Source organism: Acetatifactor muris (assembly GCF_024623325.1).
GTDB classification, from domain to species: domain Bacteria; phylum Bacillota; class Clostridia; order Lachnospirales; family Lachnospiraceae; genus Acetatifactor; species Acetatifactor muris.
Map to the genome: position 1 here is coordinate 57,672 of NZ_JANJZD010000008.1, position 57,671 is coordinate 115,342.

The window sequence follows — 57,671 nt, forward strand, 5'->3', positions numbered from 1 at the left end:
TAACTCCGATGTCTCCTCCGGGGATTGTTCCAGCAGAGACTTCACTCCGGTGATGTCTCCCATACACCGAATCCCGGTACAGCAGATTCCCATGGAGAAGTAATCACAGCCATCCGGGTCCGTCAGATGCCACCTGCCATCCGGGGTCTTACAAGTAGCAAAAAAGCCTGTTCTCTCCTGTAGCTTTCTGCCGGCATCACCACCCCAGTGGTTCCAAAAGGCAACCGGGTAGGCTGCCTCTCCCTGGTTCTCATGCATGACCAGGGCCAGCTGCGCTTCGTCCCGTATCTTGCCGGGCCAGTCCTTCTCCGTATATTGTCCGAACCTGTCCACCAGCTTCCGCTCCGGCGGCAGGGGGAAATCCACAGGCTCCTCCTCTGTCAGCACAAAATCCTCCAGAAGAATCCGGACATCATGGAATACCGGCTTCACCCCCAGCTCCACTCTACCCACATCTGTCAGCCCAGTGCGCGTGCCGTAAATCACCTTCTTCAGCGCCCCCGGCGTCTTTGCAAAAGCGCCTCTGTTCAAATCCAGCCACTGAAAATCAAAATACACCTTCGTCCGGAATCGGGGCAGCAGGGTAAAACGGATATGCACCTTCTCTTCTCCCTCCTGCCCCAGGAACCGCAGAGTCAGAGGCAGAGAATGCTCCTCCAGAATGGTGATGTACCCTGTAAGATACCTTCTTCCGGCATTTTGTATGCCTTCCAGCGTAATTCCGCCTCCGCTTTTTTCCAGGCAGACTTTCATACTATGCTCTGTAACCTGAATCACTTCCGCCTCCCGGGGCTGTGATTTTGTAAAATCAATCTCCATGATTTTCCTCTCTTCTGATCTTCCTTCTGTGCCTTTTGCCAGTCTCTTTCCCTTCACGGCCTTTTCCCTGCCGCCTCTCGCCACGATTTTCCTCTTTAAACGGCTTTCGTTACGATTCCCCCAGCTTTACATACACCTTTCCCTCATATCCCGTCTCCACCCGCACAGGAGGCTTGCAATAGTCCGCCCAGGAAATTTCCGGATAATTGAAATCCCGATTAACTATGAACCGTGTATCCCCCTCTTCTTTTCCGTCCAGCACCAGGAACGCATCCACGTTGACATAGCAGTTATGGGATTCCTCCGCCGGCTCCCCGGTCACCTCCAGCCGGATGGTATGCTGTCCCAGGGGCAGGTTTCGGATGGAATACGCCAGATATTTCCAGCCCTTGCTGTAACCCCTGGGGTTCTTGCCCATCTGGACACAGCCCAGATCCAACCCTTGCTCCCGCAGTTCCCCGTCTATATAGATATCCACTCTTCCGCAGATTCTGTCCAGGCTGGAATACCAGGCAATTCCCGTTCCCTGGAAAGTATACTCGCACCAGTCTCCCTTGTCCTTCGACCAGGTTTCTGTCCCGCCAAAGCTATGATACCGGTTCTCTCTCCGTATCCAGTTTCCATGGTATCTCACCTCAGGATCTCTGTCTGACACCAGATGCTTTTTCTCCGGCAGAAGCTCCATCCTCACAGAAAGCGTTCCGTCGGACAGCAGCGTAAAGGCAGCTTTGTCATTTTTCAGGGAAGCTTCCGTCACATAGGATTTCATAGAGGCAAAATCTCTGGTGCCCCGCCTTCCCATATCAAATCGGCCGAACTGTACCGAGTCTGCCTCCTGGTCCTTCCACTCCTGTCCAGGCACAGGCTTCTGTCCTATGGGCGCCTCTCCTTCCGGAGCATGCTTTTTGGCTGTGCCCTCCAGCCTGCCGATGTGCCAGTCAGGATAGACATCCCAGAGTCCCTGCCGCTTCCAGGTCAGGGTGTCCAGGCCTTCCGCCAGCGTAAAGGAAATCCCCGCCTCATCATATCCGCCGGCATGAGAGATAATGCTACCCGTTACAGCAATCCTGCGGGGTGATGGATAGGGCATCCGGGTAATATTCCAGCCCGCTTCCATCAGCCCTTCCCCGTCTATTCTGAGCACAAAGCAAACTTCCACACCGCCGTATGCTCCCTGCAGAAGGATTCTTACGCAGTCATCCGCCTCCTGCACTTCCATGGCATTCAAAGTCCATGGCTCCAGGTCCAGCCCCACCAGATGGAGACAGGGACCTCCTGTCAGCACAAGCTCTTCCTTATAATAACCCGCTTCCACCAACCCTGTCTCCTCCGAGAAAATAAGCCGGAAATCCTGCCCCTTCACGATTATCTTTTCTTTTTTTCGGCCTGCTTTCATATCAGATGCCGAAGCAGCTTCCATCCACGCTTTATCCACAGGCGCCACATCAGATGTCATCTCCGTCAGGTCGATGCGCTCTATCACAGGGGCCTTTCCGGAAAATGCAGGAAAACTCGTCTCACAGGGACAGCTCAGACAACATTCTTCCACCGTAAATCCAAAGGGGTCCGTAAACTTCAGCTCCAGCTTTTCCTCCGGCCCCCTTAGGACGGGAATCTTCAAAATTTCTTCCTCTCCCGGTCCCACTTTCGGTCCCATCAGTTTTCCGCTTCTCTTCCCGCATCTCCACTCCACTGTCACCTCTTCCAGATTCGTGTGGTTAAAGCGATTGTACAGATGTACTTCATTTTCCTTTTCCCCGAAGGTCAGCTCCTTTCGTACCACAATGGGGGAATAGCCCTTGCGGATATGCCAGTATTCTGGCTTCTTCCTCCTCCAGCCATCAATGATTCCCCAGCTTCTCCCCTGAAGTATCCCGTCCTGCACAGTCACATCATCGATCCCGGCCCATACGGCACAGCCCAGCGCTCCTTTCGTCTCCCAGATCCTCTCCCAGAACCGGCTGATGGTTTCCCCCCAGAAGTCACGGATTCCCTGGTCCCGTGCCAGCGCTTTGGAATCATAGCAGGGAATGTGAGTGGATTCGTCATGAATCACCGGCATTTCAGGACCGTCATAAAAGCTGCGCCGGAAACATTCCGTCCTGTCTGCCAGATGGGAATCCCAGGAAGCGTAATGTACGCTCCACAGATCCGTGGTTTCCTCGTCGTCCTTCTGGGTCATGGGATAACTGAATACCGTCAGCCGCCCCGGATCCTCCTGTCTGGCCCAGGCAAGGCACTGCCCGTGGTTCTCTCCCCAGTAGCTCTCGTTGGCCAGAGACCAGATAATCACACAGGGATGGGATTTGTCTCTCTCCACCATCTCCGAAAACTGTCCCAGATAATGCTCTCTGTAAGCCGGGTCGTCCTGGGTCAGTTTCGTCCCATATCCCAGAAAGGCCACCGCAATTTCGTCTTCCACATAGATGCCGTACCGGTCGCACAGGTCCAGAAAATCCGGCCGTGGCGGGTAATGACTGGTACGGATAAAGTTGATATTAGCCTCCTTGAACAGCCGCACATCCTCTTCCGCCAGCTCTCCTGTAATGCTTCTGCCGGTAAGGGGATCAATATCATGGTGGTTGATGCCTCTGAGCTTCAACTCATCCCCGTTTAAAAACACCTGATTTCCTCTTTTTTCTATCTGTCGGAAGCCGAATTGCCTGCTGACGCGCTCCGTCTCTCTTCCCTGTACCCTGAGCACGGCTGTCAGCGTATACAGCCAGGGATGTTCGCTGTCCCATTTCTTCGGACTTTTTACCGGAAAAATACTCTTTATATCCGCACCTTCCTCTGTCTCCCGTTCCTCCACGTTCAAAAGTACCTCACCGAGGCATTTCACCTCTCTATCCGGAGTGGTAAGCAAATATTCCACACTGGCCTCTTCCGTCCTGCTATTTTTTCCTTCCGCACAGACTTCCACTGCCAGTTCTGCGTTCTCATACTGACCGTCAAAGGCGGTACTCACCTGTAGTCTTGACAGACATACCTGGGGCAGGGCATAGAGCAGCACATCCCGAATGATTCCGCCCTGATGAAAGGAACACACCTCCTTGGGCCTGTCTGTCACCCCCAGCACCAGCCTGTGCTTTCCTCCCGCCTTCACCCTTTCGGTAATCTCACAGTCCCAGCTCACGAAGCCGCCGTAATGGCTTCTGACGAACACGCCGTCCACAAAGACTCTGGCCAGACAATTCACGCCGTCAAAGCGCAGGAATATCCTTTTTCCTTCCCACTGCGGCGGAATTTCCAGTATTTTTTCATAAGCATATTCCTGCTCTCCCACGTTAACCTGAGCGGGAACCCGGATAACCTGCCAGTCGTTCCCACTTTTGCCATCCCCAGCTTTCCGGCACACAGTTTCCTCCCTCCAGAATTCTGCTCCCGGATTTCGGTTGATTTTCCAGTCCTCTCCGTTCAGGCTGATCATCGGCCTGCACAACCCCTCCGCTACCTCCGGCAACGGATGAAGTACCGGTCTCTCCCATACTACCTTACTGTCCTGCATCTGTGTTCTCCTTTCCCATTCCCTACCCCTGCGACGACGGCAGTTCCTTCCCTTTCGTCACATATATCTGTTCAAATCGAAGATTCAGTCAGCCACTTGGCGCCATGTATACGAAATTAATTATACTATATCCCTGCCGAAGCAACAGAAATATTCTTGGATTTGCCACGTAATATTTTTGGATTATTATACCCATGCATTCAGTCTTACAGTTTTCTCCGACAGGTCTACTCTTTATATCTCTACATCCCGCCTGTCTTTTATCCTTTTCATAAAAATGAGCCGCCCTGCAGACTCTGCTGCAAAGCGGCCCTTCCTCTATCGATATCTCATCAGAACCATACGCATTCTATAGTAATAATACGCCAGCCTTCTCTCCCGTTTCAGCAGCTCCACCAGAATCTGCCGCTTCTTAACTGCTTCCCAGATCATATCCTCCGTCACAGGTCTTGCGCCATACACCACATCCTCATAGTCTTCGATAAACCGAAGCACCTCCCTCATATCCCGATCCACCGTCAAATCCCGACGCCCGGTCCCCCGTTCTCTCATCTCCTGCAGTGTCTCCCACTGTCCTCTCTCCAGCCCCAGCGCAGACAGAATCCGCAGATTCCGGCGGATTTCCTCCCGGAATTTCCCATCCGGACTCATCCGCCCGTAACGATATCTGCCCAGAGCATTTTCCAGCAGAACCGACAGGACACACAGGAGTACAATCACCGGCAGCGCCACCCGCAGCATGCGCTGCAGATACCCCGTTTCTCCCGTATCTTCCACATCTGTCACATCTTCCATCTCAGGCATTTCCGGCATTTCTTCCATGGCCGGCGCCCCGAATTCCGGCATCTCAATATACGGCTGGTTTCCAGCTTCCGCAGCATCCTCATCCGGCTGATTCAGCCCCCAGGAAGTATAACGCAGACCCCCGTATCCCGGCGTAGGCTCAAAGGGAATCCATCCCACTCCCGCTATGTAGACTTCCGGCCAGGCATGTGCCATATCCGAATATACATTGATCTCCCCCGTCCCCTGCGCAGGAACACAGTATCCCTGTACAAACCGTGCCGGAATTCCGTGAGCCCTGGCCAGCAATACAAAAGCAGTGGCAAAATAGGTACAGTACCCCTGACGACTTTCCAGCAGAAAATAATCCAGAAACGACTCCTGGTCCTTCACACTTTCCGGTAAAAGCCCCGGCGACTTCGTGTAGATCCATCCCGACAGTTCCTTTTCGATTGCCTTCAGCTTCTCCAGCATCGTCCCGGCCTCCCCGGTAATTTCCGCCACATATGCCGATGCCTCCCGGGAAAGAACAACTTCCCCCAGATATCTTTCCGTTATCCCCTGACGATACCTGGCCACCTCCTCCGGCGAAACCGGCGGTTCCTTCTCCTCCCGCCCGATTCTCGTCCACAATTCATTCGAAATCGCCTCATCCATTTCTCCGGAGCTCATTACGGCCCTGTCTGCAGACTGTTCCTCCACAAAGTGCCAGAATTCCTCCTGGCCCAGGTTCATCCGGTAATACTGTACCCTGTATTCCGTCCCGTAACCTCCTCCCCGCTTCAAAAGCAGTGTTCCGTCATTACAGCTATAGGCGAATCTCCTGCCGCCTTCTATTCTCCATACCTTGACAGGTGCAAAGACAAATCCAGTATGAAAGTATCGGTAATTAATACTTGCATTTATCTCATACATGTAATCACCCCGATATCTGGCGTTATATTTCCGCACCGCGCACAAAGTCTCCGCAGTGTCCAGAAACACGCTGTCCTGATCGCCCTGATATCTTTGTTCCCACTGTCTGCCGTCAAAAGTGTCATAGACCTTCCCGGTCAGGTACAGATTCGCATTCTGGCCACGGTCCATCTGAACAGTCATCACTTCCCGGGACGCTTCCTGCAGATTTCCTCCCACTTCTCCATCTTCGGAAAAGCCGCTGAACGCCATGTCAAAGCCCTCTCCATTTCCCCACCGGATACTCTGCGTGAATGCACGAAAGTTCTCTCTGATCTGATGATAAACTGCCCGCACCAGCGGCCACTCGTAAGGTTTCTCAGGGGCCGGCATACACAGTGTCAGCACTGTATACAACAGGATAAAAGGCATAATCCACAGCATATGCGCCTTCCTGCCCCTGCCGCACACCTTCTCCCAGTGACGCTGCGTCCATTCCACATATGTCATCAGCAGGTACCCCAGAATAAAGACCACCGCCGGGCGTATCACTCTGTTCCTGTTAAAAAGGCAATACAGCAGCCCTGTTAAAAGCAGGCCGGAAAGGCCGATTTTCAGTGCCGGAAACCGCTCGAATAAAAGCTCTGTCAGGAAACACAATACCGCCATACCCGTCCCCAGCATCAACTCATATCCCATCTCCCATTCTGCAAATTCCACACTGTTTCCCCAAAGCCATGGAAAAAAGGACCGTAAAAAAACAAGGCTTTCCGTCCTCCCCGCGAAAGCCATTGTCGTACCCAGGCAGACTCCCACTGCCCCCAGACACAGAATCCGCCCTCTCGTCCTCATGAAAATCAGTCCGGCAGATATCCCGAAAATCAGCACCGCCGCCAGAATCCGGATTCCGGGCCTTTCGCCGCTGCGAAACTGTTCTCTGCCAATCAGTCCCATGCACATCAACAGGCCGATATTTACCACCCGATACACCTTCCCGGCATCAAATCCCAACTTTTCCTTCATCACAATACCCCTTCCAGACCGGCTTCTATGGGAATCACCACAATCTGCCTTCTCTCATTGCTCTGTCTGAGATACGCTTCCTGATTCTCGTCGGCAACTACATAAATCACCGTCACCATCCCCACTCCGTTTAACCTCTCTGCCGCTTCCATGATTCTGTCATCCAGCCTGTGCAGAATGAAAAAAACAGCCCTGCAGGACCATAGCTCTCCCCCTGACACTACCTCCTCCAGAAGAGCATGAATATCCTCCTTTTCCCCGAAACTCACCCCGGAAATCGCCTGATAAAAAGCATCAAAATCCCGGATACCTTTCACCTGCTCCCGCATCGTAACCGTCTGCCCATAATAAACCGAAAAAGGAATCTCCTTTCCGGCAAAGAAAAAGCCCAGTGCCAGCAGCGTCTCCAGCATTTTATTTTCCAGCGGCAGATACACCTTCCTGTCCGTGTCATAGCGTGTCATATCACAGAAAATGCCAATTCCCTGCCTCTCCTCTCCAATTCTGGTTCTGGTCTTCAGCTTCCCCTCTCTGGCAGTAGTCTTCCAGTGAATGCGATTCGGCGGGTCTCCCTCCACATAGTCCCGCACATTGACATCCGGCTCCATTCCGGCAAAGGTTTCTTTCTGTAGAAGTGCCTGAAAATCCTCCACGCTTTTCAGCTCAGGCAACTGCACAACCTTTGGATTCACCAGAGCCTTGATTGTACTGGGGTTGGCATAGCACACTCGAAAAAGCCGCAGAAAATCTGTCACTATCACCTCTTTTACACCCACTTCATATTCCCCGCGGTATTTGCACACAATTCTGGTCTCAAAAGGTAATCTGTCTCCTGGAAGCAGCTCATATTCCGTATCCCCCGGAAGTTCCTCCACGTTGGAAAAGTCAGAAAACAGTCTCACGCTGACACTGGTAAAGGCAAAACAGTCCTCATTCTGCAGCACGAAAAAATAGGATTCCGGCTGGCCGCACACCATGCTTCTACTTCCGATTTCCTGATAAATTTTAAAGCGAAAATAAACACAGGCGATATAGATCAGAGAGATCACGGGAATCATGGTCATTCCAAAGAAAAAGCCATAGCTGACTGCACCGCCGAAATTTGTGATGGCAGCCAGTGACAGAATCCACAGTGCCAGAAAAATCAATCTGCGTATTTTCATCGTCCTTCCCTTTCTCAGAATTCAAAGCAATATCCTGACCGATATCACCATATTGATTAAATACTTTTCACACCGGTATCTTCACTTTCAGAATCAGATTCTTTAAAATGGCGGCGGCATCAGCTTTCTGGATTCTGGCCTCGGAAGATAGTTTCAGCCTGTGCAGAAGCACCTGAGTGGCCACAGCTTTCACATCATCCGGCTTCACGAAATCTCTCCCCTGCAGAAATGCCTTTCCCTGAGAGGCCCGCAGAAGGGCAAGTACCGCTCTGGGGCTGGCCCCCAATACAAACCGGGGCTCCGTTCTTGTCAGTGTCACAATATCCTCCATATATCCCAACATGGCTTCTCTCACTGTAACTGCCCGGACTTTTTCCCTTATTTCCAGGATATCTTCCGCCCTGCACACGGTTTCCACGCTGTCTGGAGTCTGTCCCTCCAGGAACAGCGACGCCATCCGGATCTCCTGCTCTCTGTCCGGATACCCTATGGAAAAGCGCATCATAAAACGGTCCAGCTGCGCCTCCGGCAATGGATAGGTTCCTGTGAATTCCACCGGATTCTGAGTAGCAATTACCATGAATGGCCTGGGCAGCCGGTAGACCTTTCCGTCCACTGTCACCTGCCCTTCCGCCATGGCTTCCAACAGACTCGCCTGCGTTCTGGGGGAGGTCCTGTTAATCTCGTCCGCCAGCAGGATCTGATTCATCACGGCTCCGGACCGATATTCAAAATCATTGGTTTTCATATTATAGATGGATACGCCGGCCACATCCCCGGGCATGGTATCCGGCGTAAACTGAATCCTGCCGAAACGGCATTCCATACTCCTGGCCAATGTCGCTGCCAAGGTGGTCTTCCCCACGCCGGGTACATCCTCCAGAAGCACATGTCCTCCCGCAAAGAGGCAGATCAGCAGGTTCTCCACAGCCTCCGCTTTTCCGATAAACACACGGTTAATACTTTCTTCCAGCTTTTTTGCCAGATTGTATTCACTATATTCGTCCATTTTATCCGCCTCCTGTCCGCTCTTGCGACTCTATGTTTCTCAAAACACTTTATGTCAGTTTAACACAGCACTGGGGTTTTTGCAATCGGTGGGAAGCCTGCCGGGCTTTAGAGAGGCCAGGATTCCTGCAAGGACTTACTGGGGACTGCCACTAAGTCCAGGTTACTGCGGCAAGGCAAGTTTAAAACAAAGGGACGGCAGAGGAGGCCGGTGGTTCTTTCCTCGGCGGGGTAACGCGCCGGTAAACTAAGCCTCAACTTCGACTAAAGCGCGAAAGTACCGCGCTTAAGTCTGCGTAGAGGCTGGATTTTACCTCTGCTAAGGGCACCCCTCAGTGCTGTCGGAAAGAACCACCGGCCTCCTCTGCCTGTTTCTCTGCAAGTTACACTGACTTGGGGCAGATATGGACTAAACTTTCTGGTCTGGTATGGTTTGTAAAGTTCCAGTCTTCTGTAGCCATAAGTTGGTCTGCAGTATTACCCCACGAAACCCTGCGGAAAGACAGGCGGAGAAGGGGTGGGAGGCTCTTTCCAAGTGTCCGCAAGGACACTTTTTGCACCAAAGGGGTGCCCTTAGCAGAGATGAAATCCACTGCCTACTGAAACTTGGGAGCGGTACTTTCGCTCCTTAGTTTCTGTTGGCAGTTAGTTCATCGGCGCGTTACCAAAGAACCTCCCACCCCTTCTCCGCCGTCCCTTCGCTTTAAAGGAAGGGCCTTTGTTGAGCCTTGCGGGTATCCTGGTCTTTAGCGGCAGGGCCCTGTTGGGCCTTGCAGGTATCCTGGTCTTTAGCGGCAGGGCCCTGTTGGGCCTTGCGGGTATTCTGGCCTCAGGACCTTTACAGGTCCTTGCGGGGACCTGCCCCTCGTGAAGTAAACGCGAATTTTCCTGCCAGCACAGCCATCTAAAAATTTTAAAAGTACTTGTACACAGCAGAAAGCTATGCTATAGTAAACATGTTATCATCCGCTGGTTTATACTTCGGGTGAAGTATCTAAATTCAGCGCACAGGAATCTGCAAATTCCAAAAGCCACTGAATTCTGTTGTATCGGCTTTTCGCCACCTTTTCAAGCGAAATAAAACAAAATAAGGGCAGGCGAAGCAGCGTTTCTTCTTTTCGATAAGAGAACTGGGGAAAAACGGAGAGAAAAAGGCAGAAGGCAGACATGGCAGTTGAATTGCGACAAAATGATTCCATATGTTCGAATCTGTCGTTGAAAATCCTGCGTTATAGGAAAGGAATGGAAAAATATGGGCTTATTATTTCTATATATTCTCCTCATTACGGGCATTTTTGCAGGAGAATTCTGGCTGAAAAACCGGGCGGAAAACAGAGAAAGCAGCGCAGGACAGACAAAGTTTATCCTGATCCGCCGATATCATAACCGTGGTGCCGCGCTTAATTTGGGGCAGCGTCACAGGCGTATTGTAGCTGCCGTTTCGGCAGTATTCTGCCTGCTTGCGTTTATCTGCTTTCTTCTCAGCCTGGGGCAGAAGGGGAATCACCTGCTGCGCCTGGGTCTTGCCATTTTGCTGGGCGGTGCCTTCAGCAATACCTATGACAGACTGAAGAGAAAATATGTTGTGGACTATTTCTCTTTCAATGTAAAATGGAAACCGCTCCGTCGGATTGTATTTAATCTTTCGGATTTCTGCATTATAGCAGGTGCATTGCTGGCGGCCATTGAAGCGCCATAATCCACAGCAGCTCCCCCGACCTTTCATGCAGGACAGGGGAGCTGCCGCAGGGGATTACTGTGTTATCACAGTTCCTGCCCTGCCCTTCACGGCATCTCTGACTTTTTTCATGGAAGTGATCAGGACCCTGCCTTTTTTCACCTTCTCCAGATAGGCAATGGCAGCTTCAATCTTCGGGAGCATGGTTCCTGCTTCAAACTGTCCCTGATTGATTTCTGCTTTCGCCTCAGCTACAGTCATAGCCGTGACAGGTGTCTGATTTTCTGATCCATAATTCCTGTACACGCATTCCACGCCTGTGAGAATTATCAGCTCATCGCAGTTCAAATCTGCAGCCAGCTTCCCGGCAATGGCATCTTTTTCGATCACAGCAGAAGCGCCTTTCAGCACATGCTGCTGTTCAATCACAGGAATGCCCCCACCTCCGCAGGCAATCACCACCTGGTCAGCCTCTGCCAATGTACGAATGGCCTCAATTTCCACAATATCTATGGGTTTGGGCGCTGCAACCACTCTGCGATAGCCCTTGCCGGGATATTCCCGCACGTAATTCCCCTTCTTAATCTCTGTCTCCGCGTCCTCTTTTGCCATATAACGACCAATGACTTTGGTCGGTTCATAAAAAGCTTCATCATAGGGATCCACAGTCACCTGGGTCAGAATGGTGCTGACAGATTTGGGAATCCCCCGGCTCAGCAGCTCTGAACGAAGCGCATTTTGAATATCATATCCCACATAGCCCTGGCTCATGGCCGAACATACGCACATGGGCGCCGGAGTATAATCAATATACACCCGGTGCAGTTCCGTCATTGCCTTGTGAATCATGCTGACCTGCGGACCATTGCTGTGTGTAATTGTCAGCTGATAATCCTCTTCCACAAGATCCGCCAGCGCTCCTGCCGTCACCTTAACCGCATCTCTCTGGGCGCCTGTGGTATATCCCAAAGCGTCATGTCCAAGGGAAACTACTGCTGTTTTTCTGCTCATTTTATCTACCTCTCTGTCCGAAAGCAGGTTTCCTGTGTATACAGGATTCCTGCCTCATGCCTGCGAATCTTCGGCACTGACTCATTTCCTTCGCTTATTATTGAACACTGCTTTCAGGATACACAGGAGCGCCCCAAAAAGCAGTGCCGCCACCGGCCATATCAGCGCGACCGTCTTCCACTCATATCCGCCTAATCCCAGACCCAGGAAAGCTGCCACTACCAGGCACCAGTACGCTCCGGAAATAAGGGAAATCTTCTGTGCTTCTGCCTTTTTCTCCTCTGTATAGTCGCCTTCCTGAAGCAACTTGTCATAACTGCCTCTGATACTTTCCACCCACACAAACAGGAACACTGCCGCTGCCACAAATCCCAGCAATACAGTGACACAGATAATCAATACAAAATCTTCTGCAGTGAAGGCTGCTGCCAGCATGGTAGGTACCACACCCAGAATGCACAATACAGTTCCCACGGTAATCCCCATATTGTAAGTCCAGGAAAATGCTTCTTTTTTCTTTGCTGCCATTCCTTTTACTCCGTATTGCAGCGTCAGCTTTTCCTTTTCCAGGTATTCATACTTTTCCAACTGTGTCCCGGTAAATACAAATACTGCTACACCCATTGCCACCAGAACTAATAATATGGCCACCCCGATTCCGCCTGCCATATCTTCACTTAAAAGCATTTTGCCATACTCGGCCATCCCTCCAAGCAGAAGAAGCGGAATCGGTGACAATACACACAGGGCTGTAGCCGCTGCTCTGGGAAGCGCAAACCGCTTCGTCAGATTCAGAAATCGGTCGGCTTCTTCCATGGATACAATCTTAGCCTCTGCTTCCTCTGACACAACTTCCAATTCAGCAGGCTCTGCTTCCTCCGTCTCTTCCTTCAGTAAATAATCTGTGCTGACCGCAAACAGCTGACTCAGCATAATAATTTTATCAATATCGGGAATGGAAGTTCCGCTTTCCCACTTTGACACAGACTGCCTGGAAATGTCAAGCTTATCTGCCAGTTCCTCCTGAGACCATCCTTTTTTCTTTCTGAGCACCATTACCTTTTCGCTGAAATTCATTTCTTTTCCTGCCGCATTCGCAGCTTTTCCTTTCTGTGTTTTCTACATGTATTCGTTCAGCTCGTCTTCTCTCATAACAATTCAAACTACATCTGAATGTTACATACGCGCTGAGCACATGAAAAACATATCAGAAATTCCGGTTGTCAACCACCAACTGCGCTTTGCAATCTGTCAACCGGCGGTTGCAACTGCTTTTTGGCATGCTCGGATTGCACTTTTTATCTCTCTCCTGCTTCAGCTACAGGCATTTCAGAAATCATTTCTGTCCCTCCAGACGCTTTTCCATATATTCATATCCATAATGGGTCCGGAATTTCAATGCCGTTGATTTGGAAATTTTGCCCTGCGCATACAGTTTCAGAAGACTTCCGTCCATGGTGCACATTCCGTCATTCATACCGGACTGCATGACAGAATCCAACTGGTTCACTTTGTTCTCCCGAATGATATTCTGAACGGCATCCGTCACCTTCAGAATCTCAAATACGGGAATTCTGACCTGATTGCCGTTGTCGCCTTCCTCGGTGGTAGGCACAAGCTGCTGACAAACTACCGCTTTCAACACCTGAGCAAGCTGAACTCTGGCCTGCTCTTTATCGGGAAATACATCCACAATACGGTTGATGGTATCCGCCGCGCTGCTGGTATGCAGCGTACTGAATACCAGCACCCCTGTCTCCGCTGCGATAAGCGCCGAATAAATAGTATCGTAATCTCGCATTTCTCCCAGGAATATCACATCCGGGCTCTCTCTCAGAGCGGAGCGGAGGGCGTCCAGATAGCCCGGCGTGTCAATAGAAATCTCTCGTTGGGTCACAATAGCGCTTTTGTGCCGGTGAATATACTCAATGGGATCTTCCATAGTGATAATATGGCAGTCACGAGTACTGTTTATACGGTCTATCATACAGGCCAGCGTGGTAGATTTCCCTGTTCCCGCCGCACCTGTCACCAGCACCAGTCCGCCGCTGGTATCGGCCAGTGAAAGGACATCTTCCGAAATTCGCAGTCGTGCCGGGTCCGGCAGTTCAAAGCGAATCACGCGGATAACTGCCGCCAGAGAGCCTCTCTGCCGGAACACATTGACACGAAAGCGTCCTCCCGGAAATGTACCATGTTCCGTTTCTCTCCTGGGCATAGACAGTGAAAAGTCATCGTCTTCCCCGCGTTCAAGCCGCGTGCGGTCACGATGGGCCTCCTGGTAGATCTCGTCCACCAACTGTCCAATCACATTCGGCATCATCATTTTATCCCCGATTCTCTTCTGCCTGCCATTTCGTTTCATCGTAACCGGCAATCCTGCCACCAGAAAAATATCAGAGACATCTTCATCCCGCACTGCCTGCTCCAGAATCTCATATATGCCAATATTTCTGTCCATCTGTCCGTCCACCTCTCTATTTTACTCCGATGCAACAGTTCTGCCTTCCGGCCTGACCGTTACATATCTGTCACCATGGTTCATACTGCATTAATCCCCAAGCCAGAGATTTCCCATATCCGTTTCCGGCTCCCACGCCTTTCTGATTCTCCAACCACACACACGAAATCCTGAAGTCTCGTCCGGCACAATTTCCACCGTCAGCGTATACTGGTTCTCAGAAAAAGTCTTCCGAATTACACCTGTCTCGTCTGTCTCTGTCTCTTCCATCCGGGTTATATCTCCGCCTTCCGCCAGAAATTCTTTCACCTGTCGCAAAAACGTCTGTCCGTAAAGCTCCAGTTCATATCTGGTCCGCACGGTGTCCGCGTACTGCTGAGCAAGACTTAAATCCGCCCGGGCTGTGGTGAAATTCAAGATTCCCAATGTGGTCATACATATACTGATAACCGTCAGCAGAATCGCCAGCGGTCCCAGCCTGATGGGGATATGTCTCATGATAAATCCACACCTTTCTGCAATCTGTAAGTTCGTAACAATTCCACGACCTGTCTGAACTGTCGCGTAAATTCCCCAAACTGCCTAATGTCCCATATATACCGCCGTCTTCAGCATGTACAGCTGTTCTCCGCTGTCCTCCCTGGACACGTTAATCACACCCTGTGTCAGTCCGTTTTCATTTCCTGCTTCCGGTACCCACAGCACCTCCACCAGAAAGCTGCCATCCGCCGCCGGCTTCATTTTCTCGTCATATCTTGCCTGCAGAACCTCCTGACCGTCCTGCCGCAGAATCTCAACGTTTCCATCCTCCTCCAGCAGAACGGCCAGCATTTCCAGGCTGTCGGAAGCGGCCAGAGCCTCTGCCGCGTTCTCTGCCAGATGTACCGCATTGGTCAGTACCTTTGCCTTCCCACTCATCTGTCCTGACAAGGCAAAAACTTTTGTCAACACCAGAATCACCGCGATAAATATCAGCGCCAAAACCAATGTCTCCATATAAAATGATGTGATATGCTGCCCTTTACCTTCTTCCCTGTATCCTCTCATCTGCTGCCTTCCCGCACATCCGCCTGCCGGCTTCTCATATGAAACAATACTCTTCCCCCATCAGTGGTGACGACAAATGTATCTTCCGCTATCTCTTCCACCAGGAAACTTTCCGTCTCTCCGATTACCCTTGCCGCCGCCGGATTCATCTCTCCGCCAGCCTGTCCGTACTCTTCCATGAGACAGCCATCCTGCCAATAGATTCGAAAGCAGTATCCGGAGTCCCCGTCCGCAATGCTCAGTATCTGAGAGCCGCCCTCTTTAGAAAGCGTAACCGCCCCTGCACTGTCGCTGGATTTTACACAGGTAGTCAGATAGGACAGCAACACCCTGCTCTGATTGTTTTCCGTCTGACCTGACACAGTACTGCGATAGGTCTGTGCACCAAAAAGAACCACCAGAAAAAAGCCGGCCAGAAAAAGACAGGCAATTCCCATTGTATAGAAAGCCATCGGCAGATTTCTGTCATGTTCCATGGTTCCTTCTCCTTTTTCATACAATCTATTCTCTGCTCACCACCCGCACATCCGGAGGCAGATTGGAGGCAAAGATATCATATGCAACAAAAAAATCCTCTCTGTTGATCTGAAGTCCGTAATTTTCCTCCAGATACTCCAGACTGGGCGGATAGTTTCCTTCCACCACATAACATTGCAGCGCACTGCGTTCAACGGCAGCCTTCAGCGCCGCGGCACTCTCTTCTCCCATATCTTCACCGGAAGTCCTCGCCCCCCATTGAAGCAGAAATACCGCAATCGCCGCAGTCACCGCCGCAAATATTATCAAAGGATAACGCTTTCGCCTTTTATCCACATACATATTCGTCCCCCCTGCCGCATTTAGGCACAAAATGAAAAGCCTGTTACTGTGAAGATTGTAAACCGTAACAAAAATCCTAACCTACCGCATTCATCATACCAATCAGCGGAAGCATAACACTGAGCAGGGAAAGTCCCACTGTCAGCATCAGAATGCCTGACAGAAGCGGATCCACAATTCCCACCAGACGATCCACCAACGCGGAACAGTGACCGCTCAGCAAATCAGTAAGCTTCTGAAGCACCGATTCCAGATTGCCGCTGCGCTCTCCAGCCAGAAGCATTCTCCCATAGACAGGTTCAAACAGCTTCTCTTCGAATGCGGCCTGCGCTATGCCATGTCCTTCTCCCATACGGCTGATACATCGTCCGATTCTCTCCTCCACAGGTCTGCAGGAAACCATCTTGCTGCTTTCCGCCATTGCCGTATCCTGCATCTCACCGCTGGCCAGAAAAGTAGATAGCGCCGCCGTAAAACGGAACATTCCCAGACTCTCCAATATGACGGCACAAACCGGGATTTTCCCCAGTATGCTCTCCACAATATGCCGCCTCCTGCCGTTCCAGAGAACAAATCCCAGAACCAGTCCCACAATCACAAGCACCATAACCGCCAGTGCAGCCCAGCAGAAGCCATAGGCCCAGCGTACATATGCATAAGAAGAAGCCGTCAGGCTCCCAGTCAGATTCTCATATACTTCGTTAAACGCCGGAAGCACCATAGTCAGCATGACTGCCAGCACAGCCACAATAATAACCAGCATGGCTATGGGATAGATAACCGCATTCTTCAGCTTTACCGCCATGGTCTTCTGTTCCGCATAATACCTTGCAAGCTGGAAAAGCACATCTTCCAGACGTCCTGCATTCTCTCCAGCACTGACCATTCTGACCGCGTATTCCGGAAAAATCCCTGTGGTCTTCATAGCGGCGGATAACCTCCTGCCGGCTTCTGTCTCTGTCTGCATGATCTTCAGTCCCCGTTCCAGGACACCGCCCTGTTCCCTTCCGGACTGCAGCAGCGCCACGGCCTCGTCCATCTGAATTCCGGACCGGACCATCATCGCCATACTTTCACAGAATGCACTTACTCCCAGACTGTCCAGTTTTTTCTGTCTCATTTTATTTCTCCCAATTACAATTCTGCAACTTTCTTCCAGCTCTTCCTTTCCCGGCAATCCCCGGATACTTTCCGTCCATCCCTTTTGCGGCCGCTGGTCAATATGATTGCTGATTTATAGTTCCGGTTTCTTCAATAATAATATACATCCGCATAGTTTGTACCATCTCCGATAAAGGTACCATCCGCACCGTTTGCCGAAAAAGTCAGATCCAGGCGGTTCCAGTCACCACTTTTCACCTCATAGTCTACGGTCACCCAGCCGGTTTCCTCCGTGTAAAACATATTCCAGGCATGATACAGATTATCCGGCGACACATTGCCGAAAACCATCTTCGTGGGAATCCCCTGGCTGCGAAGCATAGACGCCGCAAGCGCGGCATAGTCAAAACAGATTCCCTTTCCTGTCCGCAGAGTCTCGTCGGGATCCGGCAGATAGCTCTTGTTGTTCTGCACTGTTGACGCCTTTTCTCTGTCATATGTCACCGAATCACAGATGTATTCAAAAACGGCCGCCACAAAAGCAACCGCATCCTCCGCCTCTTCCGCCAGCTCCCCGGCCTTCTTCACACATTCCGAGTCCTTACTGTAGCTGACATAATCACTGGGCCGCAGAAAAGGCTGAAATTCGTCCGTCAGCTTCACTTCCTGGTCCGTGGTATACATAACGGCATAATTCGTCTCCGTCGTATTCACCATGACCCGAAAAGTGTATACCCCATCCCCACACTGAACAGGAAATATCGACGGTGTCCCGTCATTGGCCACATTATAAGTATAAGTGTCCTCTCCCTTAATCACCTGAAATTTCAATCTGGAATCTGCTTTCGCCGAGACAGCCACATATCCCGAAGCTACGGCTGACAGATCTATCTGTGCTTTGTCATCTCCCACAGCCTTATCGGCATGAAAGGCAGAATCGGCAAACTCCGGAATCTGGTAATGGGTCTTTGTGCTTTCCGTCTTCTCACTTCCTGAAGCCGCATGTACCGTGGACTGTCCTTCCGTCTCTCCGCCTCCCCCTCCGCAGCCGCTGAGACACAGTAACAGAGCCAACGCCAGACACTTTATTCTATTATGACGCATAAAAATATTATCACTCTCCCACGCGTCCAACGGCATCCGCATGCCGTGGAGAACCAAACTGAACTTCACTTTTCATCAAATGCCCTGCCGGCGCGGAATTGCATCCGGTATTTGAAGAGAAAAATTCCTATGATACTTGATGATAACTCATTTTGGGGAAAATTTCAACTGTATGAGGGAATTATTTTGGGGGAATTATCTGCACTTTGGCCATATCCCCCTGAAATCGGTAAAACGAGAATTTTTTGAAAATTCAGAAACAAAAGACTGCTTTCTGGATCAAATCAATTTTTAGAATTGCAAACCGCACTATATCCTGGTGATTGCCATCAGCATCAATAGTCTCATTCTTTTATATATCTGTACATGGTGCTTACTCTTTCCGCTATCTGCTCCCCTGTTAAGCCACTCTGCTCAATCTGATACTGGTAATCGCCAGGCTTGACAAACAAATCTTCAATCCCAATAATGTCTAACGGAGCATGTTTTTCTTTTTTCACCAGAACTTCACTTACAGCGCTTCCTAAGCCTCCAAGAATACTGTGCTCTTCAACGGTTATTACCAGCCTGTGATTATCAGAAGCCACATTGACAGTCTCCTCATCCAAAGGCTTAATTGTATGCATATTAATGACACTGCAACTGATACCTTCTTCTTCAAGAATGGCTGCTGCTTTCAAAGACTGGCTTACCATAGAACCTGCAGCGATAAAACATACATCCTCACCCTGCTTTAACTGTATGGCCTTTCCTATTTCAAAATCATAATCTTCTTTATATATGACAGGTGTATTAACAGGTCCAGTCAAACGAATATAGGTAGGATCATTTGTCTTTGCAGCGGCAAGCATACATTTTATTACTTCTGTGCAATCTGCAGGAGACAGTACTACAATATTAGGCAGAGAACGCATAAACGCAATATCCTCCACACTTATATGCGTTGCTCCCAATATTCCTGCTCCGTAACCTGCTGTCAGACCAAGCATTTTTATTGGCAGCTTCATATATGCCATATTAACTCTAACCTGATCTGCACACCTGGAAGAGCAAAAACTTGCATAAGTTGAAACAAAAGGTATAAATCCTTCTTTTGCCAGTCCACCGGCAGCACCCACCATATTCTGTTCAGCTATACCAAAATTATATAATTTATCTGGATATTGCTCCCTGAATCGCTCCAACCCAGAAAAAAAACACAAATCAGCTGTGAGCATCAGCACTTTCGGATTACTTTCTACCATTTCCATTGCAGCACTTCCTACAGCACCACTTGGTCCCAAACGAGACCAGATACGAATATTTTTAGAATCAATCTTAATCATAATATAGTCTCCAGTTCTTCTATCGCCTGTTCATATTGCATCTTCGAAAGCCTGGAATTGTGAAATCTCCAATTATTCTCCATATATGAGATCCCTTTTCCCTTAACAGTTTTTGCAATAATAACAAACGGCTTATCATTTTTCATATCATAAGCATCAATCAATGCTTCAACATTGTGGCCATCCAGCTCAATTACATCCCATCCAAATGACTTCCATTTTTCACCCATCGGAGACATATTAAGAACGGCATCTGTTTCCCCGTCATACTGAATCCCATTTGTATCTATAATTGCCACAAGTCTGTTCAGGCCAAAGTGTGATGCACTTGCTGCCGCTTCCCAGACTGAACCCTCATCACACTCTCCGTCCCCCATAAAAACAAAAACTCTGGACTTGTCATTATTCTTACGCTTTAGGGCAAGGCAGACACCTACCCCCAAAGAAAGCCCCTGTCCCAGACTGCCGCTTGCAAACTCTATTCCGCGAAGTCCATTTAAGGAGGGGTGACCAGAAAGCAGCGACCCATTCTTTTTGAATTCGTCTAACTGCTCTCTTTCCAGAATCCCTGCCTGGACCATGGCCGGATATAAAGCAAGCGCCGCATGACCTTTGCTTAGAATTACCCGATCCCGTTCTTCCCATTCTGTATTTTCATTATTATATCTAAGGCGGCCAACATATAATGCAGAAAGCATTTCTGCCATCGACAGACTGCCACCCAAATGAGCGCCTGTATTTCCAGTGGCATATGTCATATCTATAATATCTCTTCGTATTTGTAATGCTGCATCCGAGCATTTATCAACCATACCAAAATCAGCCATTACATTCCTCCGTCCACTCTGATTACCTGTCCCGTTATATAACTGGAGAGATCACTTGCTAAAAACATGATTACATTACTTATTTCATCAAGCTTTGCAACACGGTTCATCATAACATTTGAAATCACAGTATTTTTAAGCTCCTCATCAATAAGCTTCCCCATTTCAGTATCCACAATTCCTGGTGCTATTGCATTGACACGAATATTATATGGCGCAAATTCTCTGGCCAATTGTCTTACTCCGCCAATAACAGCTGCCTTGCTGGCTGCATATTCATACTGGGCAGGTCTGCCATCGATACCGGCAACAGATGAAATATTAACGATTGAACCTGAATGTTGTCGGATCATAAGCCTCGAAATATATTGCGTTAAAAGTGTCAGCCCGAAGAAATTAACTTCGAAAACTCTTTTCATTTTCGCTAAAGCTGTCATAGTAAAACCAGAGCTGTCTTCGACAACACCTGCAACATTTACAAGAATATCAACAGTGCGTTTGGAATTTTTAATTTCCATAACAGCTGCCTTAATCTGAGCTTCGTCAGTCATGTCAAAGTAAAGCGGCTGAATTTCTACAGAATATTTTTCTGATAATATTTTCATATCTGCTTCAAAGTCAGAGTCCTTTTTTCTCGCACATGCCCATACATTAGCCCCATTTCTGGCAAAAACCTCCACTGTAGCATGTCCTATTCCTCTTTTCGCACCAGTTATGACAGCATTTTTATTATCTAACAGCATTTCCATTACCTCTTAGCATTCCAGCTGACTTAATATTCCTCTTACCTTTTCAACTGCATCAAAAAATCTGCGGTATTCGTCCGGAGCCCATTTTTCACGTATTCTCTGCTGCACTCCAACAGGTCCTATTACAGACGGAACAGAGAGAGACACACCTCTTACGCCATGTTCGCCCATCAGTGGTGAGCTGACAGACACTATTGTAGGCCTCTGATTCATAATTGCATCAGCTATAAAGCATACGGAAGTCGCAATTCCATAATGGGTCTTTCCTTTTGCCCTTATTATCTCGGCTCCCATATCACGAGTTGTTGTCTCTATCTGCTCACGTATGTTGCTGTTCCATTCTATCCCTATACACTGACAATACTCTTCAATTGGTATTCCGCCAACTGTAACGCGACTCCAAACCGGAACCTGTCCATCTCCATGTTCCCCAACCAGATATCCGTTAATAACACCAGTACTCAAATTCAAATAATCCGCAACACTTCTGACAAATCTGGATGTATCAAGCAAACATCCAGAACCAAATACCATACCATTGGGAAGACTCATCCATTCGCTTGCTTTTTGGGTAAGAATATCAACCGGATTTGATATGACTAATATACACCCTCTGGTATAATGCTTTTTTACCGAGTCGATAACGCGTCTCATAATCTCTGCGTTTTCGCTTGTCATATCCAGCCTTGACTCTCCCTGTCGTCTATTACGCCCCGCTGTTATTATAATCAAATCGCAATCTGTACAATCCACATAGTCACCAGCATATAAGTCAGCAGTTCCCATGATCGGAATACCATGTCTGATATCTTTAGCCTCACCGTCACACTTTACCTTATCAATATCAATTAGTACAATTTCTCTTGCAATATTTCGCAATGCAAGTGCATATGCTATAGACGCCCCCACGAAACCGGCTCCAATAATCGCAACTTTCCTGGTGCCAATTTTATATACCGGCTTCATCCTGTTTACCTCCGCTATTCTTATATATTGATCTTTATTGTCCTGGTAAGTCTTTCAACAAGATTATAACCATCCCATATAAAATCAAAATCCATGGTTTTCCCAACGGAAACCACTCTATCAACGCCTTTAATTCCTGATTCTAAAAGTGGAATAATATCCTCTTTGGCGCCCAGATATCCTATGGTCTGACAACGCGTATTATTGCAGAAATCACGTATTTCAAGAATATTCTCACAATCATATTCAAAGAAATAACCGGAATTGTCTTTCAATTCCATTAGCTCCGATGTAACTTCTGATACATTCACTCTCACAATATAGTTATCTTTCCTGTCTTCAATTTTTATATTATTTCTTGTTGACGCAGCCAAATAACTGCTTGTAAGCTTGTTTATACCCATAATAGGCTGAAAAGTATACTTTTTTTTGACCAAATCATGCTCATACTTCCAGAAAATATTTTTTGCCTTTTCTTTTTCAGAGCCAATCCATACAATAAGTCTGGGGCTTGTACATGCATTCTGGTCAGACAAATAAGTATCATTATAAAACGCTTCCGCAAAGCGCTCTTTATTTTCCAGTTCCAGATATCTGTCACTATTGATAACAGCAAGAGAATACCTGTCAGCAAAAGTAACTTCTCCTGCTCTTGGGTTCAGCAGAGATTTTCTCAGTTCAGTGATGGTATTGTCTCCACCCCAAATAATACGCACGTCGGCCAATCTTGAAAAAAAATCGTTCACTTTTCTTTCTCTGCCGTATCTCACAAGGCATATATATGGTTTCATCTCAGGATACTTATTCAAGGCCTCATTTATTGCACGATTAATAATTGTCACTTGGGGGAATTCTTTTGAAGGAATTCTCACGATATTTGCATTTCCTGTAAGAATGCCCGATATCAATGAATATGCATAGTTAACCGGAACATTAGATGGTGCAATATGAAAAACAACTCCTTTTCCCACCTTAATATCACCAGAAACATTATTAAAACGTTCTTTCAACGCTAAAACAGATGCTTTTCTTATCCAAAATCCCAAGGTAAACACATCAGGATATGCCTTAGCTTCATTTGAACTCAGCAGTATCCTTGAGAGAGAATTTAAGAATTCAACAGCCAAATCATCAAAAGGTACCATGGCAGAAATATTCGGCAGTCCTAAAATGGCATCTATATCTCCAACAGAGAACTTTACATTTTTAACAGCTTCTCTCATTTCTAAATCAATTGAATGTTGCTGCATAGGTATCACTGCACCCCCTTATCTCAGCATTTTGAAGTCTGCCAAATATCTTAAAATATTTTCCCTTTCTACCGCACGGACAATCATCCTCCCCCAGAAGCATCCCCTCGTCTTCTGTAATGAGAGAATGTCCCGGATAAGACTCCGGAATAGCCGATACCACTTGTATAATACCTTTCTCTCCAATTTTACATACTGAAAAATCTTCTGGTCTTCTGATTACCACATCTGAAAATACACTTGCATGTAAATGCCCACATTCACATTCCATATAAATGCAGCCTGTCTGTTCAACCATCCCATAATAATCATGAATATGATCAAGCCCACAGACAGCCCTGAGACGTTGATGAAATTCCTCCGGACTCACAGCTTCACTGGCAAGCTTCTTCCAACCTCCTCCATGGATGAGAATTCCGTCAGACAAATCAAATTCAACGTTACTTTCCTTTAATCTGATAAGTTCTTTATAAAAATGCTGCCATACCATAAATGTAAATCCAAACATAAAAATACGTTGTCCATGATATTTTTCAAGAAATACTTTCAGTCCCTCAACATCAAGTCTCATATCATCATCTAAAGCATAAATTTTTTTAGACCCAAAAACAGAAAATCCAAGAATACCCGCTCCTCTTGCGGAAAACATTGCTCTGCTTTTGATAACAGAAGGACAGTCCAGAATAATCATAGGCATACGTCTGGAGCCTGTATACTCATTCACAATTTTAACCATTGTCTTCTGTTGGTTGGAAGATGTAATTTTATCTAAATAAATCCTGGAAACAGATTGACCGGATGTACCCGATGATGTCATTGTCTTCACAATTTTTTCATCCGAGATACTTTTTAAAGACAACTCTTTAAATAACCGAACTGGAAGGAACGGTAATTGTTCATAGTTTTGAACCTGATTCTCATCAAAAGAAATACTGTCAAGTATCTTCGCATATTCAGGGCAGTTTTCTCTATGATGTTTTGTCAGTTCTACCAGACGTTTCGTCAATATTCTGCTTTTATCTTTTTTATTTAATGAATACGGTGATATTTCTAATAATTCTTCATAAGTCATCTTACTGTCACCAACCTGTTTTTTATCTCCTCCGCGATCTCACTGCAATGTTCATTTATAAAAAAATGATTTCCTTTGTACTTTACAAAATCACATTTTTCCGTAAAATAATCACCCCATAAATTGATAGTCTCATATGGAGTATCTTCTTCCGAGTAGAATATCGTTGCCGGAATGTTTGATTTCAAGTTTAAATCTTCAAATCTGTATTTTCCAATAATAGAATAATCCGCCCTGTATATCGGTAAATATATTCTCCAAAAACTCTTATTATCAATTAAACTTTCTGGGATTGCCCCAAAATCAATTGTGCGTTTTCTGACCTGATCATCATTCTTTTTGTTGCTGTACTCCACAAGCTCTTTCCTGGTGTATGGTTCGTGCGCAGCCAGGAAAATATGCGCCGGCAACTTTCTGTTGTTTTTTAATATTAATTGGAGTACTTCTACTGCGGAAATACTCCCCATACTATATCCCATAAGAGCATAATCATCGCTTTCATTGATAATATTGCTTATGTTTTCATACATATCTTCTGCCAGTTCAAAAAAATCTTGATAAAAAGCCTCTCTATTACGCCTGCCATGTCCTGCATATTCTAAAGCAACCAATTCTATACTCGGTGTAAGTATTTTCTTCAGTCCATCATAAAATGATGCATTTCCACCAGCACAGGTAAAACATATAAGTTTCATAAATTATTCCGTTCCTGCCGCTGCAGTTCATAATACTTTGTAAGCTCTTTATAAAGTATTTTTCCCGAATCGTTCTTTGGGATTTCATCTATCACAATGGTTTTAAATGCTGACGGATTAAGTCTGGTTTTGAATACTACAAAATCTCTTACCTGATCTGCCAGTCCTTCATCAGTGACAAAAATATACATATGGTCATCTACTCCTGTACTGGCACAATCAATTCCATTAAATTTTCCTTTAATTAAACGATCCATCTCATCAAGGTTGACTCTATTCCCATAAATCTTAAGAAAGCGTTTCTTTCTGCCTACAATGAAATAATATCCATCTGTATCAAACTGTGCCATATCACCAGTCTGAAGAGCACCATTGCGCTCATCACCCTTTATCAGATCATCACCGCATTCCGCATATCCTAATGTAACATTTGGACCTTCGTAAACAAGTTCTCCTGTTACAAACGGTTCCGTTATATTATTTCCGTCAGCATCAATCAGTTTAAAATTCCCCCCAGGAATAGCAATGCCCATTGAACCGCACTTCTCAACTGCCTTATCCGCAGGAAGATATCCCATTCTCGCAGTAGCTTCACACTGTCCGTACATAACAATAAATTTCTTTTCATTTGCAGCCGCATATTCAGCAAATTTCGCATGTAACTCAGGAATAAGTTTTCCCCCTGCCTGAGTCATGTAACGAAGTGATGGAAGTTTCATACGATAGAACCTTAATCTTTCCAGTATCTCATACGTATATGGGACACCGCCAAATGAAGTTGCCTCATTATCCTTGAAAAAAGTCCAGAATTCCTTCTGCATCAGCCCTTTTTCAGTAACCAGAATCGTTGCCCCCACAAGCAAATGGCTGTTTATAATAGAAAGACCATACGTATAATTCATGGGAAGAGTAGTAATAGGCCTTTCGGTTTCATCCAACTCTAAATATTGCGCAATTGATTCAGCATTGGACAGGACGTTACTATAACTCTGTCTGACAAATTTAGGACTTCCAGTGGAGCCGGAAGTTGTAAGCATCAGACACAAATCATCAAATAAATCATTTGATTTGATATAACCTGTCTTCAAAAGTGTATATCCATAGGCTGAATATACTGACTGCATCTGTTGGAATTCCTTAACCAACTTTGTTGGAATCCATAAATATGATGGTAAATAGTTGTCTAATAAATTATTTAATAATTCTCTGTCAAGATAAGCATTCAAAAGAACCGGCGTAATCTTATTTTCAACAAAAGAGGTATAACCTGTTATAGAACCAATTGTATTAGTACAAAGGCAGAATACCAGACAACGCCTGCTAATCACATTACCAATTTTGTATCCCTCTTCCTGCAATTGTCTGTAAGTTACAGATATGCCATTCTCATCAACTATAGCAGTTTTATTTTGATATTTACCAAAATTCCACATACTGCTCTCCTTAAAATTCAATACTATAATTTACTGTTAAAATTTCTTTACCCTTTTCAAAAGAACTAAGATCAATAATATCATCTGTATCCATCATGATATCAAAGGTATCCTCAATAGCAGCCACAAGCCCCATATGGCCTACTGAATCCCAGCTTGCTACCTGCTGATATTCCAACCCTGCTAACTGGTCCTTCGTCAATTCTAATGATTCACAAAATGCCCGCTCATATTTTTCCAGATTAGTCATTCTATATTCCTCTCCTTCTTATTACCGATACATCATTTTTTTCTTTCCTTTGAATGCTTTATCAACAGCTTCCTTTGTATATGTTGCCTTGACCATATAATGACCATTATCATGCATCTCCGGCTCTTCCATAGTACATCCAAACTGCTTATTAAATCTGATTGCCCGATGATTATCAGCAAAAATATAGCCTGATACAGTCTCCATTCCTAAATACTCAAAAGCAAACTTAAAAATCAGCAACTGTGCCTCTGTACTTTGAAAAGCATTTCCCTTTACAGCCAAACGACCGGATTCACAGTTTTTTCCGTTAATATTGTACAAAGCAATAGTGCCTATACGTTCACCATTTTTATCCCAAACCACAAAAAAATAGTCTCCTGCTTTGCTTTGCTGAAATTTAATCCAGTTTTTTTGTTGTTCCAAAGTATTATCCAATGGCGGAAAAAACCTGGCAAAATCCGGGTCCTGTCTTATGTTTCTTGTAAAATCTGCATCCTCAGCTGTAACAGATTTCAAATCTACAAATCTGCCTTCTATAATTCTATCATAATACATACTCAGTTTTTCCTTATAAACTTCTCTACCACATCGCATATCTTCTGCACGTCTTCAAACGTCAAGTACAGATTCATCGGCAGAGAAATTGTGTGCTCACTTACATATTCAGCATAGGGACAACTTCCCTTCGCATAATTATACATATGATAGTTGATATTATTTGCATAATGAACACCCGGATAAATCTCAGCTGCGTTCAAAGCCATCATCAATTCATCACGTTTTTCGACACAAATCTGGAACAGATGACAGGCACTCTCACATCCCTCTTCGATCTTCACCAGCTTGATCTTGTCCGAATATCTGCTCAGTCTGTCACGATACCATGTAACCAGCTGACGTCGGTACGCATTGTCACGATCCAGATACTTCAGCTGCACCAGACCGATGGAAGCCATGATGGAATTCCCATGCCCTTTGTCTCCAACGTATTCAACATCATAACGCCACTTATAGTTGCCGGAATCAGAACTTCTTGCATAAGTATCCTTATTGATCCCCAGCCAGCATTTCTTGCGAACGATTTCATCAAACTCGCCACGTTTAAAGCAAATCATTCCACTGTCAGCAGTGGGTAGATTCTTAACAGCCTGAAAAGAATAAACAACAGCTTCTGCCTCTCTTCCGGGAATTTCACTCATATATCTGGTTCCTGCCATATGTGCTGCATCCAGAATAAGTTTCAGATTGTTCTCTTCACAGATCTTTACAATCTCATAGTAATGACCCATGTTACCACCAAGTCCCACATACATAACTGCTCTGGTCCTGTCTGTAATGCGCTCTTTCACAGACTCAGCTGTCATACACATAGTCTCGTCTATATCAGCAAATACCGCTTTCATATCAGACTTCAGAATTGCATGGTTAGAAGAAACAAAAGTAATTGGTGTCGTGATAATTTCATCACCGTCTTCCCAACCATATTGTTCCTTTAAAATATTTACCGCCATATAAAGCCCAATAGTAGAAGAATTCAAATAGTGTGCAAATGGAAGTCCTGTATATTCCTTCCATGCTTCCTCAAACTTTACAGTCTTAAAACCCATGCCGGTCCAACCGACTTCCAGACACTCCCTGATCTCTGCCAGACACTCATCGACCTCGTACTTTGCCTTAAACAACTGAATACCCATGATTATAATCTCCTTTTCTATACAGCCGATTGACAATAATTTTCTATAGTTTCATGTACTTTATCATTCTATCCTGTGTTTCGCTAATGTCCAACCGACTGTCCGTTTACCTGGGAGCTGTTGCAGATCTGGTAAAGAAACAGGTAAATAAAGAGTTTATCCTGCATTACATATATTCACCCACTTTTGACGACTGTTCAAAACTCTACGCTCCGTTTACTTTTTCTTATTCCCTGCATTTGCTCAGGCGATCATACAGGCTCAATATGTAATCTCCATACGGTGTACTCCTATGTCTAAGGCCCAACTTCTGCAGCTGATCAAGGCTGATCATTCCCCGTCTCCAGGCAACTTCTTCAATGCAATACACATTCATGCCACATTTGTCCTGAACTATTTTCAGGAATGTAGCGGCCTCCTGAACGTTTTCCCAGTTGTTCACTTCTATTTCAACAAAACCTCTGTCCAACATCTCCACAAACATCTCATTTTGCTTCATGCAGTCTTCAATAAATTCCGAAATACCGGAAGCTGCCACAATATTCTGAAAATAAGAGGCTGGAAAAAACAGTATGGGAATATCAGAAAAATCATATTGTGTACGAAGTGCAGCAGAATGTGAATCCATAATACTCGCATTGTCGCTCACCACTCTTTTATCTATATCCATCATAATTGGCGAGGGCTGATTAATCTTCTTCGGCAACACCAACATTGTAAAGTGATTTCTGTTGATCATTGCCTTTTGGAAAAAACGTGTCTGATCCACACCGTACAGAACACAACGGCCATATACCATCATAATGTTTCCCAGAGATCCATTATTTATAGGAACATCGTCTTTGGATTCACTGTCTTTAAATTTCATCAGGTCTTTTAACCCATTTGTATAAGTCTCTATTTTAATTCCGTAATCACTCCCATCATTCAGTACTCTCTTGATATACTCCTGATCAGAGTTTGTGCAGACAATGTCTATCTCTTTAATGCCAACAAGTAAAAAATAACTGAGCAGGAAATTAATTAACGGTTTATCATAAACTATCGTACCGGCTCCGATCCCATATGGATTATCATCTAAAACAAGAACCCCTCGCCAGCCACTCTTGTGATACACTGTATCTCCATCAAGCAGGCTGTCCGAGTCCGTATCCAGAAGAATAGAAAGTTTTCTCAAATACCCAATCTCCGGCAGCCCTTGTCCTCTCTCCCACTTTGACACTGCCTTATCGCTGATACCAATGCGATCCGCCAACTCCTTCTGGGTATATCCTGCCCGCTTCCGTAAAAATGTAATTGTTTTGCCTATTTTTTCTACATCCATAAATGATCTTTATCCTCATAAGCCATTCTTTTGACGACATTTAAAATTTCATTTTGCATTCTTTAAGAGTTGGATTCTTCTTATCCTTTTCGCTCAGTATAATCTCTCCGACTTCCGGCCATTCAACAGCAATATCCGGGTCATTCCAAAGCAGTCCGCCCTCGTCCTCCGGATGATACTTCTCATCACATTTATAAGCAAACTCCGCTGTCTCTGAAACCACTATAAAACCATGTGCAAATCCACGTGGTATCATAAGTTGCCTATGATTTTCTTCAGAAAGAAGTACACCTGCCCATTGGCCGTAAGTCTCTGAGGATTTCCGCAGGTCTACAGCCACATCAAATACTTCACCTTTTAAAACTCTCACCAGCTTCGCTTGCGGAAATGTCTTCTGAAAATGCAACCCCCGAAGAACTCCTCGCCTTGATGATGACTGATTATCCTGAACAAATTTATAATCCAATCCGGCAGCAATAAAGTCTTCCTCTTTGTATGTTTCCATAAAATATCCTCGATTATCTCCATACATTTTTACATCAATAATATAGACACCCTTTATCTTTGTCTCTGTGAATGTAAAGTTACTCATTGTTCATATCCTTTCTCTGTAAATCTTTTTATCAGAATGTAACCTTTTAAGATGCGCGATTATGACATTCAGAAATCTCTCGGCAATATTGTGATATGTCGCCGAAAACAGTAATACTACTGATGTAGACACTATGAAATTGATCAGTACAGCCCCCACATATGGGACTTTATCTGCTAGCCAATATTGCAAAATAATACAAAACGAAAACAGTATTGGACCATGAACAGCAAAAATACCAAAAGACAGATGATTCACTTTCTCCAATTTTCCGATTTCCAGAAAATGTCTTACTTTTCCCACATAATTGCATGCGATACAGAACAAAAAAGCTGTAAGCGACCGCTCTTTAACACCCATATATGGATACACATTCAGTGCCATAATACACAATACAAAAGTGGTACATGGCAGCCAGTGCACTTCCTCTGGTATATTAATTTCCTCCCATATAGCCTTGAGCAATACCCCCCCAACAAGGCATATGGCTGCATGATAAAACTTTTCGTATAAAGGCACTATGACAAATACACAGCTAAACAGGCACAATACACCTGCTTCCGGCATATACCTATATCTTTGAACTTCTATCTGCGCTTTCATAAATCTGTAAAAATATATGCCACAACTTCCGATGAATATTGGTCTTATCACCCAAAAAGAACCGTTAAAGTCATGGGTTAGCAATAATGCGCTATAAAAAGCATTAAAGAGGGAACGCTTCTCTGCATATCCCTGTGCAACCCATGTACTGCCAATATATTTCGCCCATTCCTGAGTATGGTATCCTATTGTTTCCTGAATACCAAAGGCAAAGATATTAGTAAAAAAGACTGGTATTACAAATCGAATATATCTAAGCATAATAGCAACAAACAATTCCCTGGTGGATTCTATTTTCTTCTTGCCCGCAAAATAACCACTTAATATACAGAAAACAAATACCCAGAAATTACCATCTACCAAAATGTGAAATATATGATCACAGGCTATGATTATATATTTGCTGATCCCCTGTATTTCTCCACTGCCAGCAAGTGTTTTATAGAATGTCATATAAAAATGTCCCCAGAATACAGACAAAGCAGCTATAAACTTAAGACTTTCAATCCATTGTATCCGTTTTTTCATTTTTAATAAATAAGTTTACCATTTGCAACATTCTTCAAGTGTTGGCCATATGGGCTCTTGCCATATTTCTCAGCGGATGCCATAAGCATTTCTTTATCAATCCATCCGTTTTTATATGCTATTTCTTCCGGAGCAGAAATCTTCACCCCCTGGCGCTTCTCAATCATTCGCACAAACTCGCCTGCTTCTACGAGGCTATCCATTGTTCCTGTATCGAGCCACGCATATCCACGACCAAGTATCTCTCCATTAAGCTTTTCATCTTTCAGATACAGATTATTAAGACTTGTAATTTCCAGTTCTCCACGGGCAGAAGGCTTAACCTGTTTTGTCTTTTCGCTCACTCCCTTCGGATAGAAATACAGTCCAGTGATACAATAAGGTGATTTCGGGTTCTTCGGCTTTTCTTCCACAGACAGCACTTTACCTCTCTCATCAAATTCCATAATGCCAAATCTCTCAGGATCTGTTACATAATACCCAAATATAGTTGCCAGCCCACTCCTTGCATTTTCCACTGCTTCCGACAGCTTCTTCCCTAATCCGTCGCCATAAAAAATATTGTCACCCAAAATCATGGCACATTCATCATCACCAATGAAATGCTCTCCCAATAAAAAGGCCTGTGCAAGGCCATCCGGAGAAGGTTGTATGGTGTATGAAAGATTTACTCCGAATTGACAACCATTACCAAGTAGATTTTCAAACCTTGGTGTATCTTCCGGTGTGGAGATAATCAAAATGTCCCTTATACCGGCAAGCATAAGAGTTGAGAGCGGATAGTAGATCATCGGCTTATCATAAACTGGTAATAATTGTTTACTTGTTACCAACGTTAGTGGGTAGAGACGGGTTCCCGCCCCACCAGCAAGAATTATACCTTTCATAATTATGTCTATCCTCCGTTTTCGCTATATCTGGCATAGTGTTATACTACCTTTTCTGCTTTTAAAACAGACATTATTCTTCGTATCTTTTTTATAATATTTTCACATAGCTTTTCTTCTATTATTCCTACAGCAAAAGTTAATGCCAATATTGAAATCATCATCAGGTGGATTCTCAAATCTCCCATGTCCGCTTCACCTATAACAGGAATAAGCCAGACCATAATGGTATGATGTATCAGGTAAATAATATAAGTATATCTGCAAATCCATCTAAAACCTTTCACACATGTTTTCAGTATATAGGATGACATATATAAAGACAAAACTACTATTATAGTTGGTCCATATGATAACCCAAGTAAACTTAATGGTTTAACAGTCCATATAAGTACTGTTATCAAAAAAACAAAGGTTGCAATTCATATTTTTGATAGCCGTTCTTTATATTCTTCGCAGTACATCCCTATCCAAAAGTAGAAGAACCCAATTGTCACACTGATATGGCCATCTTGGTATAAGAGTATAGGATAGTAAAAATTTGCAAAGAAAACTATAAAAATAATTAATGTGAAAAAAATTCTTTTTTGGCTTTTGAACATCCATCTCAAAATTGGATATGCTATGTAGAGAATAATAATTATGCTGGTGAACCACTCTCCCACCAGATTCAAAGGTATATAGCCAAATTTATTATTTATCGGCTCAACGAAATGATTTCCACCAAGTAACGGAAAAATAATCTGACCCACAGATATGTCCCATAAAACCCCTTCCTTTGCAAAATAAATAATTGCAAAAAACAAATAAGACACCCATATCGGAAGATATAATTTGAACAATTGACTTTTATAAAAGCTTTTCCAATTATCCCTTTTGTGGTTCAACCATAAAAGGGAGCCTGAAAGCAGAAAAAACAATGCACTTCCCACATTTCCCATTGTTATCGCCCTCCCGATTAGCCAGGAAGCATATTGTGGAATTACAATTCCGGCTCTTAAGCACTCAGCGAAAAAATGCTGTAACAGAACCAAAATAAAAGCAAAACATCTTATCATATCATAATTGGCATAATATGTTTTAATCGAAGCACAGGGAACCTTCTTATCATATGGCGGCATATTATTTCTCCCCAATCTCCATTATGATACCCATCACTTTTATATTCAAATGTGTATTATCAAATAATCATGAAACTCCTGTGCATTTCCAGGATAAACGTCAGTATATTGTGAATCTTCAACTTCTTCTTTTACAAAATCCGTATTGATATATTCCGGCGCATCAAATATCTGAATAATCTTCGGATTATAATAATCAGTTTTCTTTAAGCCTTTACTTTCAGTCAACAACTTTCTGTGGTACTGAAGTGCCTCGAGTGTGCGTATCGAAATATAATCCTCATTTTTCTGCAGAACCTCAAGAACACATCGTGTTGCGTAGACTCTTGCCAACACTTCTGAATATGGAATTTTTTTATTGTATACAATATCATCGCTATATAACTGCTTTTCTTCTGGTACTCCTACAATGTGAAAATCACATTTAAGACCTGCCCTCGTTAATTTCTCATATATGCTAATTAGTTTGGGCAGCCGTCCTTTATCCGCACCTATAAAAAATACATCTGATACAGGTATACTTTCATCCTTGCATATAGGCAGCTTATATGGCTGATTCTGACAAAGTAACAGGTCGAACTGCTTGGCATCTTTCTCATTAAATGTTATAACTGCATCCAGACAATCTGATACTTTTTGAACTTTTCCCCAGACAAGCTTTGTCACAGGATTTAAATACATAAAGCAAAGCTTCGCTTTCGGATAGTTTCTGCGCAGATATTTCAAAAATCCTCTCGAATACGAAAGATGAAAAGATTCATAAAGAAGGAAATATATTTCATCTTCCCTCTGTAAATCCATTCCTTTAAGAGCTCTCTTAAACCATATGGTTTTAAATGGTAATTCATTTTTCTCATTTAACGGTCTTGCATTGTGAAGAATATGTAACTTCTCCGTTAAAGTATTTTTAAATGGCATAAACGCGTATGCATGCGAATTCTGTTCTATTGCATTATTTATGCAGGCTTCATACGCATTCCCATATAATAAATACACAAATTTCTCCATCTCTTATTCCTTATCGTCTCATAGTAATTAGAGTATTGATATATTTAATCGAATCTATAAATTGTTTTCTTACAAATAATAGGGACGCTGTAACAATATAAAGTATAGTAATCACTGCGTATACAAGTGCACATACAAACCATGCAATTACGCCCTCCGGAAACTGAAACAGTTGATTTATCATAACGGTCAGACTTATTCCCACTATAGATATTCCAAATAAAATAAATGCACTGCCATGAATCATATGTGGTACAAGCAGCTTCAGCCTGAAATGCTGATATATGAAATTAATGGCAAAAAACGTCATCAATCCAACTAAAACAAGTGAGTAATCTACAAAGCCGAGTCCGATTGCAAGTCCTATGCAGACAACAACAGATATAACCGGCTGCAACCATGTTTCTTTAAAATATCCGCAGGAAGAGACAATAATGTTATAGGGAATCCTATAGGCAGAAAAAATACCCGCTACCGCCATAATTATTGCCAGATTATAGTTAGCATAGTCTATATCTGTCGCCCCAGATGTATAAATTCTGACAAAAGGAACAACTGTAAACAACATGCACATCATGAGAAATGTGCTGAACATCACAAAAATATATTGAAATGTAGAAAAAATTTTTGCCGATCTCTCATCATTTTCCTGAGCGTAAAAGTTACCAAAGCTGGGAGCAAAAGATGAATAAAGGGATGTTGTTACTAAATTCAGCGCCTCACTTACCAGTGCATATACCGAATACACGCTGGCCTCAGCTAAACCATACATAAACGACATCATAATCGTAATGGATGAAGCCATAAGGCTGTGCGACAATTCATTAGCCAGAGCATAGTTTCTGCTTCCTATTATTCCACCTTTCCCTGAATACTTTGCCGCCTTGATCTCAGGATGCGTTTTTTTCAGCATGGATTCCAGGCAGATAATTTTTACAATACACCCTGTTAAAAACCAAACATATATCCAAATATAATGCTGATGCATAAATATAGTCGCGAAAACAAATATATAATACACAACCTGCTCTATAAGTGTGGCAATGGATATATAATACTTTTGTTGATATGCTGTAAAAATAATTCTGAATTTTGCAGTAAAATACAAATCTATAAAACTCTTTGCTCCCATAATCATCATGGCTGCAAATACAAATATTTTCTCCAGATTTGTATCTAAAACAAATGGCATAATCATAGCGAAAATCAGCATTAGACCGCCAAAAATATAGGAAATCTTCTTAAAAAAGTTTTCAGCTGAAGCAATATTTTTACATATTTCTTCAAAATTATTTTCAGCAATTGGCTTATATAATTCGTACACTGCTGCCGTTGCTGCACCAGCTTGAAGCATCAAAATAATATTGATGATATGCTGTATCGTCGATGTGAGTCCATTTACTTCAGAACTATAATATAAGATAACATATCTGGGTGCCAGGAATCCCAACGCAATCACTACAATATAGTATCCCATTTCCCAAATTGTATTTTTTATTACACTTTTACTGCGACTCATAGTTTATTCTTACCCTTTTTAATCATTTTCCAAACAAAATGGAAGCTTCAAATAGTCCCTTAATTGTTATATCATTAAATCCAATTATTTCAGGAATAAACCATGATAGGCATGATAAAATAAAAAAGACATTTACTGGACTGATTTGAATGCTTCCCCTTCTTCTCTTTGATAAATTTTGTTTCCTATACATTCCAAGCACAATGGCATTTGAAATATGCCCAATTGTCAACAAACGGTAAAATAGAAGATTCATTGCAATAAATGGCAGTATTGTGCTCAAAATCAAATTAATATTGTAATTAACCTTACTATATGTTTTAATCACATTTATTGTCTGTTCATTATTTTTATCTGTTGTTCTTCTCTCGTCAAATACTAACCTATATATATAAATCGCAGTTACCATACCACACAAATAGGTAAATAAAAAAATAATTCCACCAAAATTTGTATTTGTAGTAGTATAAGCATCTATCTTGTTTTCTCCTATTATAAAGACAGCAGTTATAATCTTTACCAAAGCCAAAATTAACAGGTTTTTCTTTAGCAATATGGAAATAATAAAATTCAGCACAGAAAATATACCAACAAGCCACAATAAAAATTTCTTGTTTAGGCTTATAGCTGACATTCGTTTTGTACCACAGAATACAAATAACAGATAAAACAGTGCAACTACATGAAATGATCCTGCACAAATAACAAAAATAAAGAAAAGCCAATACTTTCTTTCATTCAAATACCTAATTGCAGCTACCATAATAGCAGATGCAAGATAAAATCTGATTGCTATTGAGTATGTCGGAAAAATAAACGGCATTGTTATTAATAGTAGATAATGATATGATATATTATATTTTTTTAACCCAATCCATAAAAAAATTGTACCCAAAACAAATAAGACAATTAAGAATCCTGTATACGTGTGAATACCACAGGCATGAAATATTTTTTCAGCAAAAGTATAGCCTACCTCAAACAGTTCACCAGAAAACACTTTGTTTTCAAAATGCCATTTATATAGTGCTGCATCACCTGACAATCCAGCATTAGAAACAAAAAGAATGCCCAGAGTCAAATATGTAATGAAGCAAATTATTTTATTGTCTTTTTTAATAATGACAAACAGTAGATTAATTATCCATAATGTCATGTACAGTATCATTTGGTTACCTCAATAATACATCAAAAATTTCAGCATAATTCTGGGTTAAAAATCTGCTTTTATATGAATTAACACACTTATCATGTATCTTCATATAATCCTGTTTCCCCAACTTCAGAATCCAACTAATAATTTCCTCAATATTATCGCCTGCAATATTGATTCCAACTTCATCTTCTTCCACAATTTTTCTAATCTCACCGCTCGCATTATTTACGAAAGGCAACCCAGCCCTCATATATTCAATAGCTTTTAATGACATTGTTGAATCTATTTCTTTGCGTGGTATATTCAGCCCCATATTGCAAAGAGAAAAAATCATATTTTTCTCTTTTTGTTCAAAAACGCATCCATGGCATATTACTTCTACGCCGTCCTTTTCCAATCGTGCAACAAACTCATTCAAGTATTGACCTTCCCCTATAATATGAAGAAGTGTCCTCTTCTTTTTAGCAAGTGCGCCAAGTATTTCTTCCCCAAGATCCATATCCACAATATGGTTAATCATTCCCAGATACACAAAAGAAAAAACATCTTCTCTGGGATTATACTCCGGCATCTCCCCTTCAGGAATGGCTGGTCTTATAACCTTTACAGGCTTGCCGTATACCTCTGGAACTAAAAGTTTTTTCCCTTCTTCAGAAACACAAAAAATAACATCAGCCTGCCTTATATAATTCCTTCTCAGCTCTCCCCAATAAGCAAAAGGAAGCTGAAGCAATTTACTATACCGAGAATACGGAAAGCTTTCTGGCCACATATCATAAATATCAAATACAAGTTTTATTTCCGTATGTGTCTGCTTATAAATTCCAATTTCTTTAACCAGAGAATTTGGCGGAACCATACAATATATAAAATCAGGGTGATATATTTTGATATATTTTATAACCTTTTTTGAAAATATATAGTGAGAGTAAAGCCTTTTAACAGACAGATTTTTATTATATGGAACAACATTTATCCTTTCACCATTTTCATATGTGTTGTTGTTATAGCATTTTGACATATGGTGAAAATCAGCGTACAAATATCTTGTCTCATATCCCTTTTGCTCAAATAATTCAACAAATGCCTTCACTCTGTTATCGTATGAATCAAAACAACTTATAAATACAGCTCTTTTCAACATATCATTTCCCATTCAAAACATAGTTTCTATATCTTCCAATAAAGTCTTTTCTTTTTTCTTCTAATATGTCTCGGCGAAAGTGCTTTACTCGTGAATAGTTATACCTGCTATGATCATACCAGTTACTTTCGTAAAATTCGCTCATAATGTTTGTAAGCTGCAATATATCGCCTCGCTTAAATATTGCATCAGGTTCTAATAGTTCAGGTATTCCACCTGCTGTAGATCCTATACACGGGCAAGCTCTGCTCATTGCCTCCATGAGAGCTCTTGGAAGTCCCTCCTGCATACTTGGCTGAATATATGTATCAAGTGAATCCATCCATGAAAGTATCTCATTGTGGTTAATTTCCCCTTTTATCACAACTCTGTCTTCAACGTGGAATTTCTTTGCTACTGACAAAAGATACTCAGGATTTCCCGTTCCAGCCAATTCATATCTTATATTATAACGGTCTCCCAGTCTGGACATTGCTTCAATCACAAATTGTTGCCCCTTCAGTCTTGTCATAAGTCCAGCTGCTGTTCCAATAATCCACGGTTCATCTGGTCTTCTTGATTTTATCTTTTCAATACGCTTTTCTAATACAGCATCCTCTACTTTCTCAATCACAACGTCAGATATGTTTGCAGCAACACCTTTTGTCGGATATCTCTTCTGAAGATATTCATCTGTTACATAAGCAACATAAGCGGCCTTTCTGACCATCTTTTTAGTATGCAACTCAGAAAATGGAGCTATCAGTTTTCCCAATAAACTGTAATACCAAAGTCCTTCAAATGCAATTCCAGCACACTCGCAAAAATATGGCTTATTATATTTTTTTGCAAGTGCCACACCTATGTCAGCTATCGTACCTCCTCTGATAAAAATAAGATCGCACTCTTTAAATTCCACTTCCATCATTTTTGTTGCCCTATGAAGTCTTGTCAAAAGATATTGTGGCTTATTAAGATTGGGAATATCTATAAATTTTAGATTTGGTAATGTAATTTTTTCCTGGTGTACATCTTCCAGTGTACAGTCAAGATGATATACCCGAGTCGCAACAACTAATTCATCCACATGATTAAGATATCTTTTAAACACATCATCTGTAAGTGTAGTACATCCGTACATACCATTTTTGTCTTTATATATAGGTAAGTCATGGCAAAAGATACCTTTAATTTTTTTCATTTTTAATTCCAATCCATATAGACTTATATAGATTATCTCCTCCATCCATTTATAATTTCTTATTATCATTATTTATAAGTTGTTGTCATTGACTCCTCAACTTTTATCAATGACGTTTTATATTTTGGGCAGGTGACCCCACTGCTGTAACCTCATCCTCAATATTGCGGATAACCGTACTTCCGGCACCAATAACAGTACCTCTTCCGACACTCACTCCCTGAATAATCTGACTGCCTGTTCCAAGTTCTGTACTCTCTCCTACCTTTACACATCCACTGACATTAACAGATGGGTATAATGTAACAAAATCGGCAATCCATGCATCATGTCCCACTGTGCAATCAAGATTGATAATACAGTGCGAACCAATTTTCACATCCACAGTAATAATTGTTCCGGCACAGATAATACTGCCTTCTCCTATTGTAGAAGTCTCACTCATCTTAACACTTGGGTCAACCAGCCTTGCAAAATGAATATGTGAAAAGCTCCTTAGTCGTTCAATTATTTTCTTTCGAACTTTTGGGTTCCCAATGGCTACTATACACCAGACATCCTCCGAACTGTTCTCCAACACATCATATCCGCCATGAACTTTATAACAGTCAATAGCAGTGTTCCACAGTTCAACGTTGTCATCAATAAACCCTCTGAGCTCCCATTGTTCTTCCGCAGAAACAGCATTAAACCTTTCAACAAGCCAAGCTACTTCCCTGCCAAAGCCTCCGGCACCAATTATATATAGAAAACGATTATTATTCCTGTTCATTCATGCCGCCTTCCTGTACTGCCAACTATAAGTGGCTACAAAGGGACAGCTAACTGAGTACCTCCCCGAATTACTCCCTTTTATTTTGCTAACCTTATCATCTGTTATATTCACCTTTTCATCTCCATCTACTTTCTTCGCCGGAACGCCTATATAGATTCCTTCTTCCGCAATAGTATTTATGATCACTGCTCCGGCACCGATAATCGTATCCGAACAGATTTCAACATTATTAGAAACGATCACTCCCGTACCAATCCAGGTATCTTCACCAACTGTTACAGTCCCACAAAGATGAGCCCCCACGGATACATGTACAAAATTCCCCAGGATACAATCATGATCTACAGAAGCACTTGTATTTACAATGCACCCTCTGCCTATCTCTGTATTTCCATTAATGACTGTCCCCGCCATAACCACAGACCCCTCACCAATCAGAACATCAGCTGCAATTACAGCGTGAGGATGAATCAAAACGGGAAATATTCTTCCCTTATCCCGCTCCATCAATTTCTTTCTTATCCTTCCATTTCCAACGGCAACAAAGATATCCCCGTCAAGCTCTGCCGTCATAATATCCGGTCCAAGAACAGGATATCCTGCACACTCTTTCAAGTCAGAATTGTTATCAAGAAAAACTATATCCTTATATTCATTTAACCTTGCAATATCTGCTACAACCCTGCCATGTCCACTGGCCCCGATAATAATCAGTCTGTTCAATTTGGCGCCCTCCATTGCGCTTTCACATCTTCCGATGTACCCATAAATTCTTCCATTGTCACAGAGGTTTCAGAACTGATTCCCTCACGTTTTAATACAGTTTTAACTGTATCCAGGATAATTTTCATGTCACCTGAAAAAGAAATATTCTTCGTATACCAGATGTCCATTGCGAATTTATCTTCCCAAGATACATTGTTTCTTCCATGCGCCTGCGCATAGCCAGTAAGTCCCGGTCTAACATCATGTCTGTGACGTTGTTCTTCATTATACCTGTCCAAATATCTGACCAATAAAGGTCTTGGCCCTATCAGAGACATATCGCCCTTCAATATGTTGAATACCTCAGGTATCTCATCCATGCTAGTTCGGCGTAACCAGGTTCCAAAAGGTGTAATCCTTTCATTGTCTGGCAGAAGTTCTCCTTTATCATCCCTTGTGTCCGTCATAGTCCTGAACTTATAAAGGTAGAAAATCTTTTCTTTTCCCGTCTTGGAATCTATCTTTCCCGGACGCTCCTGTTTGAACAATATCGGTGAACCCAGCTTGACCCGTACCAGAAAGGCAATTATGGCATACAGCCAGCAGCACAATACCATCATCAACAGAGAGCATATAATATCTATTAGCCGCTTGAAGAACAGAGCATATGGGCCTTTTTTAACTTTTTCCACACAATTTCTCCGTCTTTTATTCAAAGCAGGCCCTGATCACATTAATAATCATATCCTGCTGCCCAGTTGTCATTTTGTTATCACTTGGCAGGCAAAACCCTCTATTGAAAATGTCCATACTAACATCTGTAACTGAACCTTCCATATATGCATTCGTCATTGCCCTGCCATTGCCACCTCTGGTGATAAATCCATTCATCCTGTAAATAGGCTGCATATGCATCGGCTTCCAGATGGGTCTTCCCTCTGCATTGATAAAAGCAAGTGCTTCCAGTATCTCAGTAGGGCAAGATTTACCTGCTTCTTTCACATAGCAGACATCTGTTTCACCTCTGATCTGTTTGCACATGGCATCCTTATCTATAAAAAGGCAGCTCAGCCAGAAATTTGGCTCACTATTCTCTGTATCATATGGATTCATCCTGACAGGAAGATCCTTCAGACCTTCTTTGTATCGCTCATAAATCGCCTTTTTCAGGGCAATATGCTCTTCCAGATATGGATATTGTCCTCTTACAACACCGGCAATCACATTCGACATCCGGTAATTATATCCTAACTCTTCATGCTGGTACCACGGAGCTGCCTCTCTGGCCTGTGTAGACCACTTACGCACCTTATTGGCGGCTTCCACGCTGTCCGTCAGAAGCATTCCCCCTGCACTTCCCGTGATAATCTTGTTTCCGTTATAGCTGATACAATTATATTTTCCAAATGAACCTGTTTGTTTTCCCTTATATGTGGCGCCCAATGACTCTGCGGCATCCTCAACAATAATCGCTTTGTGTCTTTCACACACTGCATTCAGCTCATTCATCTTTCCCGGAGTTCCGTACAGATGTGCCATGACCACCAGCTTTACTTCTGGATAAATTTCAAATGCCTTTTCTAAAGCAACAGGATCCATGTTCCAGGTATCTTCCTCTGTGTCAATGAATACCGGAATACCATTCTCATATATGATGGGATTTACTGTTGCATCAAAAGTCAAATCACTGGCAAAAACTCTCTTTCCTTCCAGGGCACCATAACCCACTGACGGCTGGCCATACAACTCCTGTCCTGCCAACTTCATTGCCATATGCAGTGCTGCTGTTCCGGCCGACAATGCTACTGCATGCTTACACCCGCTCTTTTCCCGTGCAAGTGTTTCAATCCGATCTATATTCTCTCCAACCGTAGACATCCAGTTGGTTTGATATGCCTCTCTTACATATTCCATCTCTTCTCCGTGCATCGTCGGAGAAGAAAGCCATACTTTTTGCTCAAAAGGCTGAAATCTGCCCGCATTATTAAACGCCATTTTCTATCTCTCCCGCTGTCTGTAAAAGCCATTTGTACATCTCAATAAGAGAATTTAATTTTATTTCATAAAAAAATTATCGCCGTCAGCGATAATCCACAATAAAGCATAATTTCATTTGACCTCTGATATAGTTCCGTTTTATGAGATCTTACAGTCCTTTTCTTTGTCTATAATTCCAAAATATTTATTGCTGTCTTATATTTATCTGCCAAACAAGCCTGTGGAACCTCCACAGACCTGTAATTTGCTGCCTTCAGGACGTGCTTCGCCATTCGGCATATCTCTATCCCGGCGTTCTACCGCTTTGTCCACTGCCTTCCATACCGCGCGCGAAGCGTCGTATACAAACTGCAGCTTCTTAACATTCTCCCCGCTTCTCCACCACCCCAAGCCCCAGTGTCACTTCCACTGTCCTTCCCAGCAAAGGTACCTCCAGCACCACCAAACGTTTGTGCCGCAGAATTTTCTTAATCTTCCCTTCATAGCCAGCCAGCGCTCCCTCTGTGACCACAAGCCTGTCCCCTTCCAGATACCCTTCCGAATACCTCACCACATGAGCCTCATCCTGCAGGCTCCGCAAATAGTCCTCTTCGTCTCTGTATAAGGGTGTAATTTCTTCTCCCGTGGTCAGCAGCTTCGTCATAACCTTTATTTCTTTCAGGCGCATATAGAGCTCCCGAGGCCTGTCCGTCTCAATGAAAATATACCCGGGAAAAAGTCTGGTCCTGATAATCTGCCATTCACCCCGAAGCTTTGTCTGCCTCTCTGCCAGAGGAACGAACACATCCTCGTTCTCTCCTATGACTCTGTCCCGGCATTTCTGAGCAATCTCCATCTCCCGGCCTGTGTAGACCTGTATCACATACCACATTCCATAAGCTCCAGCCTCACTTTTCAATCTCTATCCCAAGATAAAGCACCCTGCCTCCCAGAATGTCCGTTTCCACCTCAGCCACCCTCCGGTGCAGATCTACTTTACGTACCATATCTCCCACCTTCCGGAGGGGACCGGACAGGAATTCCACATTGCCGTCACTGTCCACCCGCACTCTTGAGAGGCCAATCTCTCCCTCTGTATCTGCCAGTCGTTCCATCAGGTCAGATTCCTTTTTCTCCAATATAGACGCCCATGCATCAGCTCCCAACATCCGTGGCTTCGGCAGCTTTTTCAGCTCACGGTACACCGCCTCCGGATGATCTGTGGCAATGAATACGTATCCCGGCAGAAGCTTCTCACGCACAGTCTGCCACTGCCCGCCATATTTCTTCCGCCTGCTTCTGGTCAGATGGAAGCATCTGACATACAGTTCCTTTGGCAGCGCACTCTCCACGAAAGATTCCGTTTTTGCCTCATCCCCATCCTTTACATGTACCGCATACCACATACGCACCTCTCTGTCTTCGACTGATATCAGGAAAATGTCGACAATTCCGGCTTTCCATAGTGCCTGGAGATGTGGATAAAATACGGATAAAACTATAGTTTTTTCCACGACTACCCTTGCAAAAGAAATCCAAGTGTGTTAGAATGTGATTCAGCGTTTTAGGGAATATTATTTGTTGATATTGCTTAAAATTGCGAATTGGTATCAGAGCTTTCTTGGTTGAAATTTTCTTTCGATTTGTGCCTCACGAATCGCGGATAAATGTATACTTTTTTCCGCGATCCATCAATAGTTCAGTTATCAATGAAGATATTTAATGTCATTTTCCTGCTAATCTTCAGACCATAAAAATATCTGTTAAGCAGCTCTCTGTCTCACGCATTGGGGCTACAAACTGTGTAATGTTCCCGCTGGCAGACTCCAGAACCGTTATTTTCCGGTCCGCCTGTACCAATTGGAACAGGCGGAATACATCCCATCAGTGTTTTTTAATTTCCCTTGAGTTTATATGGCACCCTTCGGCCTTTTTGCTTTTCAGATCCAGCCATGACTTCTTTAGCTGCTTCTTTAATGCAGGCAGTCGCCCTTTGCACAGCCTGTAATCACATTCCAATAAGCAGACCACTCTTCACTTTCAATTACCTAAATTCCATTATACTTCTCCTGGTCCGGTCTGTACGTAACAGTTCAGACCAGACACTGAACTGTTACGTCTGTACCATTAAATTTTACTTCATCCCCCCACATAAAATTGACTTTTCCGCCAAGATATGATACCTTTAATAATGCAGCACTTTACAGTGTCAAATTATCCCGCATTAAATAAATGTGCATCTGCGAAACTACAAATAAGGAGACCAAAAGCCATGCCAGTAACAGATTATCTGGACAGAAATGCCCGAATGTATCCCAACGAAATCGCATTGGTGGAGCTGAACCCGGACGAAAAGGACACCCGGAGGACCACATGGAAAGAATATGAGCTGATTCAGCCTGATTCCTTTCAGCCTTATCGGCACGAGATTACGTGGAGTGTTTTCAATGAGAAGGCCAACCGCTTCGCCAATATGCTCATCGGCCGGGGAATTAAGAAGGGAGATAAAGTAGCTGTTCTCATGTATAACTGCCTGGAATGGCTCCCCATATATTTCGGTGTGCTGAAAACCGGTGCCATTGCGGTACCTTTTAATTTCCGATATGACGCGGAAGAAATCCTCTACTGCGCCGAACTGGCCGAAGTGGATATCATCGTATTCGGGCCTGCGTTCATCGGCCGTATCGAGCTGAATGCCGAACGTCTCTGTAAGGGAAGACTTCTGATTTATGTGGGAGACAATTGCCCCAGCTTTGCCGAGAGCTACCACGAGCTGGTGGCAGATTATTCCAGCCAGGCTCCTGATATCAAAATCACGGAGGAAGATTTCGGTGCAATTTATTTCTCTTCGGGAACCACCGGTTTTCCCAAAGCGATTTTACATAAGCATCAGAGCCTGACGCAGGCGGCGGAGATGGAGCAGAAGCATCACGGCACCAACCGGGACGACACTTTTCTCTGTATCCCGCCTCTGTACCACACCGGCGCCAAATTTCACTGGATGGGCAGTCTGGTGGCAGGGAGCAAAGCCATTCTGTTGAAAGGGACGAAACCGGAGACCATTCTCTCTGCCATCTCCAATGAGCATTGTACCATTGTCTGGCTGCTGGTGCCCTGGGCGCAGGATATTCTGGATGCGCTGGATTCCGGCGCCATAAGAGCAGAAGACTATCAGCTGAAGCAGTGGCGCCTGATGCACATCGGCGCACAGCCGGTTCCGCCTTCTCTCATCAAGCGCTGGAAGGCTTATTTCCCGGACCATGATTATGATACCAATTATGGGCTCTCCGAGTCCACCGGCCCCGGCTGCGTGCATCTGGGAATGGAAAATATCCACAAGGTGGGCGCCATCGGTGTTCCGGGTTATCGTTGGTCCTGCAAAATTGTGGACGAGAACGGTATGGAAGTAAGTCAGGGAGATGTGGGCGAGCTCTGTGTCAAAGGGCCCGGTCTCATGACCTGTTATTATCGGGACGAGCAGGCCACTGCCGACGCTCTGAAGGATGGGTGGCTCTACACAGGCGATATGGCCGTGCAGGATGAAGAGGGCTTCTATTTCCTGGTAGACCGCAAAAAGGATGTGATTGTCAGCGGCGGTGAGAATATCTATCCGGTACAGATAGAAGACTTCCTGAGACGGTATGATAAAATAAAAGATGCAGCCGTCATCGGCCTGCCTGACAGGCGTCTGGGAGAAAAGACAGCGGCAATCATCGAAATCAAGGAAGGCACGGAATGTACCCGGGAAGAAATCGAGCAGTTCTGCAGAGAGCTGCCCAGGTACAAGCGCCCCAAAGAAATCATTTTCAGCGAGATTCCCAGGAATGCCACCGGGAAAATTGAGAAGCCAAAGCTGCGTAAAATGTACGGTGCGGAGCGCCTTGTGGCCCGGGAAAACATGGGGTAATTGCGCTGTTATGTAAAGTATCCTCCAGCCGCCAACGTTTTCTGCTGTTTTTACCACATTTCAGGCCAGTTTACAGGAAACCGCACCCCGACTGTGAAAGGAATTCGGTGCATCCCCAGAGCGTGTTTGAAAATTGCTTTCTGCCAGATGTGCGTCACAATTTGTGGGAGATTTGGGTCAAATGAAGGGCGCATAGCGGGCTATGTAACCTGAATTTGACCCAAAGATACCGCAAAGTAGGGCGTGCAGATGGCGGGAATGAATTTTCAAACACGATCCAGGAGCAGTTCGGACAATTTAAAGCATAAAAAGGCAGGATTTTCACCTTCGGATAAGCTATACTGTTTTCAGGAGGCAGGAAAGAGATGGAATGGCTGGCAAGTTTAAGGAAATCAATCGACTATATGGAAGAGCATCTGCTCACGGATATTGGCGCCATGGAAGTAGCAGATGCGGTGCATATATCTCCTTTCTATTTTCAGAAGGGCTTTAAAATTGTGACAGGCTATTCTATCGGTGAGTACCTCAGGAACCGCCGGCTGTATCTGGCAGGATTGGATGTCATAAGGGGAGGCGGTGATTGCCGTGAAAAAAGCCCATACAGGGAAAGAAACAGCGGATATGCCGAAGAGAAGATCATCGATCTGGCATATAAATACGGGTATGATACCCCGGAAAGCTTTACAAGGGCTTTCTCCCGCTTTCACGGCGTATCTCCCATGCGTCTTCGGGAACAGCCTCATCGAATAAAGGTATTCCTGCCCCTGACAGTGGAGATTTCGATTAAAGGAGGAAACAAAATGGACTTTACAATTGAAAAAAGGGAACCCATGAAAATGATCGGGTTTGAAAGGAATTTTTCGTATGACACTTCGTATCGGGAAATCCCTGAATTCTGGTCTGAATTCTGTGGACGATACTGTGGAAGCGACGCTGGGTTCGATCAGGAAGAGAACGAAATCAGGCAGACCATTGCGGAGTGTATGGTAGGAGAATTTGGAGTCTGCATTGATGATATTGGGGATGGAAAGCAGTTTCGCTATTATATTGCAGGTGCGTATCAGGGAGGAAAAATTCCGAAAGGGATGAAAGTTTTTGAAATTCCTGCCAGTGAATGGGCTAAATTTAAGTGTATCGGAACCATGCCGCAGGCTTTGCAGACAGTCAATACCCGAATTTTTTCGGAATGGCTTCCCGGAAATCAGGATTTTGAAATGACGTTCCCGATCAATATAGAATGGTATTCCGGCGGGGATACAGCGGACAGTAATTACGAAAGCGCTATCTGGATCCCTGTGAGGCGCCTTGGATAAATGGAGCAGGGAAGCGCGGACCGGACATCAGTCATAGTCCACGCTCATCAGACAAAGCCCCTGAGGCGGAGCCGTAGGCCCCGCCTTTTTTCTGTCCGGACATTCGAGAACTTCTTTCACCTGCTGCGGCGTCATCCGGCCGCAGCCCACTTCCAGCAGGGTACCCACCATAATGCGAACCATATTCTGCAGGAATCCTGTTCCATGAAAAGTGAAATACAGATATCCGCCCTCACAGGTGATTTCAATCCGGTCCACCACCCGCACGGTGGATTTCTTCATCCGGGGATTCACGCAGAAATTCCGAAAATCATGTTCCCCTTTCAGCAGCTCTGCCGCCTGCAGCATAAGCTTCACATCAGGCATTTCATCCAGTGCCCAGTAGTACTTTCTGTCGAAAACCGGTCTGACCTCCCCTGTGTAACAGGTATAACGATAGGTCTTGCCGATTGCATTATAACGGGCATGAAATCTGGGGGAAGCCTGCCTGACCTCCTTCACCGCAATGTCGTCGGGCAGGTAGCGATTCAGGTAGTCCCGAATCTCCTCCGGCGTACAGTCCGTCTCCAGAAAAGCATTGGCTGCCATCCCTCTGGCATGAACGCCGGCGTCCGTGCGGCCGGCTCCGATGACTTCCGTCTCCTTTCCGCACAGCACGCCCAGCACGTTCTCAAGCTTCCCCTGAATGGTAGTCTGTTCCGGCTGACGCTGCCAGCCGGAATAGCGGCTTCCGTCATATTCAATCAAAAATTTATAATTATTCATAAGCTGCCCTTTTCATTTCCAGTGACATCTAATCCCTCAGAACCAGATTCCGAATCTTCCGGAAGTCTCCGTCCATCACACGATAAGTGGCCTGAACTCTGCCGTATTCTTTCGGCGATATATCCGTATGAATATACAGCGAATCCATGCCTGCCCTGCGGGCTCCGGTAATATCCGCACTCTCGTCATTTCCAATCATGATACACTCCGCGGGATTCAGTTCAAAGTGCCGCAGAAGACTTTCAAAAAATACGGGAGAAGGCTTCTTACATCCCTGCTCCGACGAAATGAAAATGCCGTCAAAATACGGCGTAAGTCCCAGCATCTCAATCTCCGGCCTGGTAAAATCCGTCTGAGCATTGGACAGCAGATAAACTTTCTTCTCCCGCCGCCGCAATTCTCCCAGCAGCTCCTTCACCCCGTCATAGGCCCGGATATATTCCCTGGACAGCGCCCGAAATGTAATCGCCGTCATTTTCGCCTGCTGTACATCACAAGGAACCTTTTTCTCCTGATATAACAGCGCAAATACTTTCGTCAAATCCGGCTCCGCCTCTTCCCCGCCGATTCTTCTGCTCTCTTCCCGCTCCAGAAAACGGAATCTTTCCCGGATCTGTGCCGCACTGTAACAGGCTCCCAGTGCCGAATATATTTCACTCATTTTTTCCCACAACAGGGGATTCTCCTCGTCTGTGCGGATATCCGCCAGAGTCCCGTAAAAATCAAATATATAATTACGATACATAATTTTCCTTATCTTAATTCTGTCATCGTCTGTTCTATTATTTCAGCTCTGTCACTGCCGGCACAGCGCCATTTTCTGCGGTAACTTTCACTTCACAATTGCCGTTTTCAGCTCCGCAGCGCATCATACACCCGCAAAATCTCACCCACACTCCATGCCTGGGCGAAGCATCCCTTCGAGGATACGGGACTGCCGCCGTCATAGATTTCCGGCAGCTGGCCGATGCATCCCTCCCTCAGCGCGGCGTTGATGCTTTCCAGCTGCCTGTCTACATATTGCTTTGCCTCTTCCGAGTAACCGTGTACTTTCAGGTAAGCCAGGTAATAGCCTCCCAGCGGGAATACCCATACCGTGCCCTGGTGATAGGCCAGATCACGTTCCAGCTGCGGCCCGCCATAAAATGCATGAAATTCTTCATCTGCCGGATCTAAAGTGCGCAGGCCGTAAGGTGTATACAATTTCCGGAACACCATCTCCACCACCTGCTTTTCCCGCTGCTGCGGCAGCACGGAAAACGGAAGCGACACCGCCCAAATCTGGTTGCATCGAATCTGGTTGTCCGCTTTCGTTCCGGAAATCACATCCTTCAGGCAGCCCGCCTCTTCATTCCAGAACTGTCCGAAACTTTCCTTCACCTTCCCGGCCATCCGGGCATAATCCTTCTCGTCCTCCGGATAAAACTTTCGAAACTCGTTCATGATGCACAGGGCATTATACCAATATGCATTGATTTCCACGGGCTTTCCGTGCCTGGGCGTGGGAAGAATCTCTCCCACACGCACATCCATCCAGGTCACCTGATCGTAATCCTGTCCGGCCATAATCAGCCCGTCTTCATCCATTTTGATGCCATATTCCGTTCCCTTTTCATACCAGCTTATGATTTCTTTCATCGTCTGATATGCACTTTTCACCAGGATGCTGTCCTGGGTCCTTCTGTAATATTCATACACTGCCAGAATAAACAGTAGCGAAGCATCCACAGTGTTATACCCGGGCGACTCCTTTCCCTCCGGAAAGAGATTGGGCATGAGTCCTTTTCTGCAATAGGTCATAAAAGTCTGCAGAATACTCTCCGCCGTTTCATATCTGCGAGTTGCCAGGCAGCATCCCACCATGGCAATCATAGTATCCCTCCCCCAGTCCTCAAAAAAAGGAAAACCGGCCAATATTGTCTGCTTTGCTGTGGAAGAGCGATAGGAAATAAACTGATGCGCACTCTGAACGAGAACCTGTGCCGTTTCATTCCGGAAATCAGCCTGCTCCCGTAATTCCTTCCTGTGTTCCCGCATGTTCTCAGTCATCTCCTCCACTCCCGGAAGATTGGTCGAAATTCCATACACCATCCAGAGCCTGCCGATCGCTCCGGAAGGTACTGCAATCTTCATGCAGTGATTCACTGCAGTTCTGCCGGTCTCTCTCCTTCCGTCGCAGGCATCATAGGCATAATAGAGGTTTTCACTGAAATTCAGCGGCAATTCCTCAAACTCCCCATTGGTCTGAAAATGCAGTGTCTGTCCGTTTGCGGCAATCCTCCCTTTCACCTCAGCAGCTTTCACGCCGTGCTCTCCGACAGTGCTTTCGTCTCGTTCCCCGTCCGCAATATCCCCCTGTGCTTTTACAGGTTTTGCACAGAGCAGCTCTACTGTGAACTTCTGTTCTTTTGAAAGCAGATTTCCTTTTGGCACAAACTGCAGGTGCGGATATACCTCCAGCGACACTTCCTCCCCGGAAGAATTTCTGATTTCATAGGATATTCCAACGGAATTCTCCCCCTGCATCAGCACAATGGTCCGCACCACCTCCACACCCTTTGCCAGATAGGTCCATTGGGGATAATCTTCATAGGAAAATTCCGTCTGCCAGAGATATCCTTCCTCCCTGTCCGCAGGCTTCTCATAGGCCTGACTGGAAATATGTATCCGTTCTGCCCCGATGCACAATATTTCTTCCAGACGGTGAATCATATTATATCGGTGATTAGGAGAATGCACACAGGCCATCAACACCGCATGATCATTCCGTCCGCAGGAACCAATCATGGTAAGCGACGAAAATCCCCCCAGGCCATTCGTCATCAAATAGCAATTTTCCTCTCCCCGCTCAAAACTCTTCCAGTCCTGTTTTCCATAGATAAACTTCATTGTAACCTCCATGCTGTCATATCTTTTCTCTCTTTCCGCAGGCGCTGATTCTTGCTTCCCCGGTGTCATTTCTGCCGTACTTTCTTCTCCCCGTTTTCGTCGGTGCGCTCTCCCGCACTGACGTCGGTGCTGTCTTCTCCTGCTATTTACAGGCTAAACCTTCACTGTTTCACGCACTGTCCTCTGCCCCGGGGCACTCCTTTTCTTATGCCTTCTCCGATACCGGTTCTTCCTGCTTCTTCCACACAGTCTTCGATTTTCTCTCCTCTGCCTTCTCAGTCTCCGACTTTGCTTTATCCTCCTGCGCCTTCTCCGTTCCCGACTTTGCTTTCTCTTCCTGCGCCTTGTTCCGCTCCGACTTTGGTTTCTCTGCCCTCGCCTTCTGTTTCTTCTCCTTCTCCAGCTTTGCCTTCTCCTCTGCCGCCTTCTTCTGCGCAAGTTTCTCTTTCTCTATCTGCTGCTTCTCCTCCGAAAGTCTGCTGCTGATTCTGGTCAGCCGGTAGATTTTCTCACGCATTTCTTCCGAAAGCATCTGTGCATCCATCCGCCATTCCCAGTTTCCTCCAAGGGTGGACGGCTTGTTGATTCTGGCCTCCGCATCCAGCCCCAGATAATCCTGAAGCGGCGTAATACAGGTATTGGCGGAGCTCATCATGGCCAGGCGCACAAAATCCCAGTATTTCCTCTCGTCCGGCGTATCCGCATTATCCATGTATTCCTGGGCAAAAGCTCTGGATTCCGCGTCCAGTCCCTTCCACCACTGCACCAGTGTCTCGTTGTCGTGAGTTCCGGTATATACCACACAGTTTCTGTCATAGCTGTGGGGCAGATAATCAGTCTCTTCCCTGGGGTCAAAGGCAAATTCCAGCACCTTCATCCCCGGATATCCGCTATCCTTCAGCAACTGCACCACGGAATCCGTGAGAAAGCCCAGGTCTTCCGCGATAATCGCCTTGTCGCCCAGTCTGCTTTTCAAAGCCCTGAACAGCTCCATCCCGGGCCCTTTCTCCCAATGACCGTTTATGGCAGTCTCCGCGCCGAAAGGAATGCTGTAATACTCGTCAAATCCACGGAAATGGTCAATTCTCACCACATCATACAGTTTGAAGCAATGCTCCAGCCGCCTGCACCACCAGTGAAAATTCGTCCGGGTGTGATAGTCCCATTTATACAGCGGATTCCCCCACAACTGCCCCGTGGCGGAAAATGCATCGGGAGGACAGCCTGCCACGGCCGTGGGCCGATAATCCTCGTCAAACTGGAACATTTCCGGATTTGCCCAGGCATCTGCCGAGTCAAAGGCCACATAAATGGGAATGTCTCCGATAAACTGAATTCCGTTTTCATTGGCGTATTCCTTCAGTTTCGTCCACTGTACATGAAACTGGAACTGAAGATATTTGTAGAACTCAATGTCAAAGTAACACTCTCTTCTGTAATAATCCAGCGCATTGGACCAGCGTTTCCTGATATCCTCCGCCCATTCGTCCCATGCGGCTCCCTCAAACCGGAGCTTCACCGCCATGAAAAGAGCATAATCCTCCAGCCAGTCCGCGTTTTCCTGTGTAAAAGAAATAAATTCCGGATTCTTCGCGATATTGCTTCGCTCATAGGCCAGGTGCAGCAGAGAAAACCGCTGCTCATATATTTTCCCGTAATCGATTCGGTTGGGATCATCACCGAAATCACATGCCTCACATTCCTCCTCCGTCAGCATCCCCTCTTTTACCAGTGTCTCCAAATCAATAAAATAAGGATTCCCTGCAAAAGAGGAAAAAGACTGATAAGGGGAATCTCCATAACTGGTAGGGGAAAGCGGAAGAATCTGCCAGTAACTCTGTCCCGCCTCTTTCAGCCAGTCCACAAAATCATACGCTTCTCTGGAAAAACAGCCAATGCCGTACCGGGACGGCAGGCTGGCAATCGGAAGCAGTAACCCGCTCGCTCTTTTCATATCTCCTTTTTTACTCCTTTCTCTTTCCCAGCAACATGCCGCCATGGGCAGCCACCCGGATACTGTTTTCCGTTATTTCGGCCCTTCTGCGGCAGTCCGCCTCTTTTTCATCCGCCAGAACCTCCCAGAAGCTCTCCCGTATTACAGGCTGCAGCGTGCTCTGCTTCCTGACTGTTCGATTCCCGGGATTTCTTCCTCCTTCTTCCGGATCCTTCACTGCCTTCCCGTTCCACACAGGCTCCGACATCTCAATGAGACAGTCTTCGGAAGAAGCATTATATATAATGAACAATTCCTCCCATGGACAGAGACGAGTATCTCTGTTGTCTACCTGAAATGACACCACGCCGTCCCCGTGGATCCTGGCGTTGGTAATTCTGGCGGCAGCATCCGGCGATTTATCACACAGCCCCGGCAGACATTTCCGCAGGCGTATCAGTCCTTTATAGTAGTGTACCAGATCTTTGTATTCAACGGTCCTGTGCCATCTGAGCATATTCAGCTCCGGCGTTGAACAGTAGCTGTTGTCCTCTCCATGCTTCGTTCGTCCGAACTCCTCCCCGGCCTGCAGAAACAGATTCCCCTGACAGGTAAAATAGATGAAGGCGGCCAACTTATTGGCGGCAAGCACATCCTCATACTGCCTGTCAAAATCCGCATTCTCCCGGTGCATGGACAGTACCAGCTTATCCCAGAGCGTAAAGTTGTCATGGGCCGACACATAATTGACAATCTGTCCGCAGCTTTTGGGCAGAAAACATGCACCGCCGTCCTTCCAGCCTGTTACCGCATGAAGAATTGCCGATTCCAGATTTTCTCCCCCGTTGACAAATCCCGGCTCCCGGCTGTAGAACACACTGCCCTTTATGGCATCCCTGGTGTCATCGCTGAAGATGCCGATTCCCTCACTCAAATAGCCTGTATTCTTCTTCACGGCGGGTCTGGTTCCCTTTTCCAGGGGAGAGTCATCCGCACTCCAGGGCTCTCCGTACAGCATTTTCTCGCCAACACCGAACGCCTCGTCCAGCTCCCTGCGAATCCGGTTCATCAGTTCCACTGTCAACAGCCCCATCAAATCAAAGCGGAATCCGTCCAAATGGTATTCTCTGGCCCAGTACATCACGGAATCTGCAATATAGTTATCAACCATGGAGCGCCCCACCGCAATATCATTTCCACAGGCGGAACCGTTGGAGAGACTGCCGTCCTCCATGTAACGGTAATAATAATCCGGCATCATTCTCTGGAACCACGAATCGTTCTCATGAGTATGATTATATACCACATCCATAATAACTCTTATTCCGTTTTTGTGCAATGCCTGAATCATTTCCTTGCATTCCCGGATTCGGACCGTCCCGTCCGAGACATCCGTGGCATAGGAGCCTTCCGGCACATTATAGTTCACAGGGTCATACCCCCAGTTAAACTGTTTCTCATCTCCTGCTTCATCCACGGACCCAAAGTCAAAAAAGGGGAGCAGATGCACATGCGTAATCCCCAGCTTTTTCAGATATTCCATACAAGTGGGATATTCTCCCCCTGTCCCTGTCACCGTAAATGCCTTATATTTCCCCCTGTATGCTTCCGGCACACCGCTTTCCGTATCATAGGAGAAATCCTTGATGTGCAGCTCGTATATAATCCGCTCCTCCCCCTGTTTTGGCGCTCTGTCAGACTGGAAGCCCGGCGGATCTGTCTGTCTCAAATCCACCACCATGCTCCTTCCTCCGTTGCAGCTGCAGCCTACCGCATAAGGGTCCGCAGTTCTTGTATCCTTCCCCTCCGTTCTTACCAGATAGTCGTAATAAATTCCGTGGAGATTTTCCTGAAAGGCAAGCTTCCAGACACCTTTTTCCTCCGCATTCAGCTCCTTTCTGAGGAAGCTTTCCGCGGTTTGGTCCCGATACAGACGCAGTTCCACTCTCTCGGCCAAAGGACTCCATACCTTGAATACTGTGCTCCCCTCTGCACAGACCGCGCCCAAATCCTTTCCGTCATACCGGAATTTCGCGTCAAATTCTTCACCGGCGAAAAAAGCCATATTCTCAGCTATCCTTTTTTCACTTTCCCTGTCTCCTATTCAAAGTCGCTGCGCGACGGCACTAAAGAAACCTATTAAAAATGCTGCTACAAAATAAGCATTCGTATTCTGCAGCAGCACACGGAACTGTCTCAAAATTTCCCTGACCATCGGTAAATTGTTTCGCGACAGTTCCTAAGTATAGTTTACATCACTTTACATCATATTGTCAGATTTTTCACTTATCCCTTTACAGCTCCTGCAACGCCTTCCACATAGCATCTCTGTGACAGCAGGAAGACAATGGCTATGGGAATGGAAATCAGCACACACCCCGCATAGAACTGCGTATAATAGTAATCCACGTATTCCTTTTCCAGCATGGTCCACAGGCCGATTGCTATTGTGTAGTATTTCGTGTCATTTCCCATGATAACCTTTGCAAAAATGTAGTCCACCCAGGGCCCCATAAAAGAGGTCAGCAGCGTATAGGTGATAATCGGCTTTGACAAAGGTATGGTAATCCTGATAAAGGTATCCCATTTCGTGGCGCCGTCGATATAGGCGGCCTCGTCGATGGATCTGGGAATCGTATCAAAAAATCCCTTTGCCATATAGAATCCCAGACCCGCGCCTCCGGAATAGACCAGGATCAGCGACAGCTGTTTCAGCACACCTGTCTCCAGCAATCCCAGACCTTTCAGAATGTAGTATACGGCAATCATGGACATGAAACCCGGGAACATACCCAGTATCATGGCAATATTCATGAAATTCTTGCGCATCTTGAAACGAAGTCGGCTCATAACATAAGATACGCACAACACAAAAAACGCCGAAAGTATCGTACTGAAAATTGCTATCACCAGTGTATTCAGAAACCACCTGGTAAAATCGATACTCGTTCCCCCAGTAATCTTGCTGTTCACTCCCTGCACCAGTTCCGTATAGTTGCTCAGAGTAAATCCTTTGGGCCAGATATAGGTTTTATAGGAACCGCCCTCCGCACGGAACGAAGTCAGGATAACAAATAAAATCGGCAGTACCCAGATAATGCTCAATACCGTCAGCAGCACATAACATGCTCCGTTGGTAATTCTTCTTTTCATTTTCATTATTGGAACGCCCCCTCATCTTTGTAAGCACCTGTACGGTGGTAAGTTAACAGTGACAGAGTTGCAAGGATGATAAACGCCAGAATACCAATCACGGCGCCCAGGTTGTAGTCCTTCTGGGTGATGGTCAGCTTGTAAAGCCAGGTGACCAGCAAATCCGTTTTACCTGCGTAATAGTATTCCAGGGAATCGGGACCGCCGCCTGACAGAAGGAAAATCACGTTGAAGTTATTGATATTTCCTGTAAAGGAGGTAATCAGGTTGGGCGTCATTACAAATATCATGTAAGGCAGCGTAATCTTTCTGAAAATAACAGGAGCACTGGCACCGTCAATCTTCGCCGCCTCATACAGATCCGCAGGAATGTTCTGCAGAATGCCGGTGGTGGACAGCATGGTAAAAGGTACACCGATCCAGATATTGATACAGATAATGGTTATCTTCGCCAGCAGCGGGTCCGTGAAGAAAGGCACAGAATCCGTTGCCCCGATGATGCCGAAATC

Annotated in this window: 52 protein-coding genes and 1 pseudogene (2 of these 53 cut by a window edge); 4 read left to right on the plus strand and 49 right to left on the minus strand. The window is 45.0% G+C overall.

The features are described 5' to 3' along the window. From NSB25_RS09170 to NSB25_RS09190, 5 genes are all read right to left on the minus strand, one after another. Window positions 1-903, minus strand: partial view of a beta-galactosidase gene (locus NSB25_RS09170; protein ID WP_103237484.1) — the 5' end (the start) only. The gene continues 1,173 nt to the left of window position 1, outside the view; 903 of the gene's 2,076 nt are visible here — the first part of the coding sequence; it begins with the start codon at window positions 901-903; its stop codon lies off the left edge, out of view. 25 nt (window positions 904-928) lie between these two features. Further along, complete coding sequence (locus tag NSB25_RS09175; protein WP_103237485.1) at window positions 929-4,327, minus strand: glycoside hydrolase family 2 protein; 3,399 nt, start codon at window positions 4,325-4,327, stop codon at window positions 929-931. A gap of 318 nt (window positions 4,328-4,645) precedes the next feature. After that, complete coding sequence (locus tag NSB25_RS09180) at window positions 4,646-7,027, minus strand: transglutaminase TgpA family protein (RefSeq protein ID WP_103237486.1); 2,382 nt, start codon at window positions 7,025-7,027, stop codon at window positions 4,646-4,648. Further along, complete coding sequence (locus NSB25_RS09185) at window positions 7,027-8,190, minus strand: DUF58 domain-containing protein (RefSeq protein WP_103237487.1); 1,164 nt, start codon at window positions 8,188-8,190, stop codon at window positions 7,027-7,029. The genes NSB25_RS09180 and NSB25_RS09185 overlap by 1 nt, the downstream gene beginning before the upstream one ends. Window positions 8,191-8,257: 67 nt before the next feature. Further along, window positions 8,258-9,199 (minus strand): AAA family ATPase, encoded by a 942-nt coding sequence (locus NSB25_RS09190; RefSeq protein ID WP_103237488.1) that lies wholly within the window; start codon window positions 9,197-9,199, stop codon window positions 8,258-8,260. Between the two features lie 1,251 nt (window positions 9,200-10,450). On the opposite strand from NSB25_RS09190, the gene NSB25_RS09195 reads away from it, so the two are divergent. After that, complete coding sequence (locus tag NSB25_RS09195; RefSeq protein ID WP_103237489.1) at window positions 10,451-10,897, plus strand: signal peptidase II; 447 nt, start codon at window positions 10,451-10,453, stop codon at window positions 10,895-10,897. A 54-nt stretch (window positions 10,898-10,951) separates the two neighbouring features. Here the strand turns inward: NSB25_RS09195 and arcC are convergent, their stop codons facing one another. The 37 genes from arcC to NSB25_RS09380 all read right to left on the minus strand — a co-directional run bounded on the left by arcC (window position 10,952) and on the right by NSB25_RS09380 (window position 44,608). Next, entirely contained in the window at window positions 10,952-11,887 is a 936-nt protein-coding gene (arcC, locus tag NSB25_RS09200; RefSeq protein WP_103237490.1) for a carbamate kinase, read from the minus strand. Window positions 11,888-11,968: 81 nt separating this feature from the next. Next, window positions 11,969-12,964 (minus strand): helix-turn-helix domain-containing protein, encoded by a 996-nt coding sequence (locus tag NSB25_RS09205; protein ID WP_103237491.1) that lies wholly within the window; start codon window positions 12,962-12,964, stop codon window positions 11,969-11,971. A 259-nt stretch (window positions 12,965-13,223) separates the two neighbouring features. Next, window positions 13,224-14,336 (minus strand): type IV pilus twitching motility protein PilT, encoded by a 1,113-nt coding sequence (locus tag NSB25_RS09210; RefSeq protein ID WP_334293780.1) that lies wholly within the window; start codon window positions 14,334-14,336, stop codon window positions 13,224-13,226. Window positions 14,337-14,438: 102 nt separating this feature from the next. Beyond that, window positions 14,439-14,846 (minus strand): hypothetical protein, encoded by a 408-nt coding sequence (locus NSB25_RS09215; protein ID WP_103237493.1) that lies wholly within the window; start codon window positions 14,844-14,846, stop codon window positions 14,439-14,441. Between the two features lie 84 nt (window positions 14,847-14,930). Next, window positions 14,931-15,395: a hypothetical protein gene (locus tag NSB25_RS09220; protein ID WP_103237494.1), complete on the minus strand. Its 465-nt coding sequence runs from the start codon at window positions 15,393-15,395 to the stop codon at window positions 14,931-14,933. Beyond that, window positions 15,392-15,871: a DUF4860 domain-containing protein gene (locus tag NSB25_RS09225; protein WP_146039928.1), complete on the minus strand. Its 480-nt coding sequence runs from the start codon at window positions 15,869-15,871 to the stop codon at window positions 15,392-15,394. The genes NSB25_RS09220 and NSB25_RS09225 overlap by 4 nt, the downstream gene beginning before the upstream one ends. 25 nt (window positions 15,872-15,896) lie before the next feature. After that, window positions 15,897-16,214 carry a hypothetical protein gene (locus tag NSB25_RS09230; protein ID WP_103237496.1) on the minus strand — a complete coding sequence of 106 codons (318 nt, stop codon included), beginning with the start codon at window positions 16,212-16,214 and terminating at the stop codon, window positions 15,897-15,899. A gap of 76 nt (window positions 16,215-16,290) precedes the next feature. Further along, window positions 16,291-17,334, minus strand: coding sequence for a type II secretion system F family protein (locus tag NSB25_RS09235; RefSeq protein ID WP_146039929.1), 1,044 nt, complete (start codon window positions 17,332-17,334; stop codon window positions 16,291-16,293). Between the two features lie 131 nt (window positions 17,335-17,465). Beyond that, window positions 17,466-18,419, minus strand: coding sequence for a transglutaminase-like domain-containing protein (locus NSB25_RS09240; RefSeq protein ID WP_172454900.1), 954 nt, complete (start codon window positions 18,417-18,419; stop codon window positions 17,466-17,468). 344 nt (window positions 18,420-18,763) lie between these two features. Beyond that, complete coding sequence (locus tag NSB25_RS09245; RefSeq protein ID WP_103237499.1) at window positions 18,764-19,744, minus strand: transketolase family protein; 981 nt, start codon at window positions 19,742-19,744, stop codon at window positions 18,764-18,766. Beyond that, entirely contained in the window at window positions 19,741-20,571 is an 831-nt protein-coding gene (locus NSB25_RS09250; protein WP_103237500.1) for a transketolase, read from the minus strand. Before NSB25_RS09250 ends, NSB25_RS09245 begins: the two co-directional genes overlap by 4 nt. Then, window positions 20,571-21,314: an SDR family NAD(P)-dependent oxidoreductase gene (locus NSB25_RS09255; protein WP_242982226.1), complete on the minus strand. Its 744-nt coding sequence runs from the start codon at window positions 21,312-21,314 to the stop codon at window positions 20,571-20,573. Before NSB25_RS09255 ends, NSB25_RS09250 begins: the two co-directional genes overlap by 1 nt. 12 nt (window positions 21,315-21,326) lie before the next feature. Then, on the minus strand, window positions 21,327-22,286 hold the full coding sequence (locus tag NSB25_RS09260; protein ID WP_103237501.1) for a lactate/malate family dehydrogenase: 960 nt from the start codon (window positions 22,284-22,286) through the stop codon (window positions 21,327-21,329). A 20-nt stretch (window positions 22,287-22,306) separates the two neighbouring features. Continuing rightward, on the minus strand, window positions 22,307-23,536 hold the full coding sequence (locus NSB25_RS09265; RefSeq protein WP_103237502.1) for an acyl-CoA reductase: 1,230 nt from the start codon (window positions 23,534-23,536) through the stop codon (window positions 22,307-22,309). Further along, window positions 23,517-24,608 (minus strand): LuxE/PaaK family acyltransferase, encoded by a 1,092-nt coding sequence (locus NSB25_RS09270; RefSeq protein WP_103237503.1) that lies wholly within the window; start codon window positions 24,606-24,608, stop codon window positions 23,517-23,519. Before NSB25_RS09270 ends, NSB25_RS09265 begins: the two co-directional genes overlap by 20 nt. Next, window positions 24,605-25,303, minus strand: coding sequence for a thioesterase II family protein (locus NSB25_RS09275; RefSeq protein WP_103237504.1), 699 nt, complete (start codon window positions 25,301-25,303; stop codon window positions 24,605-24,607). Before NSB25_RS09275 ends, NSB25_RS09270 begins: the two co-directional genes overlap by 4 nt. Next, the gene (locus tag NSB25_RS09280; protein WP_103237505.1) at window positions 25,300-26,736 is read right to left on the minus strand and encodes an AMP-binding protein; all 1,437 of its coding nucleotides are present in this window, start codon (window positions 26,734-26,736) and stop codon (window positions 25,300-25,302) included. The genes NSB25_RS09275 and NSB25_RS09280 overlap by 4 nt, the downstream gene beginning before the upstream one ends. 10 nt (window positions 26,737-26,746) lie before the next feature. Beyond that, window positions 26,747-26,986, minus strand: a complete 240-nt coding sequence (locus NSB25_RS09285; protein ID WP_103237506.1) for an acyl carrier protein — start codon at window positions 26,984-26,986, stop codon at window positions 26,747-26,749. A gap of 21 nt (window positions 26,987-27,007) precedes the next feature. Beyond that, a complete protein-coding gene (locus NSB25_RS09290) occupies window positions 27,008-27,544 on the minus strand; it encodes a GNAT family N-acetyltransferase (protein WP_172454901.1) in 537 nt (178 codons plus the stop codon). 2 nt (window positions 27,545-27,546) lie between these two features. Continuing rightward, window positions 27,547-28,683: a DegT/DnrJ/EryC1/StrS family aminotransferase gene (locus tag NSB25_RS09295; RefSeq protein WP_103237508.1), complete on the minus strand. Its 1,137-nt coding sequence runs from the start codon at window positions 28,681-28,683 to the stop codon at window positions 27,547-27,549. 226 nt (window positions 28,684-28,909) lie between these two features. After that, window positions 28,910-30,007, minus strand: coding sequence for an XRE family transcriptional regulator (locus NSB25_RS09300; RefSeq protein ID WP_103237509.1), 1,098 nt, complete (start codon window positions 30,005-30,007; stop codon window positions 28,910-28,912). A 40-nt stretch (window positions 30,008-30,047) separates the two neighbouring features. Continuing rightward, a complete protein-coding gene (rfbC, locus tag NSB25_RS09305; RefSeq protein WP_103237510.1) occupies window positions 30,048-30,599 on the minus strand; it encodes a dTDP-4-dehydrorhamnose 3,5-epimerase in 552 nt (183 codons plus the stop codon). Window positions 30,600-30,602: 3 nt separating this feature from the next. Continuing rightward, window positions 30,603-31,730 (minus strand): acyltransferase family protein, encoded by a 1,128-nt coding sequence (locus tag NSB25_RS09310; protein WP_103237511.1) that lies wholly within the window; start codon window positions 31,728-31,730, stop codon window positions 30,603-30,605. A gap of 2 nt (window positions 31,731-31,732) precedes the next feature. Further along, a complete protein-coding gene (rfbA, locus tag NSB25_RS09315; protein ID WP_103237512.1) occupies window positions 31,733-32,617 on the minus strand; it encodes a glucose-1-phosphate thymidylyltransferase RfbA in 885 nt (294 codons plus the stop codon). 41 nt (window positions 32,618-32,658) lie between these two features. Continuing rightward, a complete protein-coding gene (locus NSB25_RS09320) occupies window positions 32,659-32,805 on the minus strand; it encodes a hypothetical protein (RefSeq protein WP_172454902.1) in 147 nt (48 codons plus the stop codon). 234 nt (window positions 32,806-33,039) lie between these two features. Beyond that, window positions 33,040-33,738, minus strand: coding sequence for an acyltransferase family protein (locus tag NSB25_RS09325; RefSeq protein ID WP_103237513.1), 699 nt, complete (start codon window positions 33,736-33,738; stop codon window positions 33,040-33,042). A gap of 45 nt (window positions 33,739-33,783) precedes the next feature. Further along, the gene (locus tag NSB25_RS09330; RefSeq protein WP_103237514.1) at window positions 33,784-34,746 is read right to left on the minus strand and encodes a WaaS/CpsH family glycosyltransferase; all 963 of its coding nucleotides are present in this window, start codon (window positions 34,744-34,746) and stop codon (window positions 33,784-33,786) included. A gap of 10 nt (window positions 34,747-34,756) precedes the next feature. Then, window positions 34,757-36,265, minus strand: coding sequence for a lipopolysaccharide biosynthesis protein (locus tag NSB25_RS09335; protein WP_103237515.1), 1,509 nt, complete (start codon window positions 36,263-36,265; stop codon window positions 34,757-34,759). Between the two features lie 22 nt (window positions 36,266-36,287). Beyond that, window positions 36,288-37,421: an EpsG family protein gene (locus tag NSB25_RS09340; protein ID WP_172454903.1), complete on the minus strand. Its 1,134-nt coding sequence runs from the start codon at window positions 37,419-37,421 to the stop codon at window positions 36,288-36,290. A gap of 16 nt (window positions 37,422-37,437) precedes the next feature. Next, the gene (locus tag NSB25_RS09345; RefSeq protein WP_172454904.1) at window positions 37,438-38,565 is read right to left on the minus strand and encodes a glycosyltransferase; all 1,128 of its coding nucleotides are present in this window, start codon (window positions 38,563-38,565) and stop codon (window positions 37,438-37,440) included. 1 nt (window position 38,566) lies between these two features. Then, on the minus strand, window positions 38,567-39,790 hold the full coding sequence (locus NSB25_RS09350; RefSeq protein WP_172454905.1) for a glycosyltransferase family 4 protein: 1,224 nt from the start codon (window positions 39,788-39,790) through the stop codon (window positions 38,567-38,569). Window positions 39,791-39,851: 61 nt separating this feature from the next. After that, window positions 39,852-40,517: an acetyltransferase gene (locus tag NSB25_RS09355; protein ID WP_103237519.1), complete on the minus strand. Its 666-nt coding sequence runs from the start codon at window positions 40,515-40,517 to the stop codon at window positions 39,852-39,854. Then, window positions 40,518-41,243, minus strand: coding sequence for an acetyltransferase (locus NSB25_RS09360; RefSeq protein ID WP_103237705.1), 726 nt, complete (start codon window positions 41,241-41,243; stop codon window positions 40,518-40,520). Beyond that, window positions 41,240-41,917, minus strand: coding sequence for a sugar transferase (locus NSB25_RS09365; protein WP_278278783.1), 678 nt, complete (start codon window positions 41,915-41,917; stop codon window positions 41,240-41,242). The genes NSB25_RS09360 and NSB25_RS09365 overlap by 4 nt, the downstream gene beginning before the upstream one ends. Window positions 41,918-41,933: 16 nt before the next feature. Beyond that, window positions 41,934-43,220, minus strand: a complete 1,287-nt coding sequence (locus NSB25_RS09370) for a DegT/DnrJ/EryC1/StrS family aminotransferase (RefSeq protein ID WP_103237520.1) — start codon at window positions 43,218-43,220, stop codon at window positions 41,934-41,936. Between the two features lie 361 nt (window positions 43,221-43,581). After that, the gene (gene loaP, locus NSB25_RS09375; protein WP_103237707.1) at window positions 43,582-44,094 is read right to left on the minus strand and encodes an antiterminator LoaP; all 513 of its coding nucleotides are present in this window, start codon (window positions 44,092-44,094) and stop codon (window positions 43,582-43,584) included. 16 nt (window positions 44,095-44,110) lie between these two features. After that, complete coding sequence (locus tag NSB25_RS09380; protein WP_103237521.1) at window positions 44,111-44,608, minus strand: transcription termination/antitermination NusG family protein; 498 nt, start codon at window positions 44,606-44,608, stop codon at window positions 44,111-44,113. Window positions 44,609-45,474: 866 nt separating this feature from the next. On the opposite strand from NSB25_RS09380, the gene NSB25_RS09385 reads away from it, so the two are divergent. The 3 genes from NSB25_RS09385 to NSB25_RS09390 all read left to right on the plus strand — a co-directional run bounded on the left by NSB25_RS09385 (window position 45,475) and on the right by NSB25_RS09390 (window position 48,422). Then, window positions 45,475-47,109, plus strand: a complete 1,635-nt coding sequence (locus tag NSB25_RS09385; protein ID WP_103237522.1) for a class I adenylate-forming enzyme family protein — start codon at window positions 45,475-45,477, stop codon at window positions 47,107-47,109. A 147-nt stretch (window positions 47,110-47,256) separates the two neighbouring features. Beyond that, complete coding sequence (locus NSB25_RS29655; RefSeq protein WP_306817586.1) at window positions 47,257-47,322, plus strand: DUF6783 domain-containing protein; 66 nt, start codon at window positions 47,257-47,259, stop codon at window positions 47,320-47,322. 152 nt (window positions 47,323-47,474) lie between these two features. After that, entirely contained in the window at window positions 47,475-48,422 is a 948-nt protein-coding gene (locus NSB25_RS09390; RefSeq protein ID WP_103237523.1) for an AraC family transcriptional regulator, read from the plus strand. Window positions 48,423-48,449: 27 nt separating this feature from the next. On the opposite strand, the gene truA is transcribed toward NSB25_RS09390, so the two are convergent. The 7 genes and pseudogenes from truA to NSB25_RS09425 all read right to left on the minus strand — a co-directional run. Continuing rightward, window positions 48,450-49,187 (minus strand): tRNA pseudouridine(38-40) synthase TruA, encoded by a 738-nt coding sequence (gene truA, locus NSB25_RS09395; RefSeq protein WP_103237524.1) that lies wholly within the window; start codon window positions 49,185-49,187, stop codon window positions 48,450-48,452. A gap of 28 nt (window positions 49,188-49,215) precedes the next feature. Next, entirely contained in the window at window positions 49,216-49,932 is a 717-nt protein-coding gene (locus NSB25_RS09400) for an HAD family hydrolase (RefSeq protein WP_103237525.1), read from the minus strand. Window positions 49,933-50,039: 107 nt separating this feature from the next. Then, the gene (locus NSB25_RS09405) at window positions 50,040-52,076 is read right to left on the minus strand and encodes an amylo-alpha-1,6-glucosidase (protein ID WP_103237708.1); all 2,037 of its coding nucleotides are present in this window, start codon (window positions 52,074-52,076) and stop codon (window positions 50,040-50,042) included. A gap of 472 nt (window positions 52,077-52,548) precedes the next feature. Next, window positions 52,549-54,030 (minus strand): annotated as a pseudogene (malQ, locus tag NSB25_RS09410) (4-alpha-glucanotransferase); the annotation flags it as partial. 10 nt (window positions 54,031-54,040) lie between these two features. Next, complete coding sequence (gene pulA, locus NSB25_RS09415) at window positions 54,041-56,074, minus strand: type I pullulanase (RefSeq protein WP_103237527.1); 2,034 nt, start codon at window positions 56,072-56,074, stop codon at window positions 54,041-54,043. 221 nt (window positions 56,075-56,295) lie between these two features. Beyond that, window positions 56,296-57,168: a sugar ABC transporter permease gene (locus tag NSB25_RS09420; protein WP_103237528.1), complete on the minus strand. Its 873-nt coding sequence runs from the start codon at window positions 57,166-57,168 to the stop codon at window positions 56,296-56,298. Beyond that, window positions 57,168-57,671, minus strand: the end of a protein-coding gene (locus tag NSB25_RS09425) for a carbohydrate ABC transporter permease (protein WP_103237529.1). It continues 891 nt past the right edge of the window; 504 of the gene's 1,395 nt are visible here — the last part of the coding sequence; its start codon lies off the right edge, out of view; the stop codon is at window positions 57,168-57,170. The genes NSB25_RS09420 and NSB25_RS09425 overlap by 1 nt, the downstream gene beginning before the upstream one ends.

What these genes read in the sequence shown, in the direction of transcription:
- NSB25_RS09355 (WP_103237519.1), bottom strand. Translation starts at nt 40,517, where the DNA reads ATGAACAGGAATAATAATCGTTTTCTATATATAATTGGTGCCGGAGGC.
- NSB25_RS09245 (WP_103237499.1), bottom strand. Translation starts at nt 19,744, where the DNA reads ATGATTAAGATTGATTCTAAAAATATTCGTATCTGGTCTCGTTTGGGA.
- NSB25_RS09250 (WP_103237500.1), bottom strand. Translation starts at nt 20,571, where the DNA reads ATGGCTGATTTTGGTATGGTTGATAAATGCTCGGATGCAGCATTACAA.
- NSB25_RS09340 (WP_172454903.1), bottom strand. Translation starts at nt 37,421, where the DNA reads ATGACATTATGGATAATTAATCTACTGTTTGTCATTATTAAAAAAGAC.
- NSB25_RS09230 (WP_103237496.1), bottom strand. Translation starts at nt 16,214, where the DNA reads ATGTATGTGGATAAAAGGCGAAAGCGTTATCCTTTGATAATATTTGCG.
- NSB25_RS09215 (WP_103237493.1), bottom strand. Translation starts at nt 14,846, where the DNA reads ATGAGACATATCCCCATCAGGCTGGGACCGCTGGCGATTCTGCTGACG.
- NSB25_RS09195 (WP_103237489.1), top strand. Translation starts at nt 10,451, where the DNA reads ATGGGCTTATTATTTCTATATATTCTCCTCATTACGGGCATTTTTGCA.
- NSB25_RS09380 (WP_103237521.1), bottom strand. Translation starts at nt 44,608, where the DNA reads ATGTGGTATGCGGTACATGTAAAGGATGGGGATGAGGCAAAAACGGAA.
- NSB25_RS09260 (WP_103237501.1), bottom strand. Translation starts at nt 22,286, where the DNA reads ATGAAGCCGGTATATAAAATTGGCACCAGGAAAGTTGCGATTATTGGA.
- rfbA (WP_103237512.1), bottom strand. Translation starts at nt 32,617, where the DNA reads ATGAAAGGTATAATTCTTGCTGGTGGGGCGGGAACCCGTCTCTACCCA.
- NSB25_RS09295 (WP_103237508.1), bottom strand. Translation starts at nt 28,683, where the DNA reads ATGGGTATTCAGTTGTTTAAGGCAAAGTACGAGGTCGATGAGTGTCTG.
- NSB25_RS09420 (WP_103237528.1), bottom strand. Translation starts at nt 57,168, where the DNA reads ATGAAAATGAAAAGAAGAATTACCAACGGAGCATGTTATGTGCTGCTG.
- NSB25_RS09405 (WP_103237708.1), bottom strand. Translation starts at nt 52,076, where the DNA reads ATGAAGTTTATCTATGGAAAACAGGACTGGAAGAGTTTTGAGCGGGGA.
- NSB25_RS09345 (WP_172454904.1), bottom strand. Translation starts at nt 38,565, where the DNA reads ATGTTGAAAAGAGCTGTATTTATAAGTTGTTTTGATTCATACGATAAC.
- NSB25_RS09325 (WP_103237513.1), bottom strand. Translation starts at nt 33,738, where the DNA reads ATGCCGCCATATGATAAGAAGGTTCCCTGTGCTTCGATTAAAACATAT.
- NSB25_RS09235 (WP_146039929.1), bottom strand. Translation starts at nt 17,334, where the DNA reads ATGAGACAGAAAAAACTGGACAGTCTGGGAGTAAGTGCATTCTGTGAA.
- NSB25_RS09385 (WP_103237522.1), top strand. Translation starts at nt 45,475, where the DNA reads ATGCCAGTAACAGATTATCTGGACAGAAATGCCCGAATGTATCCCAAC.
- NSB25_RS09205 (WP_103237491.1), bottom strand. Translation starts at nt 12,964, where the DNA reads ATGAATTTCAGCGAAAAGGTAATGGTGCTCAGAAAGAAAAAAGGATGG.
- NSB25_RS09280 (WP_103237505.1), bottom strand. Translation starts at nt 26,736, where the DNA reads ATGTGGAATTTTGGTAAATATCAAAATAAAACTGCTATAGTTGATGAG.
- NSB25_RS09240 (WP_172454900.1), bottom strand. Translation starts at nt 18,419, where the DNA reads ATGCGTCATAATAGAATAAAGTGTCTGGCGTTGGCTCTGTTACTGTGT.
- pulA (WP_103237527.1), bottom strand. Translation starts at nt 56,074, where the DNA reads ATGGCTTTTTTCGCCGGTGAAGAATTTGACGCGAAATTCCGGTATGAC.
- NSB25_RS09175 (WP_103237485.1), bottom strand. Translation starts at nt 4,327, where the DNA reads ATGCAGGACAGTAAGGTAGTATGGGAGAGACCGGTACTTCATCCGTTG.
- arcC (WP_103237490.1), bottom strand. Translation starts at nt 11,887, where the DNA reads ATGAGCAGAAAAACAGCAGTAGTTTCCCTTGGACATGACGCTTTGGGA.
- NSB25_RS09225 (WP_146039928.1), bottom strand. Translation starts at nt 15,871, where the DNA reads ATGGAACATGACAGAAATCTGCCGATGGCTTTCTATACAATGGGAATT.
- NSB25_RS09180 (WP_103237486.1), bottom strand. Translation starts at nt 7,027, where the DNA reads ATGAAGGAAAAGTTGGGATTTGATGCCGGGAAGGTGTATCGGGTGGTA.
- NSB25_RS09350 (WP_172454905.1), bottom strand. Translation starts at nt 39,790, where the DNA reads ATGGAGGAGATAATCTATATAAGTCTATATGGATTGGAATTAAAAATG.
- truA (WP_103237524.1), bottom strand. Translation starts at nt 49,187, where the DNA reads ATGAATAATTATAAATTTTTGATTGAATATGACGGAAGCCGCTATTCC.
- NSB25_RS09320 (WP_172454902.1), bottom strand. Translation starts at nt 32,805, where the DNA reads ATGGGAGATTTGAGAATCCACCTGATGATGATTTCAATATTGGCATTA.
- NSB25_RS09255 (WP_242982226.1), bottom strand. Translation starts at nt 21,314, where the DNA reads ATGCTGTTAGATAATAAAAATGCTGTCATAACTGGTGCGAAAAGAGGA.
- NSB25_RS09270 (WP_103237503.1), bottom strand. Translation starts at nt 24,608, where the DNA reads ATGACTTATGAAGAATTATTAGAAATATCACCGTATTCATTAAATAAA.
- NSB25_RS09400 (WP_103237525.1), bottom strand. Translation starts at nt 49,932, where the DNA reads ATGTATCGTAATTATATATTTGATTTTTACGGGACTCTGGCGGATATC.
- NSB25_RS09265 (WP_103237502.1), bottom strand. Translation starts at nt 23,536, where the DNA reads ATGCAGCAACATTCAATTGATTTAGAAATGAGAGAAGCTGTTAAAAAT.
- NSB25_RS09185 (WP_103237487.1), bottom strand. Translation starts at nt 8,190, where the DNA reads ATGAAAATACGCAGATTGATTTTTCTGGCACTGTGGATTCTGTCACTG.
- NSB25_RS09310 (WP_103237511.1), bottom strand. Translation starts at nt 31,730, where the DNA reads ATGAAAAAACGGATACAATGGATTGAAAGTCTTAAGTTTATAGCTGCT.
- NSB25_RS09300 (WP_103237509.1), bottom strand. Translation starts at nt 30,007, where the DNA reads ATGGATGTAGAAAAAATAGGCAAAACAATTACATTTTTACGGAAGCGG.
- NSB25_RS09190 (WP_103237488.1), bottom strand. Translation starts at nt 9,199, where the DNA reads ATGGACGAATATAGTGAATACAATCTGGCAAAAAAGCTGGAAGAAAGT.
- NSB25_RS09275 (WP_103237504.1), bottom strand. Translation starts at nt 25,303, where the DNA reads ATGAAACTTATATGTTTTACCTGTGCTGGTGGAAATGCATCATTTTAT.
- NSB25_RS09390 (WP_103237523.1), top strand. Translation starts at nt 47,475, where the DNA reads ATGGAATGGCTGGCAAGTTTAAGGAAATCAATCGACTATATGGAAGAG.
- NSB25_RS09335 (WP_103237515.1), bottom strand. Translation starts at nt 36,265, where the DNA reads ATGAGTCGCAGTAAAAGTGTAATAAAAAATACAATTTGGGAAATGGGA.
- NSB25_RS09285 (WP_103237506.1), bottom strand. Translation starts at nt 26,986, where the DNA reads ATGACTAATCTGGAAAAATATGAGCGGGCATTTTGTGAATCATTAGAA.
- rfbC (WP_103237510.1), bottom strand. Translation starts at nt 30,599, where the DNA reads ATGAGTAACTTTACATTCACAGAGACAAAGATAAAGGGTGTCTATATT.
- NSB25_RS09290 (WP_172454901.1), bottom strand. Translation starts at nt 27,544, where the DNA reads ATGTATTATGATAGAATTATAGAAGGCAGATTTGTAGATTTGAAATCT.
- loaP (WP_103237707.1), bottom strand. Translation starts at nt 44,094, where the DNA reads ATGTGGTATGTGATACAGGTCTACACAGGCCGGGAGATGGAGATTGCT.
- NSB25_RS09330 (WP_103237514.1), bottom strand. Translation starts at nt 34,746, where the DNA reads ATGGAGAAATTTGTGTATTTATTATATGGGAATGCGTATGAAGCCTGC.
- NSB25_RS09220 (WP_103237494.1), bottom strand. Translation starts at nt 15,395, where the DNA reads ATGAGAGGATACAGGGAAGAAGGTAAAGGGCAGCATATCACATCATTT.
- NSB25_RS09370 (WP_103237520.1), bottom strand. Translation starts at nt 43,220, where the DNA reads ATGGCGTTTAATAATGCGGGCAGATTTCAGCCTTTTGAGCAAAAAGTA.